The sequence below is a fragment of the Rickettsia slovaca 13-B genome, from assembly GCF_000237845.1.
GTDB classification, from domain to species: domain Bacteria; phylum Pseudomonadota; class Alphaproteobacteria; order Rickettsiales; family Rickettsiaceae; genus Rickettsia; species Rickettsia rickettsii.
Map to the genome: position 1 here is coordinate 1,009,716 of NC_016639.1, position 57,432 is coordinate 1,067,147.

Below are 57,432 nucleotides of genomic sequence, written 5' to 3' on the forward strand. Positions count from 1 at the left end.
TTGACTTCTAGTCGAAAAGATATAAATTTTTACAGCTAAGAATTTAAAATTAATAAATATTATGAAAAAAATATATATTAGTGATTATTATGCTTCTAATAAGCGGAAGTATATTTGTTCAAAGTCAAATATCCAATTTAGTTGTACCGGTTAGCTATTTTATAAATCATGTATCCCAATTGGAAAAACTAAAGGAAAATCTTAATAAATATAAGCAATCTAGTGTAGCAGGGGTAAGTGGTATGGGTAAAACGCAGCTTGCTAGAATGTACGCTTATGAAAATAAAGATAACTATAACATAATTTGGTTGATTGATTGTAATCTAAATATAGAGCCGCAATTACTCAAATTATCTAAAACTATTAATACCGAGGTAAAATCACCGGTGATTTCAGAAGATATGGCAGTGATGAAGAAAGATTTAATGGTTTATCTAGTAAGTAAAGATAAATGGTTATTGGTGTTTGATAATTTAAAAATAGGCGAGAATAAGAAAATATAGGATTTTATTAATTGGGAGTATAAAGGTAATATTATATTTTGTACCCAAGACGATGAATTATTATCTAACATAATCAAAGCAAACGCTTTCACTAAGCCGGAAGCTGCATTACTTGCAACAAATATATTGGAAAATAAAAATCTGGAATTAATAAATTGTTTGACTCAAGCATTTGGAGGTTATCCGATTCTCATAGTTCAAGGAGCACAAATATTAAATCAAATACAAGGTTTAAACTTAGAGAAATACAAGAAAAAGATAAAAGCCTCTAAGGATAAAATTGAGCTAAATATAAAACTTGTTAGCAATGAATTAAAGCCTAGTGCCAAGAGATTACTAGATGGGATAGCATTGGTTAATAATCAAAGTGTTTCAAAAGAATTATTAAATTCTATTACTGAAGATAAGCATAGTCTAGATGATGATATTTATCAGTTTTCTAAATTTGCTTTGATCTCTAATATTGAACCTAATGAAGTTAATCCGATATTTGAAATGCATGATGGAAAAAATATTACAAATAAATGGAGATAAAGATCTTTTAAATTCTATGCCTAAAAGTTTAGTAAAGGGGCGTATTTTTAGAAATGCTAAAACTATACCGGATTAATTACAAAAAATGCAGAAAAATACGATATATCAATATATAAAATTTTAGAGTTATAAATTTATTAATACAATATGCTAATTCTTCCGATTTATATAACTCAAAAAAATTAGTAAATTGGTTTGATAAAAACGATCAAAAAGGTAAATTTAAATTATGGACAATGAATAATGAAGAAAAATTTGCTTATGCTGCATATTTAGGACGCATAGGGTGGTATTATAGAACTTGGTCAGATCCTAAAAAGCAATTGAATAGATACGAAAGCTAAGCAGGTATTTGATGAAGTGAAAGTATATGATTCCATAAAATGTAATGTAGTTTTCGGTTCGGCTATATCCAATATTCAGCTAGGAAATCTAGAAGAAGCAGAAAAAATATCCAAATGATGGAAGATATGTTCAATCAAAATCTAGTAGATCAAACTGACATAGCAACTATATATTATGCAAAAGCTAAATTATTTAATATCCAAGGTAAAAATTATGAAGCATTAAGAAGAATTGACGATACTATAAATGCTTGTATCGAAAACGGGATGAAACCTCAAGATTTATTTCTTACCGGTTCATATCTCATTAAATTAGATGTATTAAATAAATTAGATGTATTAAATAATCTTAAGAAACATCAGGAAGCTCTTTCTTTATTAGAATAAGTATATGATATGAATAAGTCGAGTAAAAAAGAGGAAAATCAAGTATTTGGACGAATTTTTACCCAAAAATCAAGAGCAAAACTAGGTTTAGGTGATGTTACCGAAGCTCTAGAATAAAAAAGCTAAAGCAATTTTTCTTAATGATCCAACTAGACCTAACAAAGAGATTATTATATCACCGGATATAGATTTGGCAAAAACGTTTGTTGCTGAAGGGGATGCACTAGTGTTACTTAATCAAAATGAGGAGGCGGTAGATACTTATGCTACTGCTGAAAATATATATTGGAATAATTATAAAGAAAATATGAAAAATGTGTATGAAATAAGTAATATGTATTTTGCAGCCGCTAAAGCTAGTTGTACTTTACCTAAGAAATTTTGATATGAAAAATTCTGTAATAATCAGATAGAACAATTCGGTGCTGATCATCCGAATAGTATTAAAATTTTAAACCTTAAATGTGATGGTTCAAATTAGCTAGAATTTTTTCTGATTAGTGCAATAAAAAAACCGGACGCGGTAAGAATAATTCCAAGCCAAATAAAGCTTATCGTTGGCTTGTAATATATTTTAGCATGGATTATATCGCCGTCTATATTACTTAAAACTGCGTAAAGATCATATAATAAGTAAGAGTATATATCACTTTCTTGCGATAAACTCTTTTCAACTATATAAAGTCTATTTTCCGGCTTTAATATAGTTATATTACGGCTATTATCCTCAAGCCAAAATTCAGCGATTTGTCTATAATAATTTTTACCTTGAGCAAACTTAATATTTTGCAATGTTACTTTAAATTCGTTAAATGTTTTACTTGTTCCTACTCTGCCGGTAAAATCCATTTCACTTTGTAATAATGTATTCATAGTAATACTAAAACTAATTAGTGCAAAACCAAAATGCCCAAGGATCATACTAGCGTTACTTGCTTTAAGTCTATTTCTACAATAATTAGTTTTAACCAAAAGATAATGAATATTATGAAGCATAAGAAATATAGATGCGATTATAGTTAAAATCGATATAACACTAAATGTTACTTTTAATGATATTAAATAAGTAATTATTAGAGATAATATTAGAATTATAATATGTTTTTTAATAGAGCTTCTGGTAGTAAATAATCCTATGGTACCAAGAATAGGGATAACGAATATAATAAAATTATTAACAAAAAATGTTTCACTAATAATAATAGATTTATCGTCGAATAAAGAGTAAATTGGCGGATAAAGTGTGGCAGCTATTAGCACAATAAGGCTAAGAAGGAGGAATATATTACCGAGGAGTATGGAGTTTCCACAATTCGTCATTGCGAAGCCACGAAAGTGGCTGTGGCAATCTCGGTTAGTTTCCTGAGATTGCTTCGTCAATGCTAATGCATTTCCTCGCAATGATGTGGTAGTATACCACCCAATACTACCAATCCCCATAATCAAAAATATCCCAAGCAAGTATATTCCTCTCTCAGGTGAGAATGCAAAAGAGTGAATTGAGGTAATAAAACCAGAACGTACTAAAAAAGCACTAAATATTACTAATAAAAAAGTAATGATGGATAAAATTACTGTCCAGTTTTGCATACGTCTGGTTTTTGTTGTTACAATTATAGAATGATGGAGCATAATTCCGGATAACCAAGGAAATAGTGAAATATTTTCTACCGGATCAAAAAACCAAAATCCGCCCCAGCCGAGTTCTCTATATGCCCACCAAGAACCAAGGCTAATTCCTATGGTAGTAAATAAGATACCGATATTGGAAAATGTTTTGAGAAGTCTTATGTCATTAATGGATTCCCGCTTTCGCGGGAATGACATAAGTGGGTATGAGAATGACATAGAGGCACAAACAATAGTAAACGGTACTACATAGCTAACATAGCCTAAATAAAGCAGAGGAGGATGGATGCTCAAAGCAATATCTTGTAGCATCGGGTTTAAGCCTAACCCTTCTTTAGGAACGAAAGAAAACACGTTAAAAGGATTGGAGGTAAAGTAAATAAAGCTGCTAAAAAATAATTGTATGGCTGATAGAATAATAATAGATAAAAATTTAAGACGGTTATCTTCAAGTAAAAATATATAACAGCAACTAACGATTTGTAATAAACAAAACCATAATAACATTGAGCCTTCGTGGTTCGACCAACTACCGGCTATTTTATATATTAAAGGTTTTAAAGTACTGGAATTTAAGAAAACATTTTGTAGTGAAAAGTCAGAGATAATAAAAGCATAGACTAGGGTAAAAAAGGCAAGTATAGTACATGAGGCAGCTATGTAGAAGAGGCAAGTAATGAGGTAGTTGTCATTCCCGCGAAAGCGGCAATCCAGTCTATAAAGTAGAGATTTTTTATGGATTCCCGCTTTCGCAGGCATGACATAAAAGACAAAAGACAAACCGATAACCGACAAGTACATCGTTGTTAGTAGTAAAAAATTACCGATTTCACTCACTGCTTATTGTTGCCTCGGTAGTAGGTAATACGGTAATTTTTACGCTATCAATCTTATTGGCAATTTTCTTTAAAATAATTACCTTTAAATTAAATATTTCAATTACTTCCCCTTGATTTGGAATTCTAGCAATTTTATGGATTATTAATCCTGCTATAGTGTTTGCATCTTCATCCGATAAATTCCAATCAAGTTCTCGGTTAATATCTCTAATAGTCGTAGTTCCTTTTATAATGAACTCGGTATTAGACTTCTTGATAATTTCATTATTAAGTCTATCATGTTCATCAGTAATGGGGCCTACGATTTCTTCTATAACATCTTCAAGAGTAATAATACCTAGTAGAGTACCATACTCATCTACAACACAAGCAAAATGATTATTACGTTCTCTAAATGCATGTAGCTGGTCTACTACAAGTGCATTCTCAGGGATAAACCAAGGTGGGGTTAGAAGTTTATTAATATCAACTTTTTTTGCATCATTATTATTTTCGTATAATGCTTTAAGCAAATCTTTTAGATTGAGAATCCCTATTATATTATCTCTATTATCTTGCCACAAAGGTATACGTGTATGAGCACCCGATAATAAAGTTTTAATTATCACTTCATGAGGTAGGTCGATATTAAGGGCTATAATACTACTTCTGTGAGTCATAATTTCCGATACCGTCATATTACGTATATCTAATATCCCGCCGAGCATATTACGATCAGATTTATAAACTCCGCCTTCTTGATGGTAATGCTCAATCACGCCTCTTACTTCTTCCGTTCCTGATATTTGAGGATTTAAATTAATACGAAATATGAAGCAAAATATTTTTGTAATGTAATCAAGAGCAATATTAATAGGTTTGAAAAGCTTTAAAAATATTACGATAGTTGAAGCCATTTTTAATGCTAATTGTTCAGGTTTAGCAACGGCTATTGCTTTCGGTACTACTTCGGCAAAAACAATAATTATAAAAGCCATAACGCCGGAAGCAACAATGGGTCCATTATCTCCAAGAAAGCTAATAAAGAGAGTAGTAGCAATAGTGGTACAAACAGTATTGATTAAACTATTACCTATTAATAAAGTTCCTATGACCTTTTCTTTTTTCTTAAGAACCTCTAAAATTGTTTTAGCACGCTTATTACCGGCGATTTTAAGTTTATGAATCTTCCCTGGGGAAGAAGCGGTAATAGCAGTTTCGGTAGCGGCAAATAAAGCAGATAAGGCGATCATTATTATAATAACGATCACAAGTATGGTAGTCATTCTTTGTTAAAATATAAATTAACTATAAATAATTATATTAGTAATTATAGATTTTGCCTAATGTTTTTTTGTTATCAACGACTCCTTTCAGTATCTTTTGTTTTTCGGCTGTTAATAAGATTGTGAAATTTGTTATTTGTAGATGATGTCTTGCGTGATTCGTGTCCAATCGCTATTGCTTGTTGCTGTATTAATAATGTATTAGCTTGAGCTTTCCTTAAATTTATACCTTGGTCTTTAGATTCTTCAGTAGTTAGAATTTTTTGCCCTTTAGAGAGTTTGATCGCACTATCGCATACGAACACTCCGCAATCATATACATTTTCTTGTTGCTTGGTATTTAGGTCTGTTATTTTTGCATCGGGATAAATTTCGGTAATATATTCTGTTACTTTTGGTCGAGATTCCAATGGCTCACCATAGGGATCATTATACATAAAGTTTATATTACCTTTATCATCTTTACTAGCCATTAAGAGTAACCAATGTTTATGTCCTGTATTTAGTGGTATAATTGCAGGCTTATTATCTAGTATTAAATCCTCTACTGTAACACGAAGAGTATCTTTTAGTATTTCCGGCTCTTCTAAAGAGGCATGATGAAATATAGAGAACATATTCTTATCTATATTTGCTTCCAATATATTTTTTATATCATCTTCAGTGTATAAATAAGTAGGTTGTTTTATATTTCCTGTATTATAAACACCAACTTGATCTTCAGTATTTATAACCAGTGATGATTTTTTTTCAGGTATCTGCTGTTTTGGCTCTATTACTGGTTTGGCTAATTGTTGTTCTGCTTTTAGAGATTCCTTATACATTTCCTGTGGAATTCCTAATTTTTCCCATGGTTTTTGATTATTAGCGGGAGCTTGCTGTTGCGGTGGATTTATAGAAGATGCAACAGTGGTTAGTGGTTCTTCTGTTATTGTCGGCTTTGCTTCCGTAGTTGGAGTTGTTGATTCGTGAGTTTTAGGTTCTTCTTTTTTGCCGAATATTGCTTCTTTAAAACTAGTTATTATATCTTTAAAATAGTTAAAAATTCTTTTAAAAAAACCTTGCGGTTGTGGTTGGTTTGCTTTTGGAGGTTCATATGATATTGTTTGTTCTACTTGTATATCCTTAGGTCTATCATTCATAACTTTCTTTGTATTAATAAAATTAAAGTCAATAGGATTTACCTCAGTTTTACCTAAATCTTTTTGAAATTGCCTAGATATTTGTGATACATATTTTTTTAAGTTTTCAGCAGCATTATTTGCATCTTTTAAGATTTCATTAATTTCGAGTTTCAATCCGTAAATTTGATCTTCAGAGGTAATACCGAATTTAGCAGTGATAAGATTTGTTGCTTCGTCTGCAGAAAGAGGCCAAGTTTCTATAATCACTCTACCGCCTTGATTTTTAGCGTTTTTTATTATTTTATCTAGCTTTTCTTTATCAGGTATTGTACCGGAAAGTAATTGATCAATTTTACGATCAGATACAAGATTGTTAAAAACAGATGTTACTAAACTTATATCCGTAATTGTAGTGGCTTTATCTTTTGGTACTATACCATCGGCTATAGATAAATTTTGATCTGCTTCATTTGTAAAAAAAACATGATCAACTTTTTTCATAATTTGCTTCCAATAAGCTTCTAGTTCAGAATTTTGGGGTAATGAATTATATTGATCAAAAGTAATAGTAGTTTTTATATTTAAATTTTGTAAATTAATTAAATCTTGTACCTGAAAAATGGGTTGTATATTATTGTTATTAAGTTGAATATTAAAAATCGGTGTTTTGCCCTTTTTGTGGGATTCTTGTAAGATCTCCGAAAAAATACGTTCTTTATCGGGTATATGTGATGCTTTATTAACTTCTAGCCGGATAATAGGCAGTTTATTTTGAGTTTCCTGCTTGTTTATTTTCTCTAATATCCGATCTTCATCTCCAAGTAAAAGAGTAAATATAATAGGCTCAGCCATTACTAACCTTTATTAAAAGAATATTGGGTTCTGTGAAAATTTCTAATTGATTTGCTATTTTAAGATATTTTTTAGCAAAAATTATAAGGTTTTTGAAGGAATAGTTATTCATATTTCAAAAAAATCTTATAATTTGCAGCAAAAAAGAGCCAAAATTAAATCTTTTTAGAAATCTTCACAGAACCTACATATAATTATTAGAATTTTTGAGCTTTAAATCAAGCTATATTTAATAATCTGTGCTTTAGCTTATATAATTTATCCATTTTATGTGCTAATTCATGGTTATGTGTTACCATAATAATTGCGGTATTTTGTTCTCTTGCTACTTTTAAAAATAAATTAAATACTTCATTTGTAGTTTTGGGATCTAAATTACCTGTCGGTTCATCTGCTAAAATAATTTTCGGCTTATTAATTAAGCTCCGAGCTATAGCGACCCGTTGTTTTTCTCCTCCCGATAATTCTCCAGGCATATTATAGAGTTTTTTCCCAAGCCCTAAATCATCTAATATCTTTGTTGCATCTTCTATTGCTTCTTTTTGATCAAGACCACTAATAAGCCTTGGCATAATAACATTTTCAAGAGCGGTAAAATCTTTAAGTAAGTGATGTTGTTGATAGATAAAACCTAAATAATGAAGACGAATGAGATGATATTTTTGATACTTGCTATTTGGTATGATGACTTGACCTTTTGTAGGTTTATCAAGCAAGCCGGCAATATGTAGTAAAGTTGATTTGCCGCTACCTGAAGAACCTATTATAGCGATTAATTCACCTTCATTAACCGTTAGATTAAGATCATCTAGTACTCTAACAATAGTTTTGCCTTGGCTGTAATGTTTTGAGATATTTTTTAAAATGAGGACTGTATTATTCATATCTTAGGGCATCCACGGGATTTAATTTTGAGGCTCTATAAGAAGGATAAATTGTTGCAAGAAAACACAATATTATAGATAAAGAGGTAATTAAAATAATATCCTCAGCTCTTACTTTTGAAGGTAAACTATAAAGAAAATAAATAGCTGCCTCGAAAATTTTAGTACCGGTTATACGCTCCAAATAATTCTTGATAGTTTGAATATTATAAGAAAAGGTAACACCAAGGATTACACCTAGTGTTGTGCCAAGTAATCCTATAAACATTCCGTTATAGATAAAAATAAGCATTATTTGCTTAGTGCTTGCTCCCATAGTTCTAAGAATTGCAATATCTGAAGTTTTATCTTTAACAAGCATAAATAAGCTTGAAATAATATTAAATGCGGCAACCGTAATAATTAAAGATAGAATAGTAAACATAGCCGTACGCTCAACAGCAAGAGCACTTAAAAATTGTGAATTTAAGGTTTGCCAATTAAATACATATAGGGTTGGACCTAAGAGTGATTGTATTTTATGTGAATATGTGAGAGCTTTATCGGGATCTAGACTATTAATTTCGATTAAATTAATATCGTTGCCGAGAGATAAGAAATTTTGTGCTGCGGTAAGCGGCATTAATATCGTTGTCAAATCATAATCATACATACCGCTATTGAAAATTGCTATAACTTTAAATTCTTTTGATCTTGGCATACTGCCAAAGGTGGTAGAAACTGAATTATTCGGTGAAATTAATCTAATCTTATCCCCAACGGTTACGCCTAAATTGCTTGCTAATTGTTCTCCGAGTGCTATTACGTTTTTGCCGTGAAAATTATCAAAACTACCAAAATTTACATTTTTAAAAATTTCATTTCTTACACTTAGATCCTTTAATTTCATACCTTTAACAAGCACACCGCTATTATTACTTTTACCAAGAGCCAAAGCTTGACCGTGAGCAATGAATGTTACATGTTTTACATAATCTTGTTTTAGGAGTTTGGCTTTAATCTCTTCATAGTTATCAATACTACCACCTTGCCGATTTATCACTATATCCCCATTTAAGCCGATAATATTTTTAGTAAGCTCTATATGAAAACCGTTCATAACGGACATGACTACTATCAATGCTGCAACGCCGATCATGACGCCCACTAAAGAAAAGGCAGAAATAATAGAAACAAACTTTTCGTTTTTCTTAGCTCTAAAATATCTGAAAGCTATCTTGAAGATAAAATTGTTATTGATCATTTGTTTATTTTTTCTTACATCCGTTTCTAGGTTATTCCTGTGTGAATCAGCTTTTTTGTCATTGTGAACAGCCGTAGGCTGCGTGGCAATCTTATTAAATAATAACAAATTCCTGAGATTGTTTCGTCAACACTTACAGTTTTTCCTCGCAATGACGACACAATTGATGACATAAAGACATCTACACGTTACTAGAAATCTCAAAGACTTTATCATACTTAAATAATTTAGGTAATGTTACTAACCCAAATAGTGTAACACTGGATATAGTAATGCCAAGAGGAGTAAAAGTACCGTTATATAAAAATCCTACTAATTGCAGCCCAAATGCCGTTAAAATCAATCTAGCCACAGTGAAAATAGCCGTCATACGAGCTTTACCGTCCGGAATAGCTTCTAAAAGCAATGGCCATAATATGTTAATCGGATATATCACGCCAAGAGATAATAATAAAGTAACTATTGTTATGGTTAAAGGATTATTAATATTATATACAACTAATATGCTATTGCCTAGTAGGAATAGTATTATAAATATAACTCCAAAATAGAAGCAATTTTTAATACCGAATTTTTTAAAGCAATAACCGCTTGAAAAGCTCATAATTGAGAATAGAGCTGCCATTGCTCCTTGATAAAGTCCGAAATATTCTAAAGTTACACCTAAATCTTGCATATATAAAATAGGAGCAATCCCAATAAATATCCAATATCCTTGTGCAAGAAATATCATTGTAAGTATATAATATATAGCTTTTGGCGATTTGAAGATAGGTATATATTCTTTTAAAGAAATACGTATTTTTTTATTAACTTCTCTTTTTGGAATGAATAATATACCAAGAATTAGGCTGATCAAACCTACTATAAGCAACAAAACAAAATTGCCACGCCAGCCCCAAAATAAATTGACGTAGCTACCTATAACCGGTGCTATTGCCATAGAAAGGGCAATAGTGCCGTTTAAAATGCCCATGAATCTTTGCTGTTCTTGTACCGAATAAATATCGGCAAGAACAATATATACTAGCACTGCAACCGATGATATCCCGCATCCTTGCAAAAATCTTCCAAATAATATAGCTGCATAATTATTTGCAAATACACAAAATAAACTACCAAGATTAAAAATCAGTAAACCGAGTATAATAATCGGTCTGCGTCCGTACCTATCTCCTAAATTACCGACTATAAGCGAAGTAATACAATAAGCAGTTAGATTAACACCAAGTAGTAACTCTGTCATAAAAGTTGAAAGGTTGAATGTATCTTGTATTTCAGGAAAACTTGGAATGAATAAATCTATTTCCGCTCCAGCGAGTATTTCCATGATGATTACGGTAATAATTAATTTCATAATTAATTGTTAGTTTGAGGTTATTTTAGCAAAGTATTATTGAAGCCGAAAGCCTTGCGCGATGTCATCCCTGCGAGGCATTGTTGCATAGATACCAAGTCGTCATTGCGAGCGAACGTTAGTGAGCATGGTAATCTCAGGAATTCTTCCCAAGATTGCTTCATCAATTTATTATTGTAAATTTTCTCGCAATGATGGAAAAACCGATCCACGCAACAACATTTTTGCGGGAATGACATAAATAAGGACGCAGGAATGGCAGCAAAGCCACACAACAAATTAGCTTTCTATATTCTTATAGCTTACAATAATTAGTGTATTGTTTTACTAAAGAAAGAATAAATGAATATTTATGCTCGTCTAGCAATTTTTATTTATCAGGAGTATATACATGACACGATAACAGGAAGACTGAAAGGAAGTGCAAGCAGAAACTTTTAGTAATATATGTTAATAATAATGATTCCTAACATGTGGGACTATTAACAAAATAAATTTTAAAGCTAATTAAATTTATTTTTACTGCAAATTATAAGGCTTTTTTAAAATAGGATTCACACTATTCCTTCAAAACTCTTATTAATTTTCGCTAAAAATTCTTTTTAATTATCAATTAAAATTATTTTGTTAACAGTCCCCTATCAATTTTAAAAATTAATTAAAATATTACTGATTAATTCCTAAAGCTTGTTTTTGAGTATCGGTAGTATTCTCCATTACCCACTTTTGGACATCAGGACTTAACATATTATACTGATCTGCTGTTAAACTAGCAACCCAAGCTTGTTGATCGTCAGTACTCATAGCTTGTATTTGGGTTGTTGTAACTGAAGCTGGGGCAGGCATTTGCATTGATGAAGCAAATACTGAGCTCGCGAAAGTTAGAATTAATAAAATCTTTAATAAATTTTTCATTTTGTAAACCTTTTTTGTTTTGTAATTACGATTATAACAAAGCTACGGCAGCTTTCAAGCTAAATTATATTAAACATTTAAATTTTTTATACTAAGGAACTTTTATTGTAACAAATATATCAATTATATACTTTATTGTCATTCCCGCGAAAGCGGGAATCCAGTAAAAAGTGTTCAGTATCATACCGTGGCTTGACCACGGGATCTTGTGTCACAGATTATGCCCTAAGATACCACGCTCAAGTCGTGGTATGACATTAAGGTTGACTGGATTCCTGCTTTCGCAGGAATGACATACCCCTTTATATTGTTAACTGCTCTCTGCAAATATTTCGATAAATTTCTGAGTTTTTAGATAAATCATTATGTGATCCTTCAGCAACTACTCCTCCTTTATCTATGACTAAAATATAATCAGCTGATTCTATACTACTAATTCGATGGGCAATTGATATAATAATTTTCCCTCTCATTATTTTTTTTATAGACTCTAGTAATTTCTGTTCGCTCATCGTATCTAAAGCACTCATTGCCTCATCAAGAAGCAAAATTTGCGGCATGCGTAGTAATGCTCTAGCAATAGCTATTCTTTGTTTCTGTCCTCCTGATAATCTAACCCCTCTTTCACCGATTTTAGCATTTATACCGTCATGAAGTTTAGCAACAAATTCTTCTATTCCTGTAATTTTTATTATCTCATTTATTTCGTCGTCGCTTGCTTCATTATTACCGAATATAATATTTGATTTTATAGTGCCGGAAAAAATGCTAGCCTCTTGAGGAACATAGGCAATTAATTTACGAATTTCAGCAGGATTTAAAAGAGTTATATCTTGATTGTTAATAAGGATAGTGCCGTTTTCTTGCCGGTAAAAACGCAGCAGTAACTGTATCACAGTACTTTTTCCTGCACCTGATCTACCTACAATACCAAGAAACTTATTGGCATTTATCTTCAAAGACATATTATTAATAATCCTTAAATTAGGTCTTGAATGATAGGTAAAATCAACATTTTTGAATTCTATCGAGATTGGATCGGAATTATTTAATTCTAAATAATTATTATGTGCTATAGGTGTCTTATCTATAATTGTAATTATTCTCTCAAGGGCTGTAACAGGTAAATGCATTTCGCTTAGTAGCTCAAAAATACCGCCACAGCTAACTCCGGCGATAATCGCATAATAAATAAACGAGATAATTTGTCCCGCAGATAAATGACCTTTCACTATATCTGAAGCTCCGATCCAAACGACTAAAGTAATCGCAAGAAATATAACGGCTATTGAAATCGCAAAGAATAAAGCACGAATTTTTAAACGGGTTTTGCAGTATATTAAATAGTTTTGTAATTTAGTGTCAAAATCGGCAATTTTGTTTATTTGATGGTTAAAAGCATAAATAGCTCTAATATTATTAAAAGTTTCATCAATATCCGATGCTAAAAGTGACTTAGATTCTAGAGCTTTTTTAGATAAAACCTTAACATGCTTGCCGAATTTAATTAAAGGAATTAATAAGATAGGAATGGTAATAATTACTATAGAAGCGAGTTTAAAGCTTTCAAAAAACATTAATGTAATGCCGCCAATTAGCATCACCGAATTGCGAATAAAAAAAGATAAGAAATTAACGATGAGAGTAGATATTTGATCTATATCATTTGTTAGGCGTGAAATTATATCGCCGATTTTTAGTTCTTCAAACTCTTCAATTTCATAATTAATTAAATTACTATAAGCTTCTTTTCTTATTTGATTAACTACCTTTTCAGCAACATTATTGATAAAATATGAACGAAAAAAACTAGCAATACTTAAGATGATAATTAATAAACAAATATATAATATAGATTTATCAACCGATGAAATATGGTCTTTGCTCAAGCCTTTATCAACTAAATTTCTAAAAACACTACCGATTAGTAATAATGAAGCTGATACGCTAAGTAAAGAGATCATAACGATGATCAAATCTTTTTTATAGAACCTTAGATATTTAGCTAGTCTATATAAAAGTTTGATATCCATAAGAAAAAAATGTCATTGCGAGCAACTGTAGGCGTTGTTGCATGGATGTCAAATCGTCATTGCAAGGAGCGAAGCGACGTGGCAATCCAGAAAAATAACAAAAAAGTACTAATTTTAGCATTTTTTACTGGATTGCTTCGTCAATTACTTTGTAATTTTCTTCGCAATGATGATTTGGTAACCACACAACAATTCCAAAATATGGGGCGAGTGACGGGATTCGAACCCGCGACCCTCAGAACCACAACCTGATGCTCTAACCAACTGAGCTACACCCGCCATAAATTAACAACATAAATTTAGATTATCAGAAGGAGTTAGTCAAGAATATTTATTGTATTAACATATATTATTTGACTTATATATTATAACTATATATAGTTACAACATGAATCAGTATATAAAACTTATAAATAAAGAAAGCTAAACAAAATCCTAAAGGATTCAGTTTCTCTGATTCATACTTTAATGACTAAGTGCGGTTGGGTTAAAGATAGGCAAAAAGGTAGCCATCAGATTTGGTACTTGCCCAAAGGAAATAGGTTATCTATTCACACTTTTGGAAATATGGAAAAAGAATATCAAGTTCGACCATTTTTAAACTTTGCACAAGGAAATGAATATGAAAACAAATGATACATTTGATGGGTTTACTATAGAACTTTTTAAAGATACGGATGGAGATTGGCTAGCAAGGTTTGAAGAGCTACCGAATGTATCAGCTTTTGGCAATTCGCCTGAAAAAGCACTGCAAGAATTACAACAAGCTTGGACTTTAATGAAAGAAAGTTATATAAGTCATAATCAATCTATCCCCTTAGCTCCGTCTAGGAAAGAGTATAGCGGACAGTTTAATGTTAGAGTAGATAAACGTGTGCATCGAGCTTTAGTACTTGAAGCACTTAGAGCAAAAATTAGTTTAAATGCTTTAGTATCTCAAAAATTAACTTTATCGGTAAAACAATGAAAAAAAAAGCAGTTATTTTATTAAGCGGTGGACCTGATTCTACTACGGTTCTTGAGATAGTTAGCAAAACGGATTATGAAATTTATGCTCTAAGTTTTAATTATCATAGACGCAATAGTCTGGAGGTCCAAAAAATCCAAGGATTAATTAAAGATTATAATGTAAAACAACATAGGGTTATTAATATTGATTTGCAGTCATTTATCGGTTCTGCATTGACTGATGATAATATAGATGTACCAAAATTTAAAAACACAGATCAATTACCAAGTGACATACCGGTTACTTATGTACCGGCACGTAATACAATATTTTTAAGCTACGCACTAGGAGTTGCTGAGGTTATAGGAGCTAGAGATATTTTTATTGGGGTACACACTAATGATTATACTAACTATCCTGATTGTCGTCCTGAATATATAAAATCTTTTGAAGCAATGGCAAATTTAGCAACTAGGGTAGGAGTAAATGGAGAAAAAATTACTATCCATGCTCCTTTAATAAATATGACCAAAGAGCAAATAATTAAAAAAGGGCTTGAGCTTGGAGTAGATTATAGTAAAACAATATCATGTTATGATCCAACAGAAGACGGTTTATCTTGTGGTCAATGTCTATCATGCATTGCACGACTTGATGCTTTTAAACAGAATAATGTACAAGACCCGATTAAGTATGTATAATTATAGATATATACTCATAAAATTAATAATAAAATAATATGAAGTAAATTTGTATACAAGGTGGAAACCGTTGTTCACCTTGTATACTCATTATTTAAAAATCTTCTGTATAATATGAATATGCAATATTTATATTATATAGAAAAATAGTTAGTATATATGATAAATAGAGGACATTTATATGCCCCTTTTCCTGTGCTTGATTTAAACGATATAGTTTTACGAGAGTTAGCCGCGGAGGATGCACAAGATTATTTTAATTATATGAGTAAGCCGGAAATGGCTATTTATATAACTGATAGCAATAGGCCTAAAGACGTAGAAGAAGCCGGAGAGGAAATACGTTATTGGTCTAGTTTATATAAAAATCATAGAAGTTTTTATTGGGGAATTGCCATTAAAGACGATAATAAATTAATAGGTACTGCCGGTTTTAATATAATAAATCTAGAGCATCATAGAGCAGAAATAAGTTATGATCTAGATCCTCATTTTTGGGGTCAAGGTATGATGTTAAAATCTATAAAGAATATTTTAAAATTTGCTGATTATATTGGTATTATAAGAGTACAAGCAACAGTAATTACTGATAATTTTCGTTCAATTAATCTTCTTGAGAGATGCGGTTTTGCTAGGGAAGGAATTCTTAAAAAATACGAAATAGTTGCAAATGAGCATAAAGATTATTATATATACGCAAGAGTACTATAGTAAGAATTGTTAAAATAAACATAAAAAAGAAAGTTAATGGTAGTAGAAGCTGATAAAAAAGCATTGATTTGTTCGTTTTGTAGTAAAAAACAACATGAAGTAAAAAAACTGATAGCAGGTCCTGCAGTATTTATTTGTGATGAATGTATAGATTTATGTACAGATATTATGAAAGAAGAAAATAAAGTTGCTTTAAAGCAAATTACTTCTTCAATTCCAACGCCGCAAAAAATATGTGGCATTCTAAATGATTATGTAGTTGGGCAAGATCAAGCGAAAAAGATTTTAGCAGTAGCGGTTTATAACCATTATAAGAGGCTTGAATATGTACAATCCGGCAATAATGACGTTGAGCTTAATAAGTCGAATATCTTACTGATCGGTCCTACCGGTTCAGGAAAAACTTTACTTGCTCAAACGCTTGCTAAAATTTTAGACGTACCTTTTACTATGGCGGATGCTACTTCTTTAACGGAAGCCGGGTATGTCGGTGAAGATGTTGAGAATATATTACTACGTTTATTGATAGCATCTGAGTTTAATATAGCAAAAGCACAAAAAGGTATAATTTATATTGACGAGGTTGATAAAATTGCCCGTAAATCGGAGAATCCTTCTATTACACGGGATGTATCGGGTGAAGGAGTACAGCAGGCATTACTTAAAATTATGGAAGGAACAGTTGCTTCTGTGCCTCCTCAAGGCGGTAGGAAACACCCACAACAAGATTTCGTACAGTTAGATACTGCAAATATCTTATTTATTTGTGGTGGTGCTTTTATGGGGATTGATAGCATTATAACCTCAAGAACTAATCATAGTTCTATAGGCTTTGCAGCTAACGTAAATATAGATAAAGAGAAAAATAATAGTGAGATTCTTAAATCCCTAGAGATTGAGGATTTAACTAAATTCGGTTTAATTCCTGAATTTATCGGTAGATTACCTATCGTTACTACTTTAGATGAGTTAGACAAAGAAGCTTTAATTACAATTTTAACTAAGCCTAAGAACGCCATAGTAAAGCAATATCAGAAACAATTTGAGCTTGATGATGCTGAGCTTGTAATTGATTATTCAGCCTTAGAAACTATTGCCGAAAAAGCTCTAGCTAAAAAGACGGGAGCAAGAGGACTTCGTTCAATACTTGAGCATCTTTTGCTTGATAGTATGTATAAAGTTGCCGAGCTAAAAAAACAGCGTGTTACTATTACAAAAGAGGTAGTTAACGGCTTAGTCGAACCGATAATGACCTCTCTCATTTCTACAAAATCAAACAAAAAACAACCGATTATTGCAGATATACCGGCGTAAATATTATTGCTTCTCTATGTCATTCCCGCGTAGGCGGGAATCCAGAAAAATAACTTCAATATTGATGTAAGAAGTTACACATGTGATAAAGTAAACATATACAACACAAGTTTTTTATATGTTGTACTGGATTCCCGCCTACGCGGGAATGACATAAACAAGACTGCAACAAGACCTACGACTGCTCGCAATGATGGGTGGGTATCCACACAACAACGCCGGCTTGACCACGGGACAATACTAATTTAGTATAAAATTTATCCTAAACTAGTATTATAGCGGTTTAAATACCATTAAGAAAAACCATTAAGAAAAAAATAATACTCAAACTGATAAATACCGGCCAGCCTAGGTAGAATCATAATTTAAATAATTTATAATATTTTTCCGGTAGGGGAATTCGCGGTTTTAATGCTTCAAGTGCCATATTTCGTAGTGGAATTTGAATCCATACCACCAGAAGCCAACAACTACCGGCGATTATGTATCCGATATAAGTTAAGGTAAGCCATAAATCAAAATAATTATAGCCAAGCATATTTACTAATATTATGCCGCTAACCGGTTGAATTATCACAGTTGGAGTAGTAAAAAGAAGATCAGCTATTGTAGTGCGAGTTGCATATGCCGTTGCATTCAAATCACCGGTTTTATTTGCCCACCACATAAAAAAAAGCAGTACCAACTCCAGTACCAAATAAAGTGGTAGAGCTAATAATATGCATAGTTTTTATAAAAAGATAATCCATTATTTATCTCGTTCTATTGCCATGAATACTAAAGTAAGTAATATTACTGGAATATTTTTAAATATCGGACCAAGCGGATCTAGCCACAATATTGGCTTAAGATATGTTAATAGTAGAGTATAAGCTAGTATTAATAAAATTTGTAAACTACATATCCTATTTATTTTATTTTTGATAATTAGTAGAATTCTAAGAATAATATCTGTAAAGCAGCTTCCATATAATATGTAAGGTGCTATTTGTTTATCAAATCCTAGTGATATTATAATTTGCATACTAGCATCATAAACAAAAATGCTTGAAATAATTCCTGTCATTATCCAAAATAGTCCTAAGACAATTTTTATTATAGGTTTTAAAAAATAAAGCCTAGCGTGCCATATGGATTGTACGGTTAAAGGTTCGGTTGCAAAACCTTGTTGCAAGTTTCTAGGGATTATAGAAGTAAAATCGATAAAATCTTTTTTATCAGCAATATTAGGTTGAAGTAACATATTATACGCAGTAGAATTAATGGGTCCTATTTTTAGACAATCCCCTAATTTAGCTGCTATTTTAATGAATATTAAAGGAATTTTAGTCTTCCATGACTCCAAGCCATCTTCTGAATCCAAGCAAGGTATCTTTCATGTTCACTATGTCTGGTCCAACTATTTTTAATAATGTGTGGATTTTTCCTTCCCTTTCTATACAGTGAATAATTACTTTCGTTAAATCATCACAATATGAATAGGTTGCAATTGTTGTAAACCATCACCTATTAAAGGAATAAAATACGGTAATGTTGCAAGAGCCCTAAATAGCGAGGTACCACCATAACAACCGCTTGCGTAAACAAGAGACGGTTGTAAAATTATCCAGTCTATATTTCTAATTTTTATACATATTCTTCAGCTGCTTTTTTAGTTAAAGCATAAGCAGTGTTTTTTTCATTATCTATTCCAAGAGCTGAAATATGAATAATTCTTTGTACGTTAGTAAGGGTGCAAGCCTTAAATAGAGCCTTTGGATCATTGACATGAACATTGCCAATATTATTGCATGACTAGACGTTAACACACCTGATACATTAATAACTATATCTATGTTATTTAATCTATTTATCCAGCTTTGTGGTGTTAGGTCTATATCATTATAAGCATCTATATTATGCGTATCATTTGGTAATAATTTTTTTAAACTTAAATAATCGCTTGGATGAAGTTCGCAGGCAATTAAGCGATCATTTGGTCTTAATAATTGCTTAATTATAAAAGGTGAACCTGGGTAGTGACTTTTGCCTGCTATATTTATTATATTTAAAAAAGTTTGTAAGAGCTGAGGAATAGGATCGGTAGCTTGCAGTAATTTATTAATTCCCGTATCGCTTTCTAGAGTTTTAGAAGCCGCCTCCGAGTTTAAATCGTAAAGACCTAGCCCAGTAAAAGCATCTAAAACCGCAAAAGGTTTTTCTTTTTTCTTGAGCTGTTCTAAAATACTAATTAGGACTAAATGTTTGACTATATCGGCAAAATTGCCTGCATGATAAATATGACGATAGTTCATTTTAAATTAATCATAAATTTCACTTCTATGACCAACTCGCACGCATGGCTCTATTTCATTCCCGCTTTCGCGGGAATGAAATAGAGCATATACTTTATAAACCATATTTCTTTTTTAAGAATTCCGTTGCTTCTGCTGAAGTAAGTAATTTATCACTTTTATTATTGCTTCTTGCTAAAGCAGTTTCTGCATCTTCTCTATCTTCTTTTAGTTCACGTAAATAATTTTTAATGGCTTCTCGTATTAGTAGATTTAGGCATCTCGTCTAATTTAGCTACAGTAATTATATATTATATCATAGTATAATTTACTGTGCAATCTTTCGTAAAAGCAGTGTAGATTAATACTATAGCCTTTAATTAGACATTCTTTAAGTAAGTTAGTAGCCCATTTTCTGAAAGCGATCCCTCTCTGAGAATTTACCCTATATCCTACTGATATTATCATATCTAAATTATAGTATTCTACTTGGTATGTTTTACCATCAGCGGCAGTATGTGCAAAATTTGCACATACTATATTGTCTAGTTTTCTTTCTTTTAGAATTTTATTAATATGTTTTGTAATAACTGTTCTATCTTTGTCAAAAAGTTTAGCATTGCCTAGAAAAAGTTGTTTTATAGTGTAGTTTAGCTTTCCGATGTCATTCCCACTTTCGTGGAAATGACATCGAGTTTTTTATTTACTATCATTTAGTTAGCAATGCCTTACTTTAAACATTTTTTATAAGCGTAAGCCATTCTTCTTCATCAATAATTTTAATATTAAGCTCTTTAGCTTTTTTAAGTTTACTGCCTGCATCAACGCCGGCTACAACTAAATCCGTGTTCGATGATACGCCAACTGCAACTTTAGCCCCAAGCTTCTCAGCCGTTGCTTTAGCTTCTGCTCTAGATATCGTCGGTAAACTACCGGTAAATACGACTATCTTGTCCGTTAAACTACTCTGTTCTCTAGTCTCTTTATAATCTTCAATATTTAATATTTCACCAAGTTTTTTGATAAGCTCAATATTTTCTTTAACATCAAAAAAATCAATAATATCTACTAAAATCTTATCACCGATTCCTTCTAAATTGTTTAGTTTTTGATAAATATCAGGCTCATTTGTTCTAAGCAATTCCATTTGAGCTATAAAATTATTATAGCTGCCAAATTCTCTAGCAAGTAATTTAGCATTTTGTTCACCGATATGCCTTATGCCTAATGCATATATAAATCTTGGCAAACTAACGTTTTTTGATTTTTCTATATTTTTAAAAAGATTTTCTACTGATTTTTTACCCCATCCATCCATATTTTCAAGTTTTGCTAAGCTAGAGTCATTTTTTTCTTTTAAAAAGAAAATATCTAAAGGATTACTAATCAATCCCTTATCTATTAAAAACTCAACTTGCTTACGCCCAAGCCCCTCAATATCCATAGCATTTTTCGATACAAAATGACGGATACGCTCATAATTCTGAGCAGGGCAGTTAAGGCCATTATCACAGCGTATAATAATATCTTCAGGCGTATAATGCAACTTAGAATTGCATGACAGACAAAATAAAGGAGTATCAAACGTTTCTGTATCATTAGGACGTTTATCAAAATCAACTCCCATGATTTTAGGAATAACGTCACCAGCACGTTGCAGGAATACATAATCCTTAATCCGCAAATCTTTTCGTGCAATTTCTTGGAAATTATGTAATGTTGCTCTGCTAACAGTTACCCCACCTATTTCTATGGGTTCAAGTTCGGCTACCGGCGTTAACGTACCAGTTCTACCGACCTGTACAGTAATAGAAAGTAACTTTGTTTGTCCTATTATTGCAGGAAATTTATGAGCGGTAGCAAAGCGTGGACTTCGTGCAATAAAGCCCATTCTATTTTGCAGTGCAAAATCATTTAGCTTATATACTACTCCATCAATTTCATAAGGTAAATTTTCTCTATTTGTTTTGAGATATTCGTAAAAGGCGAAAATTTCTTCTTCAGAACTCGCAAGTTTAGATATTTCATTAATGTTAAAGCCGCATTCTTTTAATTTTGTAAGTAATTGATCTTGTGAAGAAGCGAGATTCTGTTCAGTTACCCCTCCTGAATATACAAAATATTTGAGCGGTCTTTTAGCCGTAATAGAAGAATCAAGCTGACGAAGTGATCCGGCAGCAGCATTACGCGGATTGGCAAATTTATCCTTGCCCTGCTCTTCTTGTTCTTTATTTAGATTTAAAAAATCTTGTTTTTCAATATAAATTTCCCCTCGTACTTCTAAAAACTCCGGAACATTATCTATTTTATGAGGAAAATTTTTGATTGTTTTAATATTTGCTGTTATATCTTCACCGACATATCCGTCACCTCTTGTAGCTCCCGTTGTAAGCACCCCGTGTTTATAAACAGCAGAAAAAGACAAACCGTCTATTTTAGGTTCACAAAAGATAGGAGCAAACTCATTAAGGCGTAAGAAAATTTTTATACGGTCTACAAAATCTCTCACATCTTGCTCATCAAAAGCATTACTGAGAGATAGCATGGGCACTTGATGCGTAACTTTAGCAAATTTATTTGCTATTTTAGCCCCTACTTTTTTGCTAGGACTATTTTCTAAAATTAAATGAGGAAATTTTTGTTCTAACTTGAGATTGGTATTAAATAGCTGATCATACTCGCTATCAGAAACTAAAGGATTATCTTCTATATAATAAGCATGGTTATACGCTGCAATTTTATCAGCGAGTTCTTCTAGTAATTTTTGTGCTTCCTCTTCAGATATTAAATCAATATTTTGCATTAGTAGTTCATACTTTTATTTTAATTTACAATCAAATCCAATTCCTAAAATTTTTATTTTCTTCAAAATCGCTAATTGCTCGTTTTAGTCTTTCAGCATTTTTAGGACTTTTTAACAAGTATAGTTTCCTCCATAGCATTATGATCTTCAAGCGACATAATAACCACCGGTTTTTGTTTTTGTCTAGTTACAATCACTGAAGTGTGATCTACACAAACTTTTTTCATAACATAACCTACTTAAGTACGTTTACATGTAATAAGGCATGTTTTATAACTAGTCACTTTAAGAATCAAAATCAAAATCTTTACCTAGTTTAATATATGCTCTAATACGGCTCATGAGATTTTGGAAATATGTTAAATTATGCCATGTCATTAGCATAGAGCCAAGTATTTCACCGATTCTAACTAAATGATGTAGATAAGCTTTACTATAGTTTCTACAAGCAGGACATAGGCAATCATGTTCTAGCGGCTTGTTATCATCGGCATATTTGCTATTGCGGATATTTACCGTACCGTATTTCGTAAAAGCCTGACCGTTGCGACCTGAGCGTGTCGGGATTACGCAGTCAAACATATCTATACCCCTGCTAACCGCACCTATAATATCAGCAGGCTTACCGACTCCCATTAAATAACGCGGCTTATTTTGCGGCAGAAAATCAGGAGCATAATCAAGTACTTTAAACATAAGCTCCTGCCCCTCACCTACTGCAAGTCCACCTATAGCATAACCCTCAAAATCAAGTTCTACTAGATCCTTAGCCGATTGCTCACGTAATTCTTCGTAAACGCTACCTTGAATAATACCGAATTGTGCATAGCCTTCCCGCTTAACAAAAGCATTACGTGATCTATTTGCCCATCTAGTCGTAAGCTGCATAGAAGTTTTAGCTTCTTCAAAGGTTGCAGGGTAAGGCGTACATTCATCAAAAGCCATAGTGATTGTGCTACCGAGCAGATATTGTATTTCGGTAGAACGCTCAGGAGTTAACATATATTTATCGCCGTTAATATGAGAGCTGAAACTTACTCCCTCTTCGGTTATCTTGCATAACTTCGATAGCGACATTACCTGAAAACCGCCAGAATCGGTTAATATCGGCTTATCCCAATTCATGAATTTATGTAAGCCACCAAGCTGTACTATACGTTCGGCAGTCGGCTGAAGCATTAAGTGGTAAGTATTGCCAAGCAATATATCCGCCCCCGTTTCTGCTACCGCTTCAGGTAGCATTGCCTTAACCGTTCCTCTAGTTCCAACTGGCATAAAAGCGGGTGTACGCATCTCACCGTGTGCGGTTACGATAATACCGCTTCTAGCTTTTTTATGCTGATGATGAATATTAAAAGAAAATTTTGACACTGATAATCACTTATTTTTAAAAGCAATATCTTAGCATACTATAGTTTATCCTGGAATATAAAAATTAAGATTAAAAGCAGATATCACCTAAAAGCAGTTGTTTTATGCTGTAATTTAGCCTTCCGATGTCATTCCCGCGTAATGATAATCTTTTCAACTCTAAATAATTATAGTCATTGACTTATTTTAATTACTTTATAGATTACTTTTCTTAAAAATGATAATTAAACTCTGTCATTCATAATATAATTTAATTTATAAGAGTTAAAATATGGAAAATAAAGAAGAAGAAACTTTAACCTTTGAGTGAATAATAGATGAAGAGGAGGAAAAGCTTTTAAAAGCTCACAATGCAAGGAAAGAGCTTAAGTTAATATTAATAACATTTGCTATTATTCTCACTAGTTTTTTAACTTTTTGTTATTTCTTTTTTAACTATATAGAAGAAAAAGCAGCAGGGTATAAATTACAGCAAGAACAAGAAGCACAAATAAATAATAACACAAAATGAAATTGTTTAAATACAATGTAACCAAAAACTATTAATCTATTTAAAGTTAAAAATTATTTGTTATTACAATTTTTACACTTTTGCTTTAATTGTAATCAACTATTATTAATATAAATAAAATAACTTTTATGGAAGATATAAACTCTTGGAAAGAAAAGTTTGAAATTTGTGTTTACGCTAAAAAGCTAGTTGATAAACTCGAATATTTAAACACTAAAGTAAAAAATCCTGTTGATATAGAGGAAGTTAAAACAGGTATCTACTACGCTCGTAAATATCATGGTTCACAAATGCGTCAGTCAGGTGATCCGTATTATTCGCACCCGATCGAAGTAGCGATTATGCTTGCAAAGTTTGTAGCAGACGAAGCGCCTAAGCTTTTTACTTCTAATATGATAAATGCTGCTCTACTTCCACTATACTATTTGAGGATACAGAACTTACTGAAAAGCTGATCATCGAAATTTTTGGTAAAGAAATAGCAAAACATGTAGAAGGTTTAACTAGAATTAAACCTCACGGACAAATCAGTGTCGAGGAAAGCTTAAACCTATTAATTACGCAAAAAAGATAGGATACCGCACTTATAAAATTATTTTCGTATTCATAATGTACAAACATTAGCAGCTAAATCACCTGAAAAAGCGAAGCAGATCATTGTGGAAACATTTAAGAAGTTTCTAGTCGTTGCTATACATTTAGAGTGTTATGAAATTGAAGAAAAGTTTAATGAAATTTGCTATAGGTTTTTATACAAAGATAAATTTTCTCAACAAAAATAAATATCATTATTCACTATGAATAACCTGTTTCTTTTTCCAACTTTTGAAAATGATTTAGACCAAACATACAAATTATAAGTAATGGAACCATCACAACAAACAAACCATATTGACCCAAATATTTTGTTAAATATATAATTCCAAACGAATTGATTATACACATTAAGGCTCTAGAAACAGCATATATCATACTACTGTAAAGCGTTTAAAAACCGGAGCCTAAAAAAGATTGAAACAGCAGGAACAGTATCAAATGAACATATTATCAAACCTATTTGAATTAAAAGAAGCTGGAAAGGTGTAGTTGTACTTTTTAAAAGGTATGGTGCAAATAGAATAAATATAAGAGTAAAGCTAATTTTACTCTAAGAATTTTTAAAGGATATATTTTATAACTTAGAAAACATATTAAAGACATACTAGCTAGGTGGAACATTGAAATAATAAAATTATGATGAATAACCTGAGCTACACTATATCCAAATGCATTCTTTAAAACTTCACCACAAGTAATATAAGTATAGTAGAAAATATGGGCCAAGCACAACCATTATGAAAAAATATATAGTTGTCTTCTTATTAGGTTTTTGGTAAAAAATCTCATCGTTTTTTAATTCTTTTTTGTCGATATTTGCTTTTTCATATTTTCGTAAAAGTCTAGCACTTGCATCTACAAAATCAGGCGTTTCTCTAAGATGAGCTTTAGCGTAACCTCTCACAACTGCAATAATTGCACCTATCCAAACGGCAAGACGCCAATTAAATCCTTGAGTAGTAACTAAAGATACTATAGCTAAAACTACAGTTGTCCCAATTACTGATGCTACGGCGATAAAAGAAACTACGGGATATTGTATAGGTGGTTTTGTAATTTCAGTTAAATAAAGTTCTGCTACTACTATTTCACCTACAGAAGCTATACCTTGAATTGCACGGCAAATTGTGATTAATACAGCAACAAAATAACCTACTTGTTCATAAGTAGGAGCATTTGCCATAATTATACAGGATAAAGCCATTAAGGTAGATAATAACAGTAGATTTTCGCCCTAATTTTCACCTATTCGACCAAAAACATATGCTCCTAGTGGTCTAAATATAAAGGTAGAACAAAAGGTAAAGGCAGAGAGAAGAGCAGCTGCACTCGCATCATATTTAGGAAAGAACAATTCATTTATACTGCTAAATGGACGTACAACATTAAATCAAAATACTCAAGAAAAGTAGCTGTAGATAAAATTCCCGTGGCTGCTTTTTGGTCGCTTGTTAAACTTCTCTGTTCTTTTTCATAGCCTAGCATAAATTCTTTACAAAAAATTAAATTGTAAAGAAATTTATACTGTTTTATATAAAAGTCAATAGAAAATTTCACTTTACACGATAAATAAGAAAAGGAAGTGCAACTTAATATATGCCGTGAATTGATAGAAAAAAGCTATAATATATTGCGATGTTTTTTATAGTTGTAATTATATAGATTTAACTGTATTCCCCAGCAAATAGTAACGTTAAAAGCAAGAAACAAACTAACAATTAGTACTTTAAATTTACTTTATTTTATTAGCATGGATAGATATGTGATAAATAAACTAATTGAAAGAAAAAATAAATAATGTACAGTAATAATGGTTCATTTTTAGATTAAAAAGCAAAAATACTATACTATCATTGGTAGTTATAATTAAATATATTCAAAATATGCTTTTTCAATCACTAAATTTATACTCTATCTTAGTTGCAGGTCTTACAGCTACTTTTATCGTGTTTATGCGTCAATTATCTTATTACAAACAGCAAATTATTAATAAGGATTTAAAAATAATACCTGCATATTTTGATAAAAAAATGTTATATAAAATTCTTAATAATAACTGCGATAGATATTCTGCTCTTGAAATGATTAAATCATATTTTAAGTTGAAAACCGCAAGATCGTTATCATATGAAGAACTTGAAAATGATAAGCAATTAAGCGAATTATTTAGAGATTCTTTAAACTATTTTATTGATGATTCTATATCAAAATCCGATAAATCAGTTACAGTAAATAAAGTGTTTAGTATACAAGATGAACATAACAATACTCATAAATCATATGCGTTTTTAGAGAAAAGTAAAATATCGGACAAAACACATCAAATGCTTATATATGTCAAAGTGCATTATATAATGACCAAAGACGACGAAGAAAGCTTAAACACTTTCATACACTTGGCTAAGATAATGTAGATTTCCCAAAAACAAAATCAGACACTCAAATAACAAATTTAAGAGTGAGCTTAACGAAGTCGTATAAGCGAATCTTACCAAATTCGGTATCAAGAGCTTAATATTGAAACTATATTTTTAAGTAAGACAGAGTTATTTAAAGCTCGGTTTAGAGTTACCTAAACCGAGAGATAAATTACTACTTACCTAAAAGTGGATATGTAACATTTTTTAAGAATTTTCTTTTAATATAAGTACATACTAAAAATGTCAGTACGGTACTTGGAACATAGCGAATTATCGTAGGTAAATATCTTATTAAGGTCTTAGTTGAGACTAAGTCAGTAAACGACGTACTGATGCTCTCTACTAACTCTCTACTTTTTGATCTTAAACAATCTAAAGTACGATATCTATTTTTGTATTTTAAATACATCTAACAGCTTCAATAACCATAGAAGATATAATAGAAATTATTCCGCTTTGCATAAGAAAATAAAATTCCAGACTATCCGAACAATAACAATAATTAGCAATAATTATTAAAACTAAACCTAGAATATTAAAAAAATAGACAAATGGTTTGCCATAAGATTTCTCTTCTTGCTTAATGCTACTTTTTAATAATTCATATATTAGAGATTTTAACATGGAATTACCTATTTCATAAGAATAGCGAGCAATACACCTGCACCAAAAGCGTAAGCGAGATTCCGCAAAGGGTGGTCACGTGTCGACTCACATAAATCCGCTACATTAGCTTTACCTTTATCCATTCCTTTATCTTTATAATGTTCCATAACGGGATGATAAATTACCTAACTGCTCATCTAGAATATCTCTGGATTACCTTTTAAATTACGTAATCTTGACACTAAGCTTTCAATATCTTTTTTGATACCTTCGACATCTGCTTTAGCAGAGTTTGAATTTGATTCTTTCATAATTTACTCCTTTATTAGTTTACATTTTGTTAAGCAAATTATTTTGCCTACAAAACTTATACGATGCTCCTCTTATAAGAACTTTACAATAGCTTAAACAATAAAAAAGCCGAATCTAAACTAGATTCGGCTAAATTTAATGATTTTTTATTTCGTATTACTTCTACTTACTACCGAATGAAGAAACAATTTTATTAATTAATGATTCAATATTAATTGCTGATTGAGTATATTTTATCTCTTCATTAGCCGCTAAATTTTCATCGTCATTACCCGGTACAATTGAAATATATTTACCTCCAAGTAACCCGCTGGTGACTACTTGGGCTTTAGAATCTTTAGGTATTTTAATATCATCATTAATATTTAGATATACACTTGCATCAAAACTATTTGGATCTAAAGTAATTTGCTTTACACTACCGATTTTTATACCTGAAATCATTACGTCGCTTCCAACTGCTATCCCTTCCGCACTTTGGAAATGAGCAGTTACCTGATATCCTTTTGAGCTAGTTATAGAACTACCTGTTTTGTAGGCAAAAATCAAAAATAGCAAAGCAATAATTAATACTACAAAGCCTATAATTGTTTCAATAATGTTCTGTTGCATTGTTTTTTATATTTTATTAATTAATTACGGTTGCCATCTATTATATTTAAGATTTGATGTTTTAGGCAGCTTTTTAACTATTTTATTATTCTTTTGCCATGGAAAAAGCTGAATATTTTTTGGTATCTCATTTACTAAATGATGTAACCAAGCGTGCCAACTTGGCGGAATTTTTGTAGGTTCATTTACATTTTTATAAATAACAAACCTCCTTGGACGCCCTAAATAATCAATATTACGGCTTTCATAATATTGATTCAAAAACTCATCTTCTCCTACTTTTTTGTGAAAAAAAGTAATAAAACACTTATCTATCCACGACATTTTAAAATTTCTATAGCAGTTTCTCTTCCTTGCACTGCAAGTTTATCGGCAGCAATATTACCGCTATTATTTGCATGACCTTTTACCCATTTCCAAATAATAGTATGTTTACTCAATTCTGCGTATAATTTTTGCCATAAATCGGCATTTTTAACGGGTTCATTGTTGCTTTTACACCAATTATTTTTTATCCAATTATGAATCCAAGCGGTAATTCCTTGTTGCAAATATTTACTATCGGTATAAATCTCAATATTACAAGATTTTTTTAAAATCCTCAAGGCTTCAAGTGCTGCCGTAATTTCCATACGATTATTAGTCGTATCTAACTCATACCCAAATACTTCTTTGCTAGTATCATTAAATTGAAGCAAAGCTCCCCACCCTCCGGGACCTGGATTACCTGCACATGCACCATCAGTATATATCACTACTTTTGAATCCATAATATGCATTAACTAGGTTTAGAAGAATTACGAAACTTATCTAACATTATAACATTTGGACTTGAAGATGATGAAGTCTGATCACTTTTATTATTACTTATTGCCTCTTCATGTTGAGGATTTTCATGTATATTTAACGACTGATTAAAAGTGAGACTGTAATTATTATTGGAATCAACAAAGCTAATAAGTGCATCAAAAGGTACGTAAATTATTTCTTTAACACCGTCAAAACTTACCGTTAAAGAAAAGCCCGTATCATTTACTATTAAATTTTCAAACTGATATTGCAGTACTATTGTTATCTGTTTCGGATATGCCTGTTTAACTTTTGAAGGTAAAATTACTGCAGGGTTATCGGTTCTGTACGATATGTATATTAACTGATCCCAATATAAATTTTCATGCTGAATTTTTGTTAGAATTTTTTTCACAAATTCTAGCATATATTCATGCACAAATTTTTTATATTCAATATTCATACGAGAAAAATAAATAAAAATAAGTCGACGAAGTTTAATTTGAACAGTTTAAGTCATTGCAAGGAAAAACTGTAAGTTTTGACGAAACAATCTCAGGAGTCCTACTTTATGAGATTGCCACATTCTCTACGTTCGCCTGCAATGACAAGATCAACCGTTTTTAGGCAATGCCAATTTTTCAAATTAAACAAGTATAAGTGAGGGTTGTTCTGTTGCCCGGCACACCCTCCAGCCGCGTAGGATTAAGCTGCTAAAGCTAAACGACCTACAGAACGATTATTATCGTTTGCGTTTCTTTGTTTTGACCCATATGGCACAAGCCATCGGCGGAATCATCCCGAGTAAAAGCAATCTTTTTATTAGGCACGTCGATCCTATTTCGCCCCCCAAAAATACTCGATGAACTTCGTATTGTCTACTCTTTAAGAGTTATTACATATTTAAACTTTTCTAAATGACGTAGCTAATAAAGAGAAATTTGAAGGCAACACGGAACGCAGAACCGCAGGGTACACGCAAGTAACGTGAGGATTCGAATACCGGATCGACGTACAAATTACCTTTAGGAGCAAGTTATTTAGAAAGTTTTGGTGGAGGCGTCGGGTACTGCCCCCGAGTCCGCAACCTCTATTCTAAATTACGTTTATTACTATAGCTATATTAGCACCAAATATTATGCCTTAATTTGATTAAAATGTAAAGGTCAAATAAGAATTCTAGATTTATATTAAAAATGGACTTATAATAAATGGTTAGAATTCTAAATTAAAAACTTAATTATGCTACCAAATCTTGGAATTATCGCCGGCAGAGGTTCATTACCTTACTTAATAGCAGGTAATTATACAAAGCAAGGCGGTAATTGCTATATCGCAGCAATTAAAGACGAAGCTGATATAGAGCAAATTAAAGATTTTGAATATAAGATTTTAAAAATCGGTATGGTCGGGGAAGCTATAAAATATTTTAAGGAGCATAAGGTAAAAAATATTATTTTTATCGGTGGAGTTAATAGACCGAATTTTAAAAATTTAGCCGTAGATAAAATAGGCGGTTTATTGCTTTTCAAAATAGTTGGGCAAAAAATTCGAGGAGATGATAGTTTGCTAAAAATAGTAGCGGATTTTTTTGAAAGTTACGGTTTCAAGGTAATTTCAAGTAATGAAATATATAAAAATCAACAAGGTAACTCCAATATTATAACCAATACTAACCCTATAAGTTCAGATAAAAATGATATTGAGCTTGGAATAAAATTATTGAATCATCTAAGTGCATTCGATATCGCACAATCGGTTATAGTTGAAAGTGGCTATATACTTGGTATAGAGGCTGCCGAAGGAACGGATAATTTAATAACGAGATGTGCAGATTTACGTAAAAATCCTCATGGAGGAGTATTAGTAAAAATAGCGAAATTAGGTCAAGATAATAGACTAGATATGCCGACGATCGGTCCTAATACTATAAAGAATCTTGCTAAATATAATTACAAAGGGGTAGCGATTCAAAAAAATAACGTAATTATAGTCGAAGAGGAATTAACTATAAAACTCGCTAATGAACATAAAATTTTTATAACAAAATGTTAGCAATAGGTATTACCGGTAGCTATGCATCGGGTAAAACTTTTATGTTGGATTATTTAACAGAAAAAGGATATAAAACTTTTTGTGCCGATAGATGCATAAAAGAATTATATCAAGATGTAGTTTTGCAAACTCAGATTTTAAAATTACTACCTGAGCTTGAGTCTTTCAATATTAGAAAAATCAGTAATTTAATTTACAATAACGACCTAGCTAGAGAAAAACTACAAAATTTTATTTACCCCTTACTAATAGATAAACTCATTCTATTTAAAAAAGAAAATGCTAATTCCAAATTTGGCTTTGCCGAAATACCGCTGCTTTATGAAGCTAAATTTGAGAAATATTTTGATTTTGTCGTAACAATATACTGCTCTGAAGCAATAAGAATGCAAAGAGCAATAACGAGATCTTCGTTTGATATAGAAATTTATAATAAAATCAAAGAAATTCAACTATCACAAGAGAGCAAAATAGCAAAAGCAGATTTTGCTATAAATAGCGGCGTTGATATGTTAGACTTGGAAAAACAAATAGCGAAGCTAATAAAGGATTTGGAATGTCGAGTTTAAGAGAAATAATTTTAGATACCGAGACTACGGGACTTGACCCACGACAAGGTCATCGAATCGTTGAGATCGGTGCTATTGAGATGGTAAATAAGGTATTAACAGGCAGGAATTTTCATTTTTATATTAATCCTGAGCGAGATATGCCGTTTGAGGCTTATAGAATTCATGGCATATCCGGCGAATTTTTAAAAGACAAGCCTCTATTTCATACAATAGCCGATGATTTTTTAGAGTTTATTTCAGATAGCAAACTGATTATTCATAATGCTCCTTTCGATATTAAATTTCTAAATCACGAATTATCATTATTAAAAAGAACCGACATTAAACTCTTGGAACTAGCAAATACTATTGATACTTTAGTAATGGCTAGAAGCATATTTCCAGGCTCAAAATATAATCTTGATGCATTATGTAAAAGATTTAAAGTTGATAATTCAGGTAGGCAGCTTCACGGAGCTTTGAAAGATGCCGCATTACTTGCAGAAGTATATGTAGAGTTAATGGGCGGTAGACAATCCGCTTTTAAAATGGTTGATAAATCTGCCGTAATAAATAATTTAGCAACTAATCAAGTAAATAACAAAACAGAGCAAACTACTATTGTTATTAAACCTACAAAAGAAGAGCTGCAAAAACATAAAGAGTTTCTCAGTAGGATTTTAAAAACTGCTTAGTAAAACGTCATTGCGAGGAGAGGCAAAGCCTCGACGTGGCAATCTCAGGAATTTTATATTATTTCATGAGATTGCCACGCTCCTTTTAGTCGCTCGCAATGACGATTATCAACAATCCCCTTATCTATGAAAACAAATTTTCTTGTATTTATAACCTTTACAATACTTATCTCTTTAGGCTTTTGGCAGCTTAGTCGTTTAAAAGAAAAGAAATTATTTTTAGCTTCAATGCAAGCTAACCTAACCTCACCTGCAATTAATTTAGCAGAAATTCAAGACGGTTTACCTTATCACAAAGTAAAAATTACCGGTCAATTTTTGCCTAATAAAGACATATATTTATACGGTAGAAGGTCAATGTCGAGTGAAAAAGACGGATATTATTTAGTTACTCCTTTTAAAACCATAGAAGATAAAGTTATTTTAGTAGCACGAGGTTGGTTCAGTAATCGCAATAAAAATATTATCACGCAAGCTACAAACGACCGGCAGCACGAGATTATCGGTGTTACCATGCCATCAGAAAAAACTCGTATCTACTTACCTGCTAACGATATAAAAAATAATGTGTGGCTAACGCTAAATTTAAAAGAAACATCCAAAGTGTTAGGCTTAGATCTTGAGAATTTTTATATTATTGCGGAAGGAAAAGATATTAGCAATCTAGATATTTTATTACCTCTTGCAATAAATCATTTAGCAGCAATCAGAAATGACCATTTAGAATACGCCCTAACTTGGTTTGGACTTGCTATTTCTTTAATCGTAATATATGTAATTTATCGGCGTCGTTATATGGCTGTGGATGTCATCCCGCGAGCTTGTAGCGGGATCCAGAAAAATAATTAAAAAGACTGGACCCCGTGGTCAAGCCACGGGGTAACAGTAGAAAATCGATACATAAATGAGTGACTTACAAAGAGAAGCATCCGATCCTCATTACTCCGTTTGGGTATCGGCATCTGCCGGTACCGGTAAAACCAAAATCCTAACCGATCGATTTTTACGTCTGTTAATAACGGGCGTAGAGCCTTCCAATATTTTATGCCTTACTTTTACTAATGCTGCAGCTATAGAGATGCAAGTAAGGATTAATAGCAGACTTAAATATCTTTCTCTTTGCAACGCCGAGAAACTAGAAGAAGCACTTTTCTTAATGAGCGGCAATAAGCCATCGCCGCAAGACACAGAAAACGCAAAAACTTTATATGATAAAATACTAAATAGCAATAAGCTTTTAAATATCTATACAATACATGCTTTTTGTCAAAAAATCCTTAACACTGTTCCCTTAGAAGCCGGCATAACACCAGAATTTAAAATCCTTGAAGAAACTAAATTACAAGATATCTTCCTAAATATCAGAAACGAAATTTACTTAAGCGATGAACATAATGACTTAATGAAAATTTTACTTAACCGATTTCATGAAATAACTCTGCAAGATATTTTTACCGAGATAATCGAGCAGAAAATTAAATTCAGAAAGTTATTTATAAATAAGCAAATTCCCAAAGAAATATCTAATAAAAGATTAGCGTTAGGGGAATTAAATAATATTTACGATAAGGTAAAAAACTTATTTGCCGAGTATGATGTGGAGATAGCACCGAAAGAAATTTTTTTTACCAAAGATGGGAAAAAACGAAAAAGCCTTTTATCGAAAGAATTAATAAGGAAATATCCTAAATTATTACTAGAGCTAGAAAAAATTACCTCTGAAATTTACCGATTAGATGAGCTGCGTCGCATAGAAGAACTAGAATATCATACGAACTTACTTACTAAACTTGCGCATATTATTTTAAAAAAATACGATTCATATAAGGAAGAAAATAATTTACTCGATTACGACGATTTAATTTACTACACCGAGAAATTACTAAATAATAAAACTACTCATAAGTGGTTGCTGCATAAGCTTGAAAGCGAGATAAATCATATTCTTGTCGATGAAGCACAAGACACAAGCCCCTCGCAGTGGAATATTATTACTACTTTAATAACAGAGTTTAATGCTGTAGAGAGGCCAAATAATAGTGTTTTCATAGTCGGCGATGATAAACAATCGATCTTCAGTTTTCAAGGGGCTGATCTTCGTAATTTCAACTTAGTAAATGAGCGACTAAAAGCAAATCTTACAAATGCTAATAAGAAATTCAAAAATATCACCCTTGAATATTCTTATAGATCATGTACAGAGATTTTACAATTTACTTATAATGTTTTAAAAAATATAAAATCCAATTACCCGAGTTTATTCCTTTCGAATAATCCTTTAATATCCTCATTTCGTACACATCAAGGCTCTGTAACGGTTTGGCCATTAGTGACGAGTGAAAAACAAGAAGAGCTTTTTTGGGCACTACCTGAAGATTATGAAAATTCTAAATCTGCTGCCGATTTACTCATAGAAAAAATCGTAAATTTTATAAAAGAACAAATAGAAAGCGAAGAAATTTTACCGTCTACTGCAAACAGAATATCTGAAAAAGATTTCATGATATTAGTCAGAAAGAGAGATGAATTTAGTAATAATCTGATCAAAGAACTTAGCAAAGCTAAGCTTAAAGTTGAGGTAAGCGATAGAATGAACCTTAAGGAAAATCTAACTATAATGGATTTAATTTCATTAGCTAAATTTGTGTTACTACCTGATGATGATTTAAATCTTGCCAGTTTACTAAAATCACCGATTATTGGAATAAGCGAGCAGCAATTATACGAACTTCTTGTAAATAAAAGTGAGAATAGCTTATGGGATATACTCTCTTCACATGAGGAGATATATAATAAGTTAGATTCTCTAATTGAAATTTATAAAATATCGATTGTTGAGAACTTCTTTGATTTAGTGGTACATAATCTAAATTTACGAGAGCTTTACGATGATGATAGTGATGATATGATAAATGAGCTATTAACATTAAGCAAAAACTATGCAAATGATATAGATAATTCACTGCAAGGATTCGTTGCTTGGTTTGAGAATAACGATATCTATATTAAACGTGATATAGAGCATTCAGACAAAATAAGAGTAATGACCGTCCACGGCTCTAAAGGGCTTGAAACTCCTATTGTTATATTATGCGATTCTACTACTTTACCGATAAGCAGCAATAAATTTATTTGGGATGATAAAGGAGAAATGTTTTTCTCTGCTAATGCTGCCGATACTCCTGAGTTTTTGCAAGAGCTGAAAGAAGCTGAAAAATTAAAAGATTTGCAAGAATATATAAGACTACTCTACGTTGCAATGACAAGAGCTAAAGACAGGCTGATTATATGCGGTTTTAGTAATAAATCTACCACTCCTGAAAATTGCTGGTATGAAATAGCCAAACAAACTTGCTATAAATCTCTCAATTAGTAGCTGCTATATTAAATATAATAGACTATTAAGACGCACATATATTTAAATAGCGTCTTATGTTAAAAATTTTAGAAAGTTTCTTTGAAAATAAAGCAAGAATTAAAATAGAAAGGTTAAACAATTACCATCCCTGCATTATGCTTATGAAAAAGGTCATAAGGAATAATACTTAAATTTTTTTCTTTTAAGGCTTGTTTATACTTTGTTATTTTAGAAATAACAACTACAACAAGAAAAATAAAAATACTTATTAACAGAGGATATAAGATATTTAACTGATCACACATCATTAATTTCACAGAATTTAGTTAGATACTACATAATAGTAGTAACATTTATTTGAATTTCAACTTAACTCCTATATCTTAAATTTAAATCATTTATAGATATTGTCATAAGAAAATTAATAAGATTTTTATTGAAACCGCTACTTCTAAAATAGATAGCATAATAATTTATGCATTATGATAATAATCATGCCTTAATAAATCAGATTTAAGAATACCACAATTATATTCATATGAATCTAAATAAGCTTATAATTCATGAACATTTTGTTCTATTTTTTCATAATTATATTTATATGAGTTTTAGAATTTTTCAACTAATTTACCTTTATTAACAACTTTTTTATAAGCATCTTCTTTAAAAAACCCATCTTTTTGTTCTTCACTACGAAAGTAATCCTTAAATTCACTATGTTTTTTCGGTAAATTAGAGATAAATTCTGCAAATTTTTCTAATTGAATATTGGTAATTAGAGTAAATACCAAACCTATATTTTCTTTATATTGGTTAACTCTTGAAATTTCATGCGCTATTGTATCTTTTTGTCCAATTTCAATAACATTATTAGATAAAATAACTAAATCTTTTTTATTAACCTCTTGCTTTTCAGATTCCTTTAGTTTTATATTCAGTATTTCCTCTTCTAATGCCTCTTTACTAAATAATTTTTTAAATGCAGCAAGCCACGGACCAAAAGCTGTACTTTCTAACTTTTTAAAATATTCTTTTAACTTCATAACTAATTTCCTTGTTTATATTTTCTTAGTTTAATTTATAGTACTAGTTGGAAGTAATCAAGTTATAGAGCTAAGAAAAATTAATACTTTTGTAAAAATTATATATAGCGTAAAAATTGAAAAACAGTGTTAAAATGCTTAAAATAATTTGACTATTTTAGAAAATTTTAATAAAATCTATTAATAAACTCAATCGATAATACAAAATATGAAAACAGCTTTTATCTTCCCCGGTCAAGGGTTGCAATTGATCGGCATGGGAAAAGATTTTTATGATAATTTTAAACCCGCCAAAGAAACTTTTCAAATCGTTGATGAAGTACTAAACCGAAAACTCACTGATATAATTTTTAATGGACCTTCTGAAGAACTTACCTTAACCACTAACGCACAACCGGCATTAATGGCAGTATCTATGGCAATAATAAATATTATCAAAGCTGAAACCGGTAAAAGTTTGGATAGTCTTTGCGATTATGCTGCCGGTCATTCGCTAGGTGAATATAGTGCTTTATGTAGCACCGAAAGTATTAACCTTGAGACAGCAGCAAAACTACTTCATATACGTAGTACATCTATGCAGGAAGCATGTCCTGAAGGTGAGGGAAGCATGGCGGCTTGTATCAATATTCCGCTTCAAAAACTTGAAGAAATATTAGAAGAGATCAACAAAATAAATTTATGCCAAATTGCCAACGATAACATCGAAGGACAAATAGTTATTAGCGGCAAGACCACAGCTATAGATCATGCTATTAGTATAATTAAAGATTTAGGTTATAAAGCAATAAAGCTGAAAGTCAGTGCTCCATTTCATTGTAGCTTAATGAAGCCGGCAGAAGAAAAAATGCGAGTAGCTCTTGATAAAGCTGTAATTAATAAACCTCTGATACCGATAATCCAAAATTATACCGCAAAACCTACTCTAGATCCTACAGAAATCAAACAAAATTTAATGCTTCAGATATGCGGGCGAGTTAGATGGCGTGAAACTTTAGAACTATTTCACAAATTAGAAATCGCTCATATAGTAGAAATAGGGGCAGGAAGCGTACTAACAAATATGCTCCGGAACATTAATTATCCATATAAGTTAAGTAATATAAGTAATTTAGAAGAACTACAGCATTGTTTAGATAACATTAGTCAATAACTGTCTCTAATAACTTCTGATTCATAAAGTTTTTAAATTAACTTAATATTATTATATGCAAATTAGTTTTAGTTTTTTTAAGCAATTACTAGAATTATTCACTAGTGATTGGCAGAGCTATTTAGACAAGGTAATAGAGGATTTTAAAATTTAGCCTTAACAGATACTAATGATACATTTTTAAAAGAAGAATGTTATAATTGCTCTTATCCAAAAAGACATTAAAGAAGGTGAATATCCATGGTATGTTGCTCCTTTTAATAAAATAGATCATGCAAGTTTATTACTTACCAATATTCTCATATATTAGAGCTTGATTATCTAAATCAAAATACGGTAAAAGCAGTAAAAAATATGCTGCGAAATAACTTCAAAGATATATATAATCCGGAAATTTATATTATTGCTAATTATGAAGAACCTATAATTAAAAACTATACAATAATAGATAAAATAGCCGAAGGTAAAGTTATTACCTTTGAAGATTTAAATATTAAATATGTAGATCACACGGATGAAGAGTTAAAATATATAGGTGATATAGTAAATGATATTAGAAAACTCGACAGCAAGTTAGTAGCAGATATTCAAATATCATCAAATTTATTTATCAATTTTATTTTGTAGATTTTCTTATTACTCAGTGTACAATCATTTTTATGGCTGCATATTTTGAAGAATTACACAATTTTCATCAAAATTTAGATAACCTCAATTTTTCCGTTACAAAAATATATTCCCGAATGCCAACCAAAAGACTATAAGAGTTTTGTCAATCTTAAAGCAATAACTTGGAATAGATTTTTAGTTAAATATCAGAAATTATTTGAGAACATTCAGAACATATTATTTAGCATCTGTAGTGATAGTGAGAATTTTGTAAAATTGTTAATTTCAGACTCTTATAATCTTAGCTTAAACAAGCGAATCGAAATTATAGAGTACTTAATAGATAAATATAAAAATGATACTAAATCTATTTATTACATAACCCAACAACTTTTTGATATTTGTGATGATAACACGGATATTAAAACTCTCGAAGCCAAGGCTAAACAGTTTTACAAATATATTGAATATTTCCGTAGTTGGGATGATTTACCTAGTTATTGGTATATGGACTTTAAAGGGCTATCCGGATGTGATAAGGAAGCTTTGATTATGGGCAATTCCGTAAAGCCGGAAAATGATTATATTTAGTTAGAAAAATTATAAAATAATTCTAGAAATTGTGCTTATTAGATGATATAAAGTAAAGCCATAACCGGAGAGATGGCCGAGTGGCCGAAGGCGGCGGTTTGCTAAACCGTTATACGGGTCATACCGTATCGAGGGTTCGAATCCCTCTCTCTCCGCCAGTCTGGATAGTTAGCCAATTCTTGTAGTTTATCGAATGGAAAAGCCAAGGAGTAATCAAGATTTCCGCCTTTCAAATTTAGGTTCACAAATACACATTATCGCCTTATTGCCTTGATTTAACAAGGATTTTAGCTCTTAATACAAACCTACTAATATGTTCTATGCTATTCATATGTTAGTTTATGCTAGACTTTTCTCTAATATTTTCTGTTACTTATACGTTATTTTCTACAAATTTCACCAATTTTAGCCATTTTTTTTCTAAAAATATGTACGCTATACAAACTAGGGGCTATTCCTCGTAAAATAAGGGATTGGAGGGCTTTTTGTAAAAATTTTTTTTAATAGAATTAATTGTTTATACCAAAATTTTTCAGTTTTTGTGTATAAAAATTGCACCTATTACCAGAATTGAGTGAGGACTTAAATAAAGCTCAAGGGTTGGGTCGGAAATATAAAGGTTTAAAAATTTCAACGTTTCTTCTTTATTACTACAGTCTGTGCTACCATTATTACACATGGTACATCCTAATTTTACTTTATCATTTGCTACTAAATCTTTTAATTGTGTTACTTCCTCTAAGGTAGCCAATTTTATATCACTTATGTTGCGAAAACCAATCTATTACTTCATTAAATATATTATTTATGCCTTGCGAAACTGTCCTTCTTATATCATTTATATCTTCATTAGTACGCCAAGAAACATAAGGTAAACTACTATCGTATTTGTGAAACAACCCCCAACACCAACCTTGTACTCCTTCTGTATTTCCAAGTGTTGATTTATATAATTCATCTCATTTATAAATAATTTTTGTTCTTTCATTTTTTACTTCTTACAATAGTTAAATTCTATTTATTCAAAATAACCTAGCTATTTCAGCTTTTGATTACAACATAAATTATAAAAATCTGCTAAATCATAAGTAGGAAAACCTATAATACACTATATAAATATAAGGTTTATCTCCTGTAACCTTAGGTTTAATAGAATTTATATATGAGTAGCAATTACACACCAAAAAATTACGGTTTATTCGGACAGTACATAAGTAAGATATCAAAAGCCATAATTACTAAATATAGAAAATAATATAAGCAATACTAAAAGTAGTAATTAATATGCAAAGATATTTAGACCCAACGAATGATAGTTTGTTTAAAAAAATCTTTCGTGATTTAGAGAGATTAAAGGAATGTATCAATGCAGTTCTTGAACTTCAGGAGGGTTTTAGAATTAAAGAAATAGAGTTTATGCCCATAGAGCAAGTACCTATGCTCAATAAAGGAAAAAAAGCATATTTGATTTAAAGGTTAAAGATGAAGCCGGTAGCTGGTATATAATCGAGATGCAAAATAGCAGAAATTAAGGAATAAATCTAAGGCGTTAACTACGCAATCACAACATACAAAATCGTATCCCGCTACCCAGTAAACGACCTCTTCAGCTCATTGGTGGGAAAGGACGAACCCACATAAGATATTATAACACTTCAATACTCAACTTACAATAATTATAGCTTAGTAGTTGAGATATTATTTAAAGGATTAAATTATGACTGATTTAATCAAACAATTTGAGGTGCTACTGTCATTCCCGCGAGGCATTGTTGCGTGGATCAATTTCACCTCTATCATCCCGTGGCTTGACCGCGGGATCCAGTTAAAAATACTAAAATTATTAGTATTTTTTATTGTTTTTATGGACCCTGTGGTCAAGCCACGGGATGATAGAGGTGAAATTGATCCACACAACAATGCCTTCCTGCGAAAGCGGAAATCCAGTGCTTTAAAGCTTTTTTAAAAGTTTTACCTTGAAAAAAATGATATAATAAGAAATCTTTAAAATTAAGATTTTTTAGCCTGGATCCCTGCTTTCGCAGGGATGACATCTAGGGCTTTTTAAAAATTGTCCGGTACTATACTTAGTGACACGCCAGCAAATAGAGCGGTCATTGTCCTTAAGTGCAACAGACACAACCTCAATTGCTAATGAGATTGCGGTTGCTGCAAATGTAGTAACTGATTGTTTAAAATAATTAACTAATATATTAAATTACTAATTGTAATTATTATCATTTATTAAAATAATCTCTCTTAATCTTCTATATATTCAAAAATTCCCTAAATCAATTCCAATTTATTTATGCTTTTAGTTAAATTTCTATTGCGTTCTTAAAGTTTCTTATTATGATTCTGTCCATAGCTCATTTTTAACAAAATATTAAAATTTATAGAATTTAATAAGGATGTAATTATGTTCATACTAAACATTTTTAAAACAAACTGGCACAAAAGATTATCCAAAAGTACAACAAGTGACCTTAGTAATAAAAATATAACTGATGAACAAGCAAAAGATTTAGCTGCAGCACTTAAAAAGCTAATAGATCTTTAACGTCGCTTTATCTTCCTTGGAACAACATAGGCGAGGCAACATTTAAAATAATTAATGAATATCTGTACAGAAATAAAACTATAACCAAAAAAAGCAGAAAAGAAATATGAAGAACAGCAAAAGCAAGAACTAGAAACACAACAAGTAGAGGAAGAAAAAAGAAAACTATTGGAAGAACAAGAAAAACAACAGCAAAACCTCAAGCTTGATGAGCTAAAATATAATCAACTAATTTTAGTAATAAAAGAAAGTAAGGAAGAAGAAGCAGAAAATTTAGTTAAAGAGCTAAACGGTGACACGCTTAACAAGATAGACGATAAAACGATACGGCTTTAACTTTAGCTGCTTATAAAGGATTAGATAAAGTTTGCAACTAATCTCTAAAATGTCTAATCAGGCTATTAGTACTATTAATAGCAATGGTGAAACGGTTTTAACTTATGCTGCTAGTAAAGGCTTAAGTAAAGTATGCATGCAACTAATCCCTCTAATGAGCGATCCGGCTATTAATACTATTACCAAAACTTATTACTATAGCCTTAACTTTAGCTGTATGGAAGGGTTTAGAAAGGGTTTGTGAGTTATATTAATACCTAGAACGACTATTCAAGCTATTCATCATGTTAATAATAAAGGTGAAACAGTATTAAATTTAGTTATAAAAAATAATTTTAAAAATATATATGACTTATTAACTTTAAGAGTAAATGGGCTAAATAATCAATTCAATAAAACAAATATATATAAGAACGAGGACGAAAAACTTATTATTGCAGAGGAAGCAGACAAGCCCATATAGAGAATAGCTTATATAGAATACTTAATAAGGTTCAGAAGCTAACAGATAAAAACAACATAATAAATATAACTCAAAGTATAACAGAACTTATAGGAAACGAAATTACCGAGGGGACAGTTGTAGATTTAGAAGATGAAGTTAATGAAATGGCAGAAAAACAAACGCAACAAAAGTTAAATCCAAGCATATTATAGATTTCCGGCATATATTTATGTTTCAGCCAAATCTCAAGGCTACCGATAATATAAAGGTTATTTTTAGCTCTGCTAATACCGACGTTTAAAACGTTTGGCTTTTGCGTCATTATATTTCGTGCACCTTTATCAAGAGGATGCTGAGCTCCTAGTAGTATTATTACCGTATCATTTTCTGTGCCTTGAAATGCATGAATAGTGGCGATATTTTTATATCCAAATGCTTGAATTGTTTTCTCATATCTTGAATCGTCATATATTTCATTCAATACCGTAACATCATCTATTTTTGTTTGATATAAAGAATTACGGTCAGCTAGGTTTTGCAATGAAACTTCCGAAGGTGACCACTCAGGATATGAAACCTTAAAATGTTCACATAATTTGATTAAATCTTGCTTTAATATAGAAATAGGATCTGTTTGCAGCGGATCACCGACTACTACGACTTTTGTTGATTTGTAAATAGCACTAGCTGCGTATTGTGGCGGTATCTACCCTGCTTCATCAATAAATAACCAAGGAATTGCATTATGTTCGGATGTTGCCAACATTTTATCGAATGAGTGAAAAGTTGTAGACACAACAGGTATGACCATAAAGAAATTTTGCCAAGCAATTTTGTAAGTTAAAAATTTTCTTGCCAATTTTTCCAAAATAAATCTTCTTCAAAATCCTTAATATTGAAATATTTATCTTTTAAACTTACGATAGCCAAGCTTATATCGTCGTTAAGCTGTTTTATTTCTTCTACAGAAGCTTCAATTTTCTTAATTGCAGCTTTAATATTCTTAATATCAGTTTTTATCCGGTCAATTTCTTCTGAAGATTTATTTTTTAGCTTAATTAAATCCCGTTTTTGCTCATAGCAAGAATTGTATTTTGCGGTTTTAAAAAATGCATGAATTTTTTCAAAAAAACCCAAATTTAATAATTTTATTTCACAATCAATTTTAAGTATTTTTAGAGCTTTTATAATCAAGCTCTAATTCTAACTCATTTTACTCTTCTTTTTTTCTGCATATATCACTCCTAAATCCTCTTCCTTAATTAACTCTCTTTTCTTTTTATTAAATTCAATAACTGATGCAATATTTTCATAAACTTCATGAATTTCACTGTATAAATTGTTAAAACCAGCACACGCTTCTTTCCATTCATTATTAATTTCATCTATAGAATTACAATACTCAGGTTTAAAATGTGCAGGGGCTTTATCTCTACATTTATTATTAACTAGCAGATTAAGATATTGCAGCATTGTATGTTTTTCATCATTCTTATCATCGTTTTCTTCTTCATCTTTATATTTCCAAAACTTATTTGAAAATCTCTTTTTATTTCCATGATTAACGAGCACCGCAGCAAATATACCCCTATCTTTCTCTTTTTCCTCTTTCAATAAAAGTTATTTAAAATAACTTAAATCTTTATGATATAGCTTATCTATTTTACTATATAACGATATTTCTTTAGATATATTTTCAACGGCATTGTTATTAGATGATGCAACAACCATACCGTAAGTTTGTAATTCCGGTTTTAAAGAATTAACATGATAATCAAAATTTGGTGTATGTAAGGAAGATTTTTTATTTTGAAACCCCTCCTTAGGATCTTCTAAAGTTGCTAAATATGAAGCACGATCTACATAGATATTTACTATAAGATCAAAAAGTATAGTGGTTTTCCTGTACCAGGTGGACCATTAACAGCAAAAAGCTTTCCTGAAAAGAGGGTAATACCAAATTAATCGCAACAGCTTGCAGTACCGCAAGAGAGTGACTCGGCGATGAACACCAACGCGTCGGTTGCATCATAAATGGAGATAACAGTTCTTGTAGACTTTCTTGATGCTTTAAAACATCTATGGAATCCGGCTTATCTTCTTTACCGAGATATTTGGCAATTGCTGATTCCGAGTCAAATTTTTCTATATTACTTCGTACAAAATCTAATGGTCTTAGAAAAAAACTATTAAACATTTCTAAGGAAGGAGCGACAAAATTATAAATTACCGGTTTATCTTTTTTCTTTTTATGCGAGGTAACTCTTCTTAAGCATATTTCAGAGCGGCTAAATAAATATTTTTTGTCAATTTCTAACTTCTGCACTACAAGATCAATCATAAGATTAATCATTTTTAAATCTAGAGTTTTAACTCAAGAATCTTGCTTTTTATCCTTAAAATATATTCTCTCACTTTCTGAAAATACTTCCTCTATTAGGCTGTTATTATTATCTAACCCAAATAGGATATAATAAATGCAAAATAATAAGGAAATTATTAAATATATAGTGTCTAGCATTTGGTCTTATCCTTTTGGAATCCTATAAACTGGTCACCAAGCATACAATTAGCTACCTTAAGTTATATATTGTCTTGTTTAATTGATGGGAATGATGCATATCCATGAAGATGCACAAATAATAAATAATGACCAGGAATGGCTTAAAAGCAATCAAACTTATACCTTTTATAATACCCAATTTCTATCTTCTCCGTTATATGGAACTTGCAAAAGAGATACCTATATGCCTAAAAAGATTATTTCATCAATTTGATGATGAGAATTATATACCCAATGAAGCGTTAGCCTCTCATAAGCTCATAAATAACTTTTCTAATTTATTGAAGCATTTTAAACTAACTCCTCTTATAGATTCTACTGATTTTAATCCTAACTATTTTATGGTATGGAGTTAGGCAAAAAATTTAGGGAATATTCCTAAATATTTTGGTCAAAAGCTAAAGCGTGTTTGTAATAATATAGAAGAAGCAGAAAATTATTGGGAGAGTTATGAACCGGAGGCATTCTCTCATTTTTCTACCTTTCATGAGTTTATAAATACAATAACACATTGTAATGATGCATTATTAGGTTGTAGAGATATTAGATCAGATATATATTACAATGAACTATAGTTAATTCAGATGAATACAACTTTCTTCTTTAGCAAATAAAGCAATGAATGCCTATATAGTCAAATGCACATTTAAACCGCTTCAACGCACATAGCCATACCCATACCGCCACCGATACATAAAGTAACTAAGCCTTTTTTAGCTTTAGCTCTGCGTAAGCCGTGTATCAGAGTAATAAGTACACGTCCGCCGCTTGCCCCGATCGGATGACCGATGGCTATTGCTCCACCGTTAACATTAACCTTCTCCATATCCCATTTCATTTCACGGTTTACATAAATACTTTGAGCGGCAAACGCCTCATTAACCTCGATAACTTCCAAATCATTAACGCTCCAACCTGCTTTACTTAAAGCTTTTTTGGATGCAGGAACAGGGGCAGTACCCATAATACTTGGATCAACACCGGCTGAAGCATAAGAAACAATACGAGCTAGCGGCGTTAAATTATGCTTTTTCAAAGCTTCTTCGGAAACTACCATAAGACATGCCGCACCGTCATTAATAGAGGAAGCATTACCCGCTGTAACTACACCGTTTTTATCAAAAGCAGGACGTAATTTACTCAGAATTTCAAGGCTGATATCAGGTCTTACTGTTTCATCATGATCAAACAAACTAGTAGTTTTTTTAATCGTTACTTCGATAGGTAAGATTTCATCTTTAAAAACTCCTGCTAGCTGTGCTTTAGCTGCTTTCTTGTGAGAGCTTAAGGCAAACTCGTCCTGCTGTTGTCTGCTAATATTAAACTGTTTCGAGATATTTTCGGCTGTAATACCCATAAATACTCCTGAAAATACATCGGTTAATCCGTCATACTGCATTAGATCAACCATTTTAATATCGCCGAATTTAGCTCCTGCTCTGATATAGCTACCGTGCATACCGAGCGACATATTCTCCTGCCCACCTGCTATAACTATTTCATTATCACCCGTCATAATTGAATTTGCTGCAAGTACTACGCTTTTAAGACCTGAGCCGCATACTTTATTAATCGTATAGCCCGGCACTTCTTTCGGTATTCCCGCATAAATCAGAGTTTGCCTCGCCGGATTCTGCCCGCTACCGCCGGTTATTACCTGTCCAAGGATTACCTCACCTACTAAAGCTGGATCGATTTTGCTATTTTGCATTATATCCTTTATTAAATGAGCAGCAAGCATAGGTGCAGCCGTTGTACTAAGGCTACCTATAAACGAGCCGAAAGCAGTCCTTTTCGCATAAGTTATATAAACCGGTTTTGTCATAATGTGTACTCCTTAAACAATTTATCTAGTTTATCATTTATTAAATAACTAATATGTCCGCCTGCTACATCTATAAGCTTAGAGTTTTTTAATAATTTTTGCAAAGGTAAAATGGAAAATTTAGGTACTATTTGATCATCTTCTGCTGCTACTATATATATACAGGACAATGAATTAAACTCGGATCAATAATAAAATTATTCGATTTTCCATTTAAGATTTATAAACATATTTTCATCTAATATATTTTGTATAATTTGATTATAAACCTCCTTAGATATACTATTACCTGACATAAGCCAATTCTCTATTCTCAATGCTAATTCTTGCTCCTTATCGGAAGTTATAGAGAAAAATTTTTTTAATTTAGCATTGAAATAATCAGGGAATAAAAGAAAAAATAAAATTTGAATATGAATTTTAGGAATTATCGGTAAATTGTCTATGCCACTATCTAGTTTTAAATATCGATGCAACATTCTTATATAGAAAAAATGAGAAAAATCCCACGGGCAGGTAAGTAAAGTCAGAGTTTTGATAAGATTTAGGCATAAGTACGTTTGTAGCTATCGCAAGGTTACCGCCGATACAATGACCTATTAAATTAATGTCTTTAATTTTCAAATTATCTATTACTTCGATTATTTTATGCACATAGTCGTCTAGTAAATATTTAGGTTCCTCAATCTCTAGCCAATCTATTAAATAAACTTCACCGTAGCTTCTCAAATTTTCAATAAAACTTTTGTCACGAGCTAAAAAAAATATTTCCAGTGAGTTGAAGATAGAGAGGATGATTAGGAAAGTTTTGATGTCATCCTGACTTCTTTCTATGTCATTCCCGACTTCCCCTTTGTCATTCTCACGAAAGCGGGAATCCATTTTTAATTTATTTTTACTGGAATCTCTGGACAAACCACGGGATAACGCCGAGTAATACAACACCCTATAATGCTCTGTTTGCATTACTATTTTACCTGATTTTAAATATTAATTACCTAAATTATGTGTCTTTGTATAATTATTATAAAGGTCAAAATATTCCTGTAGTTTATTACTATCTAGCATTGAGAGTATCTAGTAATTCTTGACAAAAGGCTAAATATATTGTATAAGTTCAGCACCTTCAGAATGTAATAACAAGTATATAGGCTCTAAAGTTTTAGGGGAAATATCTTTTCATAAAATCTTGAAGTGCTTAAGTTTTTTTTTTGTCCTTAGGGATTTATAATGCTAAGTACCTCATCACGATCGTTTAAAAACAAATTCAGAGCGGCATTTTGGCCTGTGCATAATTACGAACTCGGAAAGTTTATTCCGATGAGTACCTTAATGTTTTGTATTTTATTTAATCAAAATGTTTTACGAATCTTAAAAGATAGTATTTTAATCTCCGAGATTAGTGCAGAAATAGCAGGTTTTGCTAAAGTTTATTGCGTTACGCCTGCCGCTGCTTTATTCGTGATTATTTATGCTAAAATGATTAATTATCTTACTTTTGAAAAGATCTTTTATTATTTAAGTGCATTTTTTATCAGCTTTTTTGTTTTATTCACTTTTGTAATCTATCCTAATATTCATATTTTTCATGTACATCCCGATAATCTAGCTGACTGGATGGAACGTTATCCTCATTTTAAGTGGTACATCTCATTAGTAGGTAATTGGGGTTATATAGTATATTATAGTCTTGCCGAGCTTTGGCCTAATATTTTTTACGTATTATTATTTTGGCAGTTTGCTAATGAACTTACTACTACCGAAGAAGCAAAAAGATTTTATACTCTCTTTTCGCTATTCGGCAACTCTTCTTTAATATTAGTCGGCTTTTTAATGATGAATCTATCATCGGAAGATACTATTATTAAGAAGTTTATGAGTATTTCGGATAGTAAAATCACTTTAGTTCAAGTATCCACGACAATTGTGGCAATTGTTGCTATTATTTGTTGTTTGTTAGTTAGATTTATTAGCAAGAACGTTTTTACTAATCCGTTATTTTATGCTAAAGCAAAAAGCGGTCGCTCAACTTCAGAACGTATGGGGCTAATTAAAAGCTTTAAATATATTGCGAAATCAAAATATTTATGGCTACTTTTAATTTGTTCGGCAGCTTTCGGATTTGCTATTAACTTAGTCGAAGCCGTATGGAAAGCAAAAATTAAGGAATTATATCCGACTGTAAATACCTATGCTGAATTTAACAGTCTGTATATACTTTGGACAGGCGTGGCAATAATGGTTATGACCATCATCGGTAATAACATTATGCGTATGCACAACTGGTTTGTAGCAGCAGTTATTTCACCGGTTATAATAATGGTGACCGGCATTTTGTTCTTTGTACTTATCGTATTTGACCAACAAATTTTATCATTATTTGATGGAGCAATTTTAATGTCACCTCTTGCTCTTGCCGTTTCAATCGGTGGTATTCAAAATATTTTAGCTAAAGGTACTAAATATTCTATATGGGATACTTCAAGAGAAATGTTATATATCCCTCTTGATGAGGAGCTTAAAACCAAAGGCAAAGCTGCGGTTGACGTGATAAGTGCAAAAGTCGGCAAATCCTCTAGCGGTCTTGTGCAATCTATTATTTTTACTTTAGTTCCAACCGCTACTTTTACCTTAATCTCACCAATTCTAATGGTGGTATTTACTTTTGTATGCTTAGCGTGGATTTATGCAGTAAGAAAAATATATTTTGAATATCAAAAAATAGCATAAAATAAATTATTGTCATCCCGCGACTTGACCACGGAATCTAAGAATACAAGTCTGTGACCAAGATACCGTGGTCAAGCCACGGTATGACACCGAACGCGTTTTTTGATCCACGCGGGTAATGCCCTTTTTAGCTAGGAACCTTACAGCATAAAACTATCGATGTTACTATGAATCAATCTCTCCTAAAGCTTTAGTCTCTATATTATCTAAGAAAATCTCAAAATCCTTTAAGATATCGTCTTTACTTTAATAAGAAGGCGGTTTAAATGAAGTTAGGGTAACTTTTTCACTCTTTATAAAATTATGAGGCTGAGGTTAATCCTTAAGTTTAATAGTAACAACTTCGCCTGCTAGAGAGTTCGGATATCTGTTCTTATTAATTGAATCTGGATGCGTAATTTCTAGGTTTTTTGGAGTATTATCTTCCTTGTTCTTACTACGGAATGAAAAAATTCTAGATGATGGCATTTGATTTACATTTTATTTAAAAAACGCTATTTATTATAGGGCAATAATTTATATTTAACAAGCAGGATGGTTAATTGTCATAAACTTTTCTATCATTCTAGTAACGGAACGTTCTAGCTCAATATCTAATTTTGAATAATCAGAAAAGTTAAACCATTTAAGTTCATTCGATTCGTTATTTTTTATAAAATTATCATTATTTACTGTTTTTAGTAAAAATCGTACATCATAGTGATAATGAGCAGGCTCCTTATGAGTTCGCGGAATATAATGGGTGTCTATATCAAAAATCTCCTTATTTATCGTTTTGATTTCATTAATTCCGGATTCTTCTATAGCTTCTTTAACCGCTACATTTAATATATTACTATCTCCATCACAATGACCGCCTGGTTGAAGCCACTTATCAAGCTTTTTATGGTGCATCAATAAAAATTTAGTTTTATCATTATTAAGTAAAAAAGCCGAAGCAGTGAAATGTCCTATTTGTAAATCTCAGCTAAAAGGGTTTTCATATTCATTTAAAAATTCAAGCATTTTTGTTTTTGTAACAATTTCTTCAGGATATGTACTACTGTAATTTTGTAGTTTAATATATAATTCATTCATAATGATAATTTTTTATGTATAGAGCTTTGATATTTAACTCAAATTTCTCTGCTAAGTCAAATGATAATAATTGCATAAAATTATATTGTCCATGTTTCATGGTAATTATCATTGACAATTAGTTTATTTTTATGCTTAACAAAATAGTCGAATTATTTAGAAGTGATGATACCAACCCCTTGGTATGGTAAGCTTGCAGTAGTAAGAGCATGTGCTGTTGGAATTTATGTGATAGCAGGTGATTTACTTAAATCTCCGGCTTTTATTCTCAAATGTGGTGCCGATATAGTAGCAACAATGGGAGCAATGCTAGCATATGAGCATTATACAGACGCAACTTCGCAAGAAAGTCCGATGATAGGAAATGAAGCACAAGCTGCAATATAATAATAAAATATTTTTAACGAATTTAGAGGACACACCGACTCTAAATTCGTATTCATTGACCATTCAAACCGTTTTTTAGTCTAATTTTGACTTGTTTTAAAGAACGAGGAGTTGCGTCCGTAACTTCAATTTCAATATTTTCTGAAATATCTATTCTAGTACCGATAGCCGGAACACTACTGACTCTAGTCAATACTAATCCACCTATCGTATCAAACTCATCATAATCATTGTGTAGCTTTTCTCCTATTATTTCTTCAAGCACTTCTACTTCAACACGTGCATTTGAAATAATTGTTGAGTTATTAATAACCTTGAAATTATCGCTATCTAATTGCTGATCATGCTCATCATCTATTCGTCCTACTATTTCTTCTATAAGATCTTCAATAGTAACTAAACCGTCAGTACCGCCATACTCATCAACAACTATTGCAATATGTGTTCTCTCACGACGCATTTTTGCTAGCAAATCTAATAATTTCATAGAAGGAGCTGCAATTATATGCTTACGTATAAGCTTTTTTAAACGACCGTTTTGCTTTGTAGCCAATGCTTTAAATAAATCCTTGATATGAATGAACCCTACTACATTATCCAAAGTACCGTCATATATAAGAGTTCGTGTATGTGGGACTTCTAACTTAATAGACTCACTTAATTCTTCTAGATTCGTAGTTAATTTTATTGCCACAATATCGGAACGCGGTACCATTATATCTTCAATAGTTTTATCTTCTAGCTCCAATAAATTAGCTAAAATATTACGCTCGTCTAAAGTCATTTTTTGGCTATTAATTTTAAGGCGTTTTATGACACCAAAAAAATTATCGGGCGTTTTTGTTTTTCTAAAAAAATTTTTTATCGGAGAGAATAATTTTCGTACAGTAAAAATTAACTTATTATTTTGATTTTTTTTACTAGAATCTTCTTTTTTTGAAGATTTTAACATAAATTTTTTTATTTAGTTAATAAGGGGGGAAAATACCGAAATATGATAATATTTCAATTTCTAGATTTTCCATAATATTTGCTTCTGTGTCATTTTGATGATCAAAACCAATTAAGTGTAAAATACTATGTATTAAAAGATGAATAAAATGATTCTCAAAAGTTTTGTGCTGCTCGCACGATTCATTATATATTACCTCATAACAAAATGCTATATCACCTAAATGCATATAATCAGAGTCACCTAAAAATTCAAGTTTAGAATATAAATCCTGCCAACTTAATTCGTTGCTTGGAAAAGAAAGAACGTTAGTAGCTTTTTCTATATTACGAAATTGTTTGTTTAAGGTCAATATTTCTGCAGCATTTGTTAGTAAAATTGATAATTCAAATTGTTTTATTTTACTAAAATTATCAAACCGCGATAAAATATTTTGAGTTATTTTTTTGATTAAACTCTTATTTATCTGCTTATGCTCACGCCATTTGTTGTAGTTTCTTACAATTTCTACGTTTATCATTGTACCAAATATTGAATAAATAGTCGTTATAGACTTAGCTGTAACTTAAGAGCATATTTTAAAAGCTGTATATCTTCATTAGAGATAACGTTAATTTTAGATTTTAATCTTAATTTGCTTACTGTCATTATTCGATCAGTCATGGCTTTACCTTTTTTGCTACCTATCATTACGTAGGCTTCACAAGGATAGCATTTATCGATGTTACTAGTTAAAGGTATTACTTGCACACGATTTAATGAAGCATTTGAGTAATTATTGCCAGTCTTACCTTAGCGACTTCCCACCTAACAAAGGATTAAAGTCGACCACCATACCTCAGCTCTTTTCATAAAAATCGCATTCTATTAACCCTTCTACCCACTCATTGGCCTTCTCCTCAGCTTTTGTATCTTGAGCCATGGCTTTGTAAGCGGCTCCAAGCTTCTCATTAATTACATAAGGTTTTACAAGTTGCTCAATAAATTTGCTAATTTTACGTTCACCTATTACAGAATAAAGCCTATAATAAACCGCTTCATCTATAGTAATTGTCAATTTCTTCTGCATAAAATACTCGTATACACGTGTGTTACACGTATGATATCATATATATAAATTAATCAACATAAGGATTATTTACTTTAGTAAACAAAGATAATAGCTATGAAAACTGACCACACAGGCAATAAGCATGATATTTTAAGACACCAGTTTTTGTTGGTAATTCTCTTTTAATTTTTGAAAATCCTCATCGGCATGGTATGAAGAACGGGTTAACGGGCTTGCCGAAACCATCAAGAATCCTTTTGTTTTTGCTACTCGCTCTAGATATTTAAACTCTTCCGGCGTAACATATTTTGCGACCTCAGCATGATTTTTGGTAGGCTGCAGATACTGCCCGATAGTTAGGAAATCAACCTTTGCTTCTCTTAAATCATCTATAACCTGTACTACTTCATTTATTTCTTCCCCAAGTCCTACCATCATACCGGATTTTGTAAAAATTTCAGGAGATAATTTTTTAATATTATGAAGTAAACTTAAAGAATTATAATATCTAGCCCCCGGTCTAATCGTTTTGTATAAAGACGGTACTGTTTCGACATTATGGTTAAAAACGTCAGGTTTTGCGTTTGCTATTATTTCAGCTGCTCCTTCTTTTCTTAAAAAATCGGGTGTTAGAATCTCAATAGTAGTATTTGGCGATGATTTTCGGATTTCGCTAATACACTCCGCAAAATGTGACGCTCCGCCATCCTCAAGATCATCACGATCGACGGAAGTAATTACTACATGCTTAAGATTTAGCTTTTGTACCGCCTCCGCTAACCTTTGCGGTTCATACGGATCAAGTAAATCCGGTCTACCCGTTTTAACGTTACAAAACCTACAAGCTCTAGTACAAACCGAACCTAAAATCATCACAGTTGTATGTTTTTTTGACCAGCACTCACCAATATTAGGACAAGCAGCTTCCTCGCACACAGTATTTAATCTCAGATTCTTTATTAAATCTTTTGTATTATAGTACTCTGTAGAATTAGGAGCTTTTACTTTTATCCAATCAGGTCGTTTATTTAAATTAGCCATAAAACGGAAATAATTCAATTAATTTTGTCACTTCATTTAATACTTTCTGCTCAAGAGCGCTATTATCTTCATTATTTTTTAAGCCGTCTAAAATATCTGCTACCATATGACCGACTAATACAAAATCCTTTTCTTTAAAGCCTCTAGTAGTACATGCGGGAGTACCAAGGCGAATACCTGAAGTGATAAAAGGCGAAGTTTCATCAAACGGGATAGCATTCTTATTACACGTAATCCCTGCTCTATCCAAAGAATTTGCGGCAAGCTTACCCGTGATTCCGTCTTTACGCAAATCCACTAAAACAATATGATTATCGGTACCACCTGTTAATATATCATATCCTCTTTCTTGCAAGCTACTTGCTAAAGCTTTAGCGTTACTTATTACCTGCTGAATATAACTTTTATATTCAGGCTGCAAATTTTCTAAAAAAGCTACGGCTTTTGCAGCTATTATATGCATTAACGGACCACCTTGTAGTCCTGGAAATAATGCAGAATTTATTTTGTGACCTATCGCTTCATCGTTAGATAAAATTAAACCGCCTCTTGGACCTCTAAGTGTTTTATGAGTAGTAGAGGTAACAGCGTGAGCATAAGGAATAGGGCTTTGATGCTCACCTGTGGCAACAAGTCCTGCAATATGAGCAATATCTGCCATAAAGTAAGCTCCTACTTTATCCACGATTTCTCTAAATTTTGCAAAATCAATATTACGAGGATAAGCAGAAAAACCGGCTATAAGTAATTTTGGTTTATGCAAATCCGCTAAGCGTTCAATCTCATCATAATCGATTAAATAAGTCTCTTTATTTACGCTATAAGAAACGGCGTTAAACCATTTACCAGACATATTAGGAGCTGCACCGTGCGTTAGATGCCCGCCGCTATCTAAGGACATACCAAGAACCGTATCACCCGGCTGTAATAAAGCAAGATATACAGCCTGATTTGCTTGTGATCCTGAATGAGGTTGGACATTTGCATATTTGCAGTTAAAGAGTTTTTTTACTCGTTCTATAGCTAAATTTTCAGCTTTATCTACTTCCTCGCAACCGTTATAGAATCGCTTACTTGGGTATCCTTCGGCATATTTGTTAGTCAGAAGCGCCCCTTGAGCTTCAAGCACAGCAGGACTTACGAAATTTTCTGATGCAATAAGCTCGATTACGCTACTTTGACGTAGCTTTTCATGCTTTATTATTTCATTAATCTCTTTATCCGTTTCGTGTAAATTATTATTAAAAATATTCATTCATCCTCATATTTTTTTGGTTTTGTTGTGTGGATATCTAATCATCATTGCGAGGAAAAATTGAAAATTTTGACGAAGCAATCTCATACCAAAATCCTGAGATTGCCACGCAGCCTACGGCTGCTCGCAATGACGGTTATTTATAAAATTAATCGCAATCTCAAGCCCCCGTCCATCTATTGAATGAGCAAGAGACGTTAATTTATGTCCGCTATGCTCTATATACAGCTTAGATAAATAGTTTGAAGCATTATACATCTCGCTAACACCGACCACCTCATCTAATTCCCCATGAATCAAGCATATAGGAGTAAGCTTATTATTCACTTCCATAGGTGGAATTAATGCACCCGAAAAACCTATAGTACAGCAAAACGGCTCTTTTTGAACTAGTGTTAAATATAATCCTATCATCGTACCTTGAGAAAAGCCAATAATGATAGTATCTTTGTTGGTTAGATTTAACTCGCCCTGCTTTTGCTTTATTATATCTTCAACCTTAGAAATATTATTTGCAATTAGCTTTGCCATAATATGCGGGCTGCGGTCTTGCAAACTAAACCATTGTCTACCATAAGGCATCATATCATAAGGCTCGATACCATGCGGGGAAATAAAATGACAATTGGGTAAATAATTTTTGATATAAGGCACAAGTCCTATTAAATCATGTCCGTCCGAGCCGACACCGTGCAGTAATACTACTAGCTTCTTCGGCGGCTGCTCTTTACTTTCTACTTCGGGGTATTCTAAATATTTGCTCATGTTTTTATATGTTTATGTACTTAAAATATTAAGGTTGAGTAGTAGTGAAGGTCAATTTCAAAAAGAGCAAGGAGTCTGCAAGGCGAGGAGCGGAGCGTATACTGAATACGTGAACACCGCAGAACTTACTAGACGAATACGCCAATTTTTGAAATTCACCGAGTATACGCTTTCAACATCTTCTCAAGTTCTCCACTTTGATATAACTCTCTAGCAATATCACACCCGCCGACTAATTCTCCGTTAATGTATAATTGTGGGAATGTCGGCCAGTCGCTAAATTTTTTTAAATCTTCACGTAATTCAGCATCAAAAAGTACATTAATATCACGAAATTCTACACCTAATTTATTCAAAATAGCTACTACGGTTCCTGAAAATCCGCATGCAGGCGACTTTTTAATACCTTTCATGAACAATACTACTTTATTATTTTTTATCTCATTTTCTATAAATTTAAAATTTTTATTTTCTAGCATTTTAAGACTCAATAATTTATCTTCTAAAATACA

At 31.6% G+C, this 57,432-nt stretch carries 66 protein-coding genes, 2 tRNA genes, 1 other RNA gene and 6 pseudogenes; 30 read left to right on the plus strand and 45 right to left on the minus strand.

Annotation, left to right across the window (positions count from 1 at the left end):
* The first annotated feature begins 179 nt into the window (after window positions 1-179).
* The 4 genes from RSL_RS10170 to RSL_RS05565 all read left to right on the plus strand — a co-directional run bounded on the left by RSL_RS10170 (window position 180) and on the right by RSL_RS05565 (window position 2,153).
* Entirely contained in the window at window positions 180-503 is a 324-nt protein-coding gene (locus RSL_RS10170) for an ATP-binding protein (RefSeq protein WP_231287684.1), read from the plus strand.
* A gap of 126 nt (window positions 504-629) precedes the next feature.
* Complete coding sequence (locus RSL_RS10175; RefSeq protein WP_231287686.1) at window positions 630-1,037, plus strand: hypothetical protein; 408 nt, start codon at window positions 630-632, stop codon at window positions 1,035-1,037.
* Between the two features lie 470 nt (window positions 1,038-1,507).
* Window positions 1,508-1,768 (plus strand): hypothetical protein, encoded by a 261-nt coding sequence (locus RSL_RS05560; protein WP_233417485.1) that lies wholly within the window; start codon window positions 1,508-1,510, stop codon window positions 1,766-1,768.
* A gap of 190 nt (window positions 1,769-1,958) precedes the next feature.
* Window positions 1,959-2,153, plus strand: a complete 195-nt coding sequence (locus tag RSL_RS05565) for a hypothetical protein (RefSeq protein ID WP_014419918.1) — start codon at window positions 1,959-1,961, stop codon at window positions 2,151-2,153.
* Between the two features lie 92 nt (window positions 2,154-2,245).
* Here RSL_RS05565 and RSL_RS05570 read toward each other — a convergent pair whose 3' ends face one another.
* The 9 genes from RSL_RS05570 to RSL_RS05610 form a co-directional block, all read right to left on the minus strand.
* Window positions 2,246-4,234 carry a heme lyase CcmF/NrfE family subunit gene (locus RSL_RS05570; protein WP_014273730.1) on the minus strand — a complete coding sequence of 663 codons (1,989 nt, stop codon included), beginning with the start codon at window positions 4,232-4,234 and terminating at the stop codon, window positions 2,246-2,248.
* A complete protein-coding gene (locus RSL_RS05575; RefSeq protein WP_004997632.1) occupies window positions 4,227-5,501 on the minus strand; it encodes an HlyC/CorC family transporter in 1,275 nt (424 codons plus the stop codon). The genes RSL_RS05570 and RSL_RS05575 overlap by 8 nt, the downstream gene beginning before the upstream one ends.
* Window positions 5,502-5,575: 74 nt before the next feature.
* Window positions 5,576-7,477 carry a Ulp1 family isopeptidase gene (locus RSL_RS05580; RefSeq protein WP_014273732.1) on the minus strand — a complete coding sequence of 634 codons (1,902 nt, stop codon included), beginning with the start codon at window positions 7,475-7,477 and terminating at the stop codon, window positions 5,576-5,578.
* Between the two features lie 218 nt (window positions 7,478-7,695).
* Entirely contained in the window at window positions 7,696-8,361 is a 666-nt protein-coding gene (locus RSL_RS05585; protein WP_014273733.1) for an ABC transporter ATP-binding protein, read from the minus strand.
* Window positions 8,354-9,604: a lipoprotein-releasing ABC transporter permease subunit gene (locus tag RSL_RS05590; protein WP_014419919.1), complete on the minus strand. Its 1,251-nt coding sequence runs from the start codon at window positions 9,602-9,604 to the stop codon at window positions 8,354-8,356. Before RSL_RS05590 ends, RSL_RS05585 begins: the two co-directional genes overlap by 8 nt.
* A gap of 181 nt (window positions 9,605-9,785) precedes the next feature.
* Window positions 9,786-10,961 carry a multidrug effflux MFS transporter gene (locus RSL_RS05595; protein ID WP_014273735.1) on the minus strand — a complete coding sequence of 392 codons (1,176 nt, stop codon included), beginning with the start codon at window positions 10,959-10,961 and terminating at the stop codon, window positions 9,786-9,788.
* Window positions 10,962-11,627: 666 nt separating this feature from the next.
* A complete protein-coding gene (locus tag RSL_RS05600) occupies window positions 11,628-11,876 on the minus strand; it encodes a DUF2673 domain-containing protein (protein WP_004997643.1) in 249 nt (82 codons plus the stop codon).
* Between the two features lie 302 nt (window positions 11,877-12,178).
* On the minus strand, window positions 12,179-13,909 hold the full coding sequence (locus RSL_RS05605; RefSeq protein WP_014419920.1) for an ABC transporter ATP-binding protein: 1,731 nt from the start codon (window positions 13,907-13,909) through the stop codon (window positions 12,179-12,181).
* A gap of 202 nt (window positions 13,910-14,111) precedes the next feature.
* A tRNA-His gene (locus RSL_RS05610) sits at window positions 14,112-14,188 on the minus strand.
* A gap of 189 nt (window positions 14,189-14,377) precedes the next feature.
* Between RSL_RS05610 and RSL_RS08190 the strand changes: the two genes are divergently transcribed.
* The 5 genes from RSL_RS08190 (at window position 14,378) to clpX (ending at window position 17,584) form a co-directional block, all read left to right on the plus strand.
* Window positions 14,378-14,545, plus strand: a complete 168-nt coding sequence (locus tag RSL_RS08190) for a type II toxin-antitoxin system HicA family toxin (protein ID WP_014419921.1) — start codon at window positions 14,378-14,380, stop codon at window positions 14,543-14,545.
* Window positions 14,532-14,876 carry a type II toxin-antitoxin system HicB family antitoxin gene (locus tag RSL_RS05615; protein ID WP_012151206.1) on the plus strand — a complete coding sequence of 115 codons (345 nt, stop codon included), beginning with the start codon at window positions 14,532-14,534 and terminating at the stop codon, window positions 14,874-14,876. The genes RSL_RS08190 and RSL_RS05615 overlap by 14 nt, the downstream gene beginning before the upstream one ends.
* Entirely contained in the window at window positions 14,873-15,559 is a 687-nt protein-coding gene (queC, locus tag RSL_RS05620) for a 7-cyano-7-deazaguanine synthase QueC (protein ID WP_014273738.1), read from the plus strand. The genes RSL_RS05615 and queC overlap by 4 nt, the downstream gene beginning before the upstream one ends.
* Window positions 15,560-15,718: 159 nt before the next feature.
* Window positions 15,719-16,270, plus strand: a complete 552-nt coding sequence (locus tag RSL_RS05625; RefSeq protein WP_014273739.1) for a GNAT family N-acetyltransferase — start codon at window positions 15,719-15,721, stop codon at window positions 16,268-16,270.
* A 36-nt stretch (window positions 16,271-16,306) separates the two neighbouring features.
* Window positions 16,307-17,584, plus strand: coding sequence for an ATP-dependent Clp protease ATP-binding subunit ClpX (gene clpX, locus RSL_RS05630; RefSeq protein ID WP_014273740.1), 1,278 nt, complete (start codon window positions 16,307-16,309; stop codon window positions 17,582-17,584).
* 358 nt (window positions 17,585-17,942) lie between these two features.
* Here clpX and RSL_RS05635 read toward each other — a convergent pair whose 3' ends face one another.
* The 3 genes and pseudogenes from RSL_RS05635 to rlmJ all read right to left on the minus strand — a co-directional run.
* Window positions 17,943-18,251 (minus strand): DUF2269 domain-containing protein, encoded by a 309-nt coding sequence (locus RSL_RS05635; protein ID WP_004997675.1) that lies wholly within the window; start codon window positions 18,249-18,251, stop codon window positions 17,943-17,945.
* Window positions 18,252-18,332: 81 nt separating this feature from the next.
* Window positions 18,333-18,947 carry a DoxX-like family protein gene (locus RSL_RS09605; RefSeq protein ID WP_014419922.1) on the minus strand — a complete coding sequence of 205 codons (615 nt, stop codon included), beginning with the start codon at window positions 18,945-18,947 and terminating at the stop codon, window positions 18,333-18,335.
* Between the two features lie 511 nt (window positions 18,948-19,458).
* Window positions 19,459-19,878 (minus strand): annotated as a pseudogene (gene rlmJ, locus RSL_RS05645) (23S rRNA (adenine(2030)-N(6))-methyltransferase RlmJ); the annotation flags it as partial.
* A gap of 44 nt (window positions 19,879-19,922) precedes the next feature.
* Here rlmJ and RSL_RS09610 point away from each other — a divergent pair.
* Window positions 19,923-20,102, plus strand: coding sequence for a hypothetical protein (locus tag RSL_RS09610; RefSeq protein WP_014419923.1), 180 nt, complete (start codon window positions 19,923-19,925; stop codon window positions 20,100-20,102).
* Between the two features lie 46 nt (window positions 20,103-20,148).
* Here RSL_RS09610 and rhuM read toward each other — a convergent pair whose 3' ends face one another.
* The 4 genes from rhuM to tgt form a co-directional block, all read right to left on the minus strand.
* Window positions 20,149-20,520, minus strand: a complete 372-nt coding sequence (rhuM, locus tag RSL_RS08200) for a RhuM family protein (protein WP_324602886.1) — start codon at window positions 20,518-20,520, stop codon at window positions 20,149-20,151.
* Window positions 20,521-20,590: 70 nt separating this feature from the next.
* Entirely contained in the window at window positions 20,591-22,660 is a 2,070-nt protein-coding gene (gene ligA / locus RSL_RS05650; RefSeq protein WP_014273744.1) for an NAD-dependent DNA ligase LigA, read from the minus strand.
* 101 nt (window positions 22,661-22,761) lie between these two features.
* Entirely contained in the window at window positions 22,762-22,887 is a 126-nt protein-coding gene (locus RSL_RS10180; RefSeq protein WP_014273745.1) for a type II toxin-antitoxin system Phd/YefM family antitoxin, read from the minus strand.
* A gap of 58 nt (window positions 22,888-22,945) precedes the next feature.
* Window positions 22,946-24,031, minus strand: a complete 1,086-nt coding sequence (gene tgt, locus RSL_RS05655) for a tRNA guanosine(34) transglycosylase Tgt (protein WP_014273746.1) — start codon at window positions 24,029-24,031, stop codon at window positions 22,946-22,948.
* A gap of 310 nt (window positions 24,032-24,341) precedes the next feature.
* Between tgt and RSL_RS10185 the strand changes: the two genes are divergently transcribed.
* Together RSL_RS10185 and RSL_RS05660 are read left to right on the plus strand one after the other, a co-directional pair.
* A complete protein-coding gene (locus tag RSL_RS10185; RefSeq protein WP_231287798.1) occupies window positions 24,342-24,542 on the plus strand; it encodes an RC1041 family protein in 201 nt (66 codons plus the stop codon).
* 128 nt (window positions 24,543-24,670) lie between these two features.
* Window positions 24,671-24,997 carry a bifunctional (p)ppGpp synthetase/guanosine-3',5'-bis(diphosphate) 3'-pyrophosphohydrolase gene (locus tag RSL_RS05660; RefSeq protein WP_014419924.1) on the plus strand — a complete coding sequence of 109 codons (327 nt, stop codon included), beginning with the start codon at window positions 24,671-24,673 and terminating at the stop codon, window positions 24,995-24,997.
* A gap of 827 nt (window positions 24,998-25,824) precedes the next feature.
* On the opposite strand, the gene RSL_RS10190 is transcribed toward RSL_RS05660, so the two are convergent.
* On the minus strand, window positions 25,825-26,343 hold the full coding sequence (locus RSL_RS10190) for an MFS transporter (protein WP_014419926.1): 519 nt from the start codon (window positions 26,341-26,343) through the stop codon (window positions 25,825-25,827).
* Between the two features lie 155 nt (window positions 26,344-26,498).
* The gene (locus RSL_RS10195; RefSeq protein WP_081463630.1) at window positions 26,499-26,624 is read right to left on the minus strand and encodes a proline/betaine transporter; all 126 of its coding nucleotides are present in this window, start codon (window positions 26,622-26,624) and stop codon (window positions 26,499-26,501) included.
* A 368-nt stretch (window positions 26,625-26,992) separates the two neighbouring features.
* Here RSL_RS10195 and RSL_RS05675 point away from each other — a divergent pair, with 368 nt between their 5' ends.
* Window positions 26,993-27,553 (plus strand): hypothetical protein, encoded by a 561-nt coding sequence (locus RSL_RS05675; RefSeq protein ID WP_014273747.1) that lies wholly within the window; start codon window positions 26,993-26,995, stop codon window positions 27,551-27,553.
* Window positions 27,554-27,731: 178 nt separating this feature from the next.
* On the opposite strand, the pseudogene RSL_RS09615 reads toward RSL_RS05675, so the two are convergent.
* The 7 genes and pseudogenes from RSL_RS09615 to ssrA all read right to left on the minus strand — a co-directional run bounded on the left by RSL_RS09615 (window position 27,732) and on the right by ssrA (window position 31,046).
* Window positions 27,732-28,183, minus strand: a pseudogene (locus RSL_RS09615) (hypothetical protein).
* 8 nt (window positions 28,184-28,191) lie between these two features.
* Window positions 28,192-28,476 (minus strand): annotated as a pseudogene (locus tag RSL_RS10725) (hypothetical protein).
* A gap of 163 nt (window positions 28,477-28,639) precedes the next feature.
* Window positions 28,640-29,089, minus strand: a complete 450-nt coding sequence (mlaD, locus tag RSL_RS05690) for an outer membrane lipid asymmetry maintenance protein MlaD (protein WP_014273750.1) — start codon at window positions 29,087-29,089, stop codon at window positions 28,640-28,642.
* A 24-nt stretch (window positions 29,090-29,113) separates the two neighbouring features.
* Window positions 29,114-29,413, minus strand: coding sequence for an NADH-ubiquinone oxidoreductase subunit NDUFA12 family protein (locus RSL_RS05695; RefSeq protein ID WP_004997578.1), 300 nt, complete (start codon window positions 29,411-29,413; stop codon window positions 29,114-29,116).
* Window positions 29,401-29,868 carry a ribonuclease HI gene (rnhA, locus tag RSL_RS05700; RefSeq protein ID WP_004997577.1) on the minus strand — a complete coding sequence of 156 codons (468 nt, stop codon included), beginning with the start codon at window positions 29,866-29,868 and terminating at the stop codon, window positions 29,401-29,403. Before rnhA ends, RSL_RS05695 begins: the two co-directional genes overlap by 13 nt.
* Window positions 29,868-30,341: an SspB family protein gene (locus RSL_RS05705; protein ID WP_004997576.1), complete on the minus strand. Its 474-nt coding sequence runs from the start codon at window positions 30,339-30,341 to the stop codon at window positions 29,868-29,870. The genes rnhA and RSL_RS05705 overlap by 1 nt, the downstream gene beginning before the upstream one ends.
* Window positions 30,342-30,537: 196 nt before the next feature.
* Window positions 30,538-31,046, minus strand: a transfer-messenger RNA (tmRNA) gene (gene ssrA / locus RSL_RS08250).
* A 74-nt stretch (window positions 31,047-31,120) separates the two neighbouring features.
* Between ssrA and RSL_RS05710 the strand changes: the two genes are divergently transcribed.
* The 5 genes from RSL_RS05710 to RSL_RS05730 all read left to right on the plus strand — a co-directional run bounded on the left by RSL_RS05710 (window position 31,121) and on the right by RSL_RS05730 (window position 36,552).
* Complete coding sequence (locus RSL_RS05710; RefSeq protein ID WP_014273752.1) at window positions 31,121-31,933, plus strand: LpxI family protein; 813 nt, start codon at window positions 31,121-31,123, stop codon at window positions 31,931-31,933.
* Window positions 31,927-32,502 carry a dephospho-CoA kinase gene (gene coaE, locus RSL_RS05715; protein ID WP_010977684.1) on the plus strand — a complete coding sequence of 192 codons (576 nt, stop codon included), beginning with the start codon at window positions 31,927-31,929 and terminating at the stop codon, window positions 32,500-32,502. Before RSL_RS05710 ends, coaE begins: the two co-directional genes overlap by 7 nt.
* Window positions 32,490-33,179 carry a DNA polymerase III subunit epsilon gene (gene dnaQ / locus RSL_RS05720; protein WP_004997573.1) on the plus strand — a complete coding sequence of 230 codons (690 nt, stop codon included), beginning with the start codon at window positions 32,490-32,492 and terminating at the stop codon, window positions 33,177-33,179. The genes coaE and dnaQ overlap by 13 nt, the downstream gene beginning before the upstream one ends.
* A 126-nt stretch (window positions 33,180-33,305) precedes the next feature.
* Entirely contained in the window at window positions 33,306-34,028 is a 723-nt protein-coding gene (locus RSL_RS05725) for an SURF1 family protein (RefSeq protein ID WP_004997569.1), read from the plus strand.
* Between the two features lie 55 nt (window positions 34,029-34,083).
* On the plus strand, window positions 34,084-36,552 hold the full coding sequence (locus RSL_RS05730; protein ID WP_014273753.1) for a UvrD-helicase domain-containing protein: 2,469 nt from the start codon (window positions 34,084-34,086) through the stop codon (window positions 36,550-36,552).
* Between the two features lie 116 nt (window positions 36,553-36,668).
* Here the strand turns inward: RSL_RS05730 and RSL_RS10200 are convergent, their stop codons facing one another.
* Both RSL_RS10200 and RSL_RS05735 read right to left on the minus strand, forming a co-directional pair.
* Window positions 36,669-36,845 (minus strand): hypothetical protein, encoded by a 177-nt coding sequence (locus RSL_RS10200; RefSeq protein ID WP_014273754.1) that lies wholly within the window; start codon window positions 36,843-36,845, stop codon window positions 36,669-36,671.
* Window positions 36,846-37,145: 300 nt separating this feature from the next.
* Complete coding sequence (locus tag RSL_RS05735) at window positions 37,146-37,580, minus strand: hypothetical protein (protein ID WP_014419928.1); 435 nt, start codon at window positions 37,578-37,580, stop codon at window positions 37,146-37,148.
* A 208-nt stretch (window positions 37,581-37,788) separates the two neighbouring features.
* Here RSL_RS05735 and fabD point away from each other — a divergent pair, with 208 nt between their 5' ends.
* The 4 genes from fabD (at window position 37,789) to RSL_RS05765 (ending at window position 40,091) form a co-directional block, all read left to right on the plus strand.
* On the plus strand, window positions 37,789-38,733 hold the full coding sequence (gene fabD, locus RSL_RS05740; RefSeq protein WP_014273755.1) for an ACP S-malonyltransferase: 945 nt from the start codon (window positions 37,789-37,791) through the stop codon (window positions 38,731-38,733).
* Between the two features lie 354 nt (window positions 38,734-39,087).
* On the plus strand, window positions 39,088-39,360 hold the full coding sequence (locus RSL_RS05750) for a hypothetical protein (RefSeq protein WP_014419929.1): 273 nt from the start codon (window positions 39,088-39,090) through the stop codon (window positions 39,358-39,360).
* Window positions 39,361-39,618: 258 nt separating this feature from the next.
* Window positions 39,619-39,933 (plus strand): hypothetical protein, encoded by a 315-nt coding sequence (locus RSL_RS05760; protein WP_014419930.1) that lies wholly within the window; start codon window positions 39,619-39,621, stop codon window positions 39,931-39,933.
* Window positions 39,934-39,999: 66 nt separating this feature from the next.
* Window positions 40,000-40,091, plus strand: a tRNA-Ser gene (locus tag RSL_RS05765).
* A gap of 374 nt (window positions 40,092-40,465) precedes the next feature.
* Here RSL_RS05765 and RSL_RS05770 read toward each other — a convergent pair.
* The gene (locus tag RSL_RS05770; protein ID WP_014419931.1) at window positions 40,466-40,684 is read right to left on the minus strand and encodes a hypothetical protein; all 219 of its coding nucleotides are present in this window, start codon (window positions 40,682-40,684) and stop codon (window positions 40,466-40,468) included.
* Between the two features lie 7 nt (window positions 40,685-40,691).
* Window positions 40,692-40,832, minus strand: coding sequence for a hypothetical protein (locus RSL_RS09155; protein WP_162467689.1), 141 nt, complete (start codon window positions 40,830-40,832; stop codon window positions 40,692-40,694).
* Window positions 40,833-41,217: 385 nt separating this feature from the next.
* Here RSL_RS09155 and RSL_RS05775 point away from each other — a divergent pair, with 385 nt between their 5' ends.
* The 5 genes from RSL_RS05775 (at window position 41,218) to RSL_RS05790 (ending at window position 43,073) form a co-directional block, all read left to right on the plus strand.
* Entirely contained in the window at window positions 41,218-41,406 is a 189-nt protein-coding gene (locus RSL_RS05775; RefSeq protein WP_004997554.1) for a hypothetical protein, read from the plus strand.
* A gap of 244 nt (window positions 41,407-41,650) precedes the next feature.
* Window positions 41,651-41,899, plus strand: a complete 249-nt coding sequence (locus RSL_RS05780) for a palindromic element RPE4 domain-containing protein (RefSeq protein WP_014419933.1) — start codon at window positions 41,651-41,653, stop codon at window positions 41,897-41,899.
* A 453-nt stretch (window positions 41,900-42,352) separates the two neighbouring features.
* Complete coding sequence (locus RSL_RS10205) at window positions 42,353-42,493, plus strand: hypothetical protein (protein WP_014419934.1); 141 nt, start codon at window positions 42,353-42,355, stop codon at window positions 42,491-42,493.
* Between the two features lie 168 nt (window positions 42,494-42,661).
* Entirely contained in the window at window positions 42,662-42,829 is a 168-nt protein-coding gene (locus RSL_RS09390) for a hypothetical protein (RefSeq protein WP_014273756.1), read from the plus strand.
* A 31-nt stretch (window positions 42,830-42,860) separates the two neighbouring features.
* Window positions 42,861-43,073: a hypothetical protein gene (locus tag RSL_RS05790; RefSeq protein ID WP_081463631.1), complete on the plus strand. Its 213-nt coding sequence runs from the start codon at window positions 42,861-42,863 to the stop codon at window positions 43,071-43,073.
* Between the two features lie 289 nt (window positions 43,074-43,362).
* Here RSL_RS05790 and RSL_RS05795 read toward each other — a convergent pair whose 3' ends face one another.
* The 6 genes and pseudogenes from RSL_RS05795 to RSL_RS10730 all read right to left on the minus strand — a co-directional run bounded on the left by RSL_RS05795 (window position 43,363) and on the right by RSL_RS10730 (window position 48,730).
* Complete coding sequence (locus tag RSL_RS05795; RefSeq protein ID WP_324602887.1) at window positions 43,363-43,980, minus strand: AAA domain-containing protein; 618 nt, start codon at window positions 43,978-43,980, stop codon at window positions 43,363-43,365.
* A 134-nt stretch (window positions 43,981-44,114) separates the two neighbouring features.
* Window positions 44,115-44,411, minus strand: a complete 297-nt coding sequence (locus RSL_RS05805) for a hypothetical protein (protein ID WP_016926541.1) — start codon at window positions 44,409-44,411, stop codon at window positions 44,115-44,117.
* A 66-nt stretch (window positions 44,412-44,477) separates the two neighbouring features.
* Window positions 44,478-44,888 (minus strand): hypothetical protein, encoded by a 411-nt coding sequence (locus RSL_RS05810; RefSeq protein ID WP_041472111.1) that lies wholly within the window; start codon window positions 44,886-44,888, stop codon window positions 44,478-44,480.
* A gap of 268 nt (window positions 44,889-45,156) precedes the next feature.
* Window positions 45,157-45,615, minus strand: coding sequence for a hypothetical protein (locus tag RSL_RS05815; protein ID WP_231287691.1), 459 nt, complete (start codon window positions 45,613-45,615; stop codon window positions 45,157-45,159).
* Window positions 45,616-46,483: 868 nt separating this feature from the next.
* Entirely contained in the window at window positions 46,484-47,662 is a 1,179-nt protein-coding gene (locus RSL_RS05825; protein ID WP_014273759.1) for an acetyl-CoA C-acetyltransferase, read from the minus strand.
* Window positions 47,659-48,730, minus strand: a pseudogene (locus tag RSL_RS10730) (alpha/beta fold hydrolase). Before RSL_RS10730 ends, RSL_RS05825 begins: the two are co-directional and overlap by 4 nt.
* 162 nt (window positions 48,731-48,892) lie before the next feature.
* Between RSL_RS10730 and tlc5 the strand changes: the two are divergent.
* Window positions 48,893-50,392, plus strand: a complete 1,500-nt coding sequence (tlc5, locus tag RSL_RS05840; protein WP_014419937.1) for a GTP/GDP exchange transporter Tlc5 — start codon at window positions 48,893-48,895, stop codon at window positions 50,390-50,392.
* Between the two features lie 522 nt (window positions 50,393-50,914).
* On the opposite strand, the gene RSL_RS05845 is transcribed toward tlc5, so the two are convergent.
* Together RSL_RS05845 and RSL_RS05850 are read right to left on the minus strand one after the other, a co-directional pair.
* Entirely contained in the window at window positions 50,915-51,346 is a 432-nt protein-coding gene (locus RSL_RS05845) for an NUDIX hydrolase (protein WP_081463632.1), read from the minus strand.
* A gap of 9 nt (window positions 51,347-51,355) precedes the next feature.
* Window positions 51,356-51,469 (minus strand): hypothetical protein, encoded by a 114-nt coding sequence (locus RSL_RS05850; RefSeq protein ID WP_014411033.1) that lies wholly within the window; start codon window positions 51,467-51,469, stop codon window positions 51,356-51,358.
* 165 nt (window positions 51,470-51,634) lie between these two features.
* Between RSL_RS05850 and RSL_RS05855 the strand changes: the two genes are divergently transcribed.
* Window positions 51,635-51,856, plus strand: coding sequence for a hypothetical protein (locus tag RSL_RS05855; protein WP_004997533.1), 222 nt, complete (start codon window positions 51,635-51,637; stop codon window positions 51,854-51,856).
* Between the two features lie 52 nt (window positions 51,857-51,908).
* Here the strand turns inward: RSL_RS05855 and tlyC are convergent, their stop codons facing one another.
* From tlyC to glyA, 6 genes and pseudogenes are all read right to left on the minus strand, one after another.
* Window positions 51,909-52,808, minus strand: coding sequence for a hemolysin C (gene tlyC, locus RSL_RS05860; RefSeq protein WP_014273762.1), 900 nt, complete (start codon window positions 52,806-52,808; stop codon window positions 51,909-51,911).
* Between the two features lie 16 nt (window positions 52,809-52,824).
* On the minus strand, window positions 52,825-53,328 hold the full coding sequence (ybeY, locus tag RSL_RS05865; protein WP_014273763.1) for an rRNA maturation RNase YbeY: 504 nt from the start codon (window positions 53,326-53,328) through the stop codon (window positions 52,825-52,827).
* 26 nt (window positions 53,329-53,354) lie between these two features.
* Window positions 53,355-53,576 (minus strand): annotated as a pseudogene (locus tag RSL_RS05870) (type II toxin-antitoxin system PemK/MazF family toxin); the annotation flags it as partial.
* A gap of 70 nt (window positions 53,577-53,646) precedes the next feature.
* Window positions 53,647-53,877 carry a DUF8778 family protein gene (locus tag RSL_RS05875; RefSeq protein WP_014419938.1) on the minus strand — a complete coding sequence of 77 codons (231 nt, stop codon included), beginning with the start codon at window positions 53,875-53,877 and terminating at the stop codon, window positions 53,647-53,649.
* Window positions 53,878-54,009: 132 nt separating this feature from the next.
* Window positions 54,010-54,900 carry a lipoyl synthase gene (lipA, locus tag RSL_RS05880; RefSeq protein ID WP_004997515.1) on the minus strand — a complete coding sequence of 297 codons (891 nt, stop codon included), beginning with the start codon at window positions 54,898-54,900 and terminating at the stop codon, window positions 54,010-54,012.
* Entirely contained in the window at window positions 54,893-56,155 is a 1,263-nt protein-coding gene (gene glyA / locus RSL_RS05885; RefSeq protein WP_010977717.1) for a serine hydroxymethyltransferase, read from the minus strand. Before glyA ends, lipA begins: the two co-directional genes overlap by 8 nt.
* Window positions 56,156-56,182: 27 nt before the next feature.
* On the opposite strand from glyA, the pseudogene RSL_RS10940 reads away from it, so the two are divergent.
* Window positions 56,183-56,302, plus strand: a pseudogene (locus RSL_RS10940) (zinc ABC transporter substrate-binding protein); the annotation flags it as partial.
* Here RSL_RS10940 and RSL_RS05890 read toward each other — a convergent pair.
* A complete protein-coding gene (locus RSL_RS05890; protein ID WP_014273767.1) occupies window positions 56,270-56,920 on the minus strand; it encodes an alpha/beta hydrolase family protein in 651 nt (216 codons plus the stop codon). The pseudogene RSL_RS10940 and the gene RSL_RS05890 sit on opposite strands and share 33 nt — an antisense overlap.
* Before the next feature lie 155 nt (window positions 56,921-57,075).
* Window positions 57,076-57,399, minus strand: coding sequence for a Grx4 family monothiol glutaredoxin (grxD, locus tag RSL_RS05895; protein WP_012151266.1), 324 nt, complete (start codon window positions 57,397-57,399; stop codon window positions 57,076-57,078).
* Window positions 57,400-57,432 lie beyond the last annotated feature (33 nt).

Bases quoted from the DNA above. Each gene is read 5' to 3' on its own strand.
- RSL_RS05890 (WP_014273767.1), bottom strand. From the start codon at position 56,920: ATGAGCAAATATTTAGAATACCCCGAAGTAGAAAGTAAAGAGCAGCCG.
- RSL_RS05605 (WP_014419920.1), bottom strand. From the start codon at position 13,909: ATGGATATCAAACTTTTATATAGACTAGCTAAATATCTAAGGTTCTAT.
- queC (WP_014273738.1), top strand. From the start codon at position 14,873: ATGAAAAAAAAAGCAGTTATTTTATTAAGCGGTGGACCTGATTCTACT.
- mlaD (WP_014273750.1), bottom strand. From the start codon at position 29,089: ATGCAACAGAACATTATTGAAACAATTATAGGCTTTGTAGTATTAATT.
- RSL_RS05780 (WP_014419933.1), top strand. From the start codon at position 41,651: ATGACTGATTTAATCAAACAATTTGAGGTGCTACTGTCATTCCCGCGA.
- RSL_RS05595 (WP_014273735.1), bottom strand. From the start codon at position 10,961: ATGAAATTAATTATTACCGTAATCATCATGGAAATACTCGCTGGAGCG.
- clpX (WP_014273740.1), top strand. From the start codon at position 16,307: ATGGTAGTAGAAGCTGATAAAAAAGCATTGATTTGTTCGTTTTGTAGT.
- RSL_RS10195 (WP_081463630.1), bottom strand. From the start codon at position 26,624: ATGCTAGGCTATGAAAAAGAACAGAGAAGTTTAACAAGCGACCAAAAA.
- glyA (WP_010977717.1), bottom strand. From the start codon at position 56,155: ATGAATATTTTTAATAATAATTTACACGAAACGGATAAAGAGATTAAT.
- RSL_RS10180 (WP_014273745.1), bottom strand. From the start codon at position 22,887: ATGAAAAAAGTTTGTGTAGATCACACTTCAGTGATTGTAACTAGACAA.
- ybeY (WP_014273763.1), bottom strand. From the start codon at position 53,328: ATGATAAACGTAGAAATTGTAAGAAACTACAACAAATGGCGTGAGCAT.
- RSL_RS10200 (WP_014273754.1), bottom strand. From the start codon at position 36,845: ATGATGTGTGATCAGTTAAATATCTTATATCCTCTGTTAATAAGTATT.
- RSL_RS05560 (WP_233417485.1), top strand. From the start codon at position 1,508: ATGTTCAATCAAAATCTAGTAGATCAAACTGACATAGCAACTATATAT.
- RSL_RS05615 (WP_012151206.1), top strand. From the start codon at position 14,532: ATGAAAACAAATGATACATTTGATGGGTTTACTATAGAACTTTTTAAA.
- RSL_RS08190 (WP_014419921.1), top strand. From the start codon at position 14,378: ATGACTAAGTGCGGTTGGGTTAAAGATAGGCAAAAAGGTAGCCATCAG.
- grxD (WP_012151266.1), bottom strand. From the start codon at position 57,399: ATGCTAGAAAATAAAAATTTTAAATTTATAGAAAATGAGATAAAAAAT.
- rnhA (WP_004997577.1), bottom strand. From the start codon at position 29,868: ATGCATATTATGGATTCAAAAGTAGTGATATATACTGATGGTGCATGT.
- tlc5 (WP_014419937.1), top strand. From the start codon at position 48,893: ATGCTAAGTACCTCATCACGATCGTTTAAAAACAAATTCAGAGCGGCA.
- RSL_RS09610 (WP_014419923.1), top strand. From the start codon at position 19,923: ATGGCTCTATTTCATTCCCGCTTTCGCGGGAATGAAATAGAGCATATA.
- RSL_RS10190 (WP_014419926.1), bottom strand. From the start codon at position 26,343: ATGGCTTTATCCTGTATAATTATGGCAAATGCTCCTACTTATGAACAA.
- RSL_RS05850 (WP_014411033.1), bottom strand. From the start codon at position 51,469: ATGAATGAATTATATATTAAACTACAAAATTACAGTAGTACATATCCT.
- RSL_RS05750 (WP_014419929.1), top strand. From the start codon at position 39,088: ATGCTGCGAAATAACTTCAAAGATATATATAATCCGGAAATTTATATT.
- RSL_RS05775 (WP_004997554.1), top strand. From the start codon at position 41,218: ATGCAAAGATATTTAGACCCAACGAATGATAGTTTGTTTAAAAAAATC.
- coaE (WP_010977684.1), top strand. From the start codon at position 31,927: ATGTTAGCAATAGGTATTACCGGTAGCTATGCATCGGGTAAAACTTTT.
- RSL_RS05875 (WP_014419938.1), bottom strand. From the start codon at position 53,877: ATGCAGAAGAAATTGACAATTACTATAGATGAAGCGGTTTATTATAGG.
- RSL_RS05575 (WP_004997632.1), bottom strand. From the start codon at position 5,501: ATGACTACCATACTTGTGATCGTTATTATAATAATGATCGCCTTATCT.
- RSL_RS05730 (WP_014273753.1), top strand. From the start codon at position 34,084: ATGAGTGACTTACAAAGAGAAGCATCCGATCCTCATTACTCCGTTTGG.
- RSL_RS05695 (WP_004997578.1), bottom strand. From the start codon at position 29,413: ATGTCGTGGATAGATAAGTGTTTTATTACTTTTTTTCACAAAAAAGTA.
- RSL_RS10205 (WP_014419934.1), top strand. From the start codon at position 42,353: ATGTTCATACTAAACATTTTTAAAACAAACTGGCACAAAAGATTATCC.
- RSL_RS05600 (WP_004997643.1), bottom strand. From the start codon at position 11,876: ATGAAAAATTTATTAAAGATTTTATTAATTCTAACTTTCGCGAGCTCA.
- dnaQ (WP_004997573.1), top strand. From the start codon at position 32,490: ATGTCGAGTTTAAGAGAAATAATTTTAGATACCGAGACTACGGGACTT.
- RSL_RS05825 (WP_014273759.1), bottom strand. From the start codon at position 47,662: ATGACAAAACCGGTTTATATAACTTATGCGAAAAGGACTGCTTTCGGC.
- RSL_RS05585 (WP_014273733.1), bottom strand. From the start codon at position 8,361: ATGAATAATACAGTCCTCATTTTAAAAAATATCTCAAAACATTACAGC.
- RSL_RS05635 (WP_004997675.1), bottom strand. From the start codon at position 18,251: ATGTGGTGGGCAAATAAAACCGGTGATTTGAATGCAACGGCATATGCA.
- RSL_RS05815 (WP_231287691.1), bottom strand. From the start codon at position 45,615: ATGATTGATCTTGTAGTGCAGAAGTTAGAAATTGACAAAAAATATTTA.
- RSL_RS05855 (WP_004997533.1), top strand. From the start codon at position 51,635: ATGATACCAACCCCTTGGTATGGTAAGCTTGCAGTAGTAAGAGCATGT.
- RSL_RS05735 (WP_014419928.1), bottom strand. From the start codon at position 37,580: ATGAAGTTAAAAGAATATTTTAAAAAGTTAGAAAGTACAGCTTTTGGT.
- RSL_RS05725 (WP_004997569.1), top strand. From the start codon at position 33,306: ATGAAAACAAATTTTCTTGTATTTATAACCTTTACAATACTTATCTCT.
- RSL_RS05590 (WP_014419919.1), bottom strand. From the start codon at position 9,604: ATGATCAATAACAATTTTATCTTCAAGATAGCTTTCAGATATTTTAGA.
- RSL_RS05625 (WP_014273739.1), top strand. From the start codon at position 15,719: ATGATAAATAGAGGACATTTATATGCCCCTTTTCCTGTGCTTGATTTA.
- RSL_RS05580 (WP_014273732.1), bottom strand. From the start codon at position 7,477: ATGGCTGAGCCTATTATATTTACTCTTTTACTTGGAGATGAAGATCGG.
- ligA (WP_014273744.1), bottom strand. From the start codon at position 22,660: ATGCAAAATATTGATTTAATATCTGAAGAGGAAGCACAAAAATTACTA.
- RSL_RS05705 (WP_004997576.1), bottom strand. From the start codon at position 30,341: ATGAATATTGAATATAAAAAATTTGTGCATGAATATATGCTAGAATTT.
- RSL_RS05660 (WP_014419924.1), top strand. From the start codon at position 24,671: ATGGAAGATATAAACTCTTGGAAAGAAAAGTTTGAAATTTGTGTTTAC.
- lipA (WP_004997515.1), bottom strand. From the start codon at position 54,900: ATGGCTAATTTAAATAAACGACCTGATTGGATAAAAGTAAAAGCTCCT.
- fabD (WP_014273755.1), top strand. From the start codon at position 37,789: ATGAAAACAGCTTTTATCTTCCCCGGTCAAGGGTTGCAATTGATCGGC.
- RSL_RS05710 (WP_014273752.1), top strand. From the start codon at position 31,121: ATGCTACCAAATCTTGGAATTATCGCCGGCAGAGGTTCATTACCTTAC.
- tlyC (WP_014273762.1), bottom strand. From the start codon at position 52,808: ATGTTAAAATCTTCAAAAAAAGAAGATTCTAGTAAAAAAAATCAAAAT.